The organism is Hydrogenophaga sp., from assembly GCF_041913525.1.
Lineage (GTDB): Bacteria > Pseudomonadota > Gammaproteobacteria > Burkholderiales > Burkholderiaceae_C > Hydrogenophaga.
The window spans coordinates 221,993-274,723 of sequence record NZ_JAYSFD010000001.1 but is presented as its reverse complement, the minus strand read 5'-3'; the positions used below and the strand labels follow the sequence as shown (position 1 = coordinate 274,723).

At 68.9% G+C, this 52,731-nt stretch carries 61 protein-coding genes and 1 pseudogene (3 of these 62 cut by a window edge); 37 read left to right on the top strand and 25 right to left on the bottom strand.

The window, feature by feature from the left end; genetic code table 11:
- Positions 1–3, bottom strand: the 5' end (the start) of a protein-coding gene (locus ACE3RQ_RS01390; RefSeq protein ID WP_374519168.1) for an ABC transporter permease. It extends 1,227 nt beyond the left edge of the window; the window shows 3 of its 1,230 coding nt (coding positions 1–3); the start codon lies at positions 1–3; the stop codon falls past the left edge of the window.
- Positions 1–719 carry the 5' portion of an ABC transporter ATP-binding protein gene (locus ACE3RQ_RS01385; RefSeq protein ID WP_374519166.1) on the bottom strand. It extends 1 nt beyond the left edge of the window, so 719 of the gene's 720 nt are visible here — the first part of the coding sequence; it begins with the start codon at positions 717–719; its stop codon straddles the left edge of the window (only 2 of its three bases are visible, at positions 1–2). Before ACE3RQ_RS01385 ends, ACE3RQ_RS01390 begins: the two co-directional genes overlap by 4 nt.
- Positions 720–729: 10 nt before the next feature.
- Positions 730–2,049 (bottom strand): efflux RND transporter periplasmic adaptor subunit, encoded by a 1,320-nt coding sequence (locus tag ACE3RQ_RS01380; RefSeq protein WP_374519164.1) that lies wholly within the window; start codon positions 2,047–2,049, stop codon positions 730–732.
- 176 nt (positions 2,050–2,225) lie between these two features.
- Between ACE3RQ_RS01380 and ACE3RQ_RS01375 the strand changes: the two genes are divergently transcribed.
- The 6 genes and pseudogenes from ACE3RQ_RS01375 to ACE3RQ_RS01350 all read left to right on the top strand — a co-directional run bounded on the left by ACE3RQ_RS01375 (position 2,226) and on the right by ACE3RQ_RS01350 (position 6,515).
- Positions 2,226–2,645 (top strand): DUF2306 domain-containing protein, encoded by a 420-nt coding sequence (locus ACE3RQ_RS01375; RefSeq protein WP_374519162.1) that lies wholly within the window; start codon positions 2,226–2,228, stop codon positions 2,643–2,645.
- A gap of 39 nt (positions 2,646–2,684) precedes the next feature.
- Positions 2,685–3,199, top strand: a pseudogene (locus tag ACE3RQ_RS01370) (DUF6622 family protein).
- A 27-nt stretch (positions 3,200–3,226) separates the two neighbouring features.
- Positions 3,227–3,514, top strand: coding sequence for a 2TM domain-containing protein (locus ACE3RQ_RS01365; RefSeq protein WP_374519160.1), 288 nt, complete (start codon positions 3,227–3,229; stop codon positions 3,512–3,514).
- 39 nt (positions 3,515–3,553) lie between these two features.
- Positions 3,554–4,645 carry an alpha/beta hydrolase family protein gene (locus tag ACE3RQ_RS01360; RefSeq protein ID WP_374519158.1) on the top strand — a complete coding sequence of 364 codons (1,092 nt, stop codon included), beginning with the start codon at positions 3,554–3,556 and terminating at the stop codon, positions 4,643–4,645.
- The gene (locus tag ACE3RQ_RS01355; protein ID WP_374519157.1) at positions 4,642–5,727 is read left to right on the top strand and encodes a sensor histidine kinase; all 1,086 of its coding nucleotides are present in this window, start codon (positions 4,642–4,644) and stop codon (positions 5,725–5,727) included. Before ACE3RQ_RS01360 ends, ACE3RQ_RS01355 begins: the two co-directional genes overlap by 4 nt.
- The gene (locus ACE3RQ_RS01350; protein ID WP_374519155.1) at positions 5,724–6,515 is read left to right on the top strand and encodes a LytR/AlgR family response regulator transcription factor; all 792 of its coding nucleotides are present in this window, start codon (positions 5,724–5,726) and stop codon (positions 6,513–6,515) included. The genes ACE3RQ_RS01355 and ACE3RQ_RS01350 overlap by 4 nt, the downstream gene beginning before the upstream one ends.
- Before the next feature lie 70 nt (positions 6,516–6,585).
- Here the strand turns inward: ACE3RQ_RS01350 and ACE3RQ_RS01345 are convergent, their stop codons facing one another.
- The gene (locus ACE3RQ_RS01345; protein WP_374519153.1) at positions 6,586–6,933 is read right to left on the bottom strand and encodes a hypothetical protein; all 348 of its coding nucleotides are present in this window, start codon (positions 6,931–6,933) and stop codon (positions 6,586–6,588) included.
- A 224-nt stretch (positions 6,934–7,157) separates the two neighbouring features.
- Between ACE3RQ_RS01345 and ACE3RQ_RS01340 the strand changes: the two genes are divergently transcribed.
- On the top strand, positions 7,158–8,819 hold the full coding sequence (locus tag ACE3RQ_RS01340) for a choice-of-anchor I family protein (RefSeq protein ID WP_374519151.1): 1,662 nt from the start codon (positions 7,158–7,160) through the stop codon (positions 8,817–8,819).
- Positions 8,820–8,852: 33 nt separating this feature from the next.
- On the opposite strand, the gene ACE3RQ_RS01335 is transcribed toward ACE3RQ_RS01340, so the two are convergent.
- Positions 8,853–9,950, bottom strand: a complete 1,098-nt coding sequence (locus tag ACE3RQ_RS01335; protein WP_374519149.1) for a DUF2157 domain-containing protein — start codon at positions 9,948–9,950, stop codon at positions 8,853–8,855.
- Between the two features lie 73 nt (positions 9,951–10,023).
- Between ACE3RQ_RS01335 and ACE3RQ_RS01330 the strand changes: the two genes are divergently transcribed.
- From ACE3RQ_RS01330 to ACE3RQ_RS01310, 5 genes are all read left to right on the top strand, one after another.
- Positions 10,024–11,880 carry a glutamine--tRNA ligase/YqeY domain fusion protein gene (locus ACE3RQ_RS01330; protein WP_374519147.1) on the top strand — a complete coding sequence of 619 codons (1,857 nt, stop codon included), beginning with the start codon at positions 10,024–10,026 and terminating at the stop codon, positions 11,878–11,880.
- 287 nt (positions 11,881–12,167) lie between these two features.
- The gene (locus ACE3RQ_RS01325) at positions 12,168–13,034 is read left to right on the top strand and encodes a tetratricopeptide repeat protein (RefSeq protein WP_374519145.1); all 867 of its coding nucleotides are present in this window, start codon (positions 12,168–12,170) and stop codon (positions 13,032–13,034) included.
- A gap of 268 nt (positions 13,035–13,302) precedes the next feature.
- The gene (locus ACE3RQ_RS01320) at positions 13,303–14,262 is read left to right on the top strand and encodes a restriction endonuclease (RefSeq protein WP_374519143.1); all 960 of its coding nucleotides are present in this window, start codon (positions 13,303–13,305) and stop codon (positions 14,260–14,262) included.
- 115 nt (positions 14,263–14,377) lie between these two features.
- Positions 14,378–15,001: a nucleotidyltransferase domain-containing protein gene (locus ACE3RQ_RS01315; protein WP_374519141.1), complete on the top strand. Its 624-nt coding sequence runs from the start codon at positions 14,378–14,380 to the stop codon at positions 14,999–15,001.
- Positions 14,979–15,416 carry a hypothetical protein gene (locus ACE3RQ_RS01310; protein WP_374519139.1) on the top strand — a complete coding sequence of 146 codons (438 nt, stop codon included), beginning with the start codon at positions 14,979–14,981 and terminating at the stop codon, positions 15,414–15,416. The genes ACE3RQ_RS01315 and ACE3RQ_RS01310 overlap by 23 nt, the downstream gene beginning before the upstream one ends.
- A 4-nt stretch (positions 15,417–15,420) precedes the next feature.
- Here ACE3RQ_RS01310 and ACE3RQ_RS01305 read toward each other — a convergent pair whose 3' ends face one another.
- Positions 15,421–15,942, bottom strand: coding sequence for a DUF4124 domain-containing protein (locus ACE3RQ_RS01305; RefSeq protein ID WP_374519137.1), 522 nt, complete (start codon positions 15,940–15,942; stop codon positions 15,421–15,423).
- A 220-nt stretch (positions 15,943–16,162) separates the two neighbouring features.
- Here ACE3RQ_RS01305 and ACE3RQ_RS01300 point away from each other — a divergent pair, with 220 nt between their 5' ends.
- From ACE3RQ_RS01300 to ACE3RQ_RS01290, 3 genes are all read left to right on the top strand, one after another.
- Positions 16,163–16,714: a glycine zipper 2TM domain-containing protein gene (locus tag ACE3RQ_RS01300; protein ID WP_374519135.1), complete on the top strand. Its 552-nt coding sequence runs from the start codon at positions 16,163–16,165 to the stop codon at positions 16,712–16,714.
- Between the two features lie 69 nt (positions 16,715–16,783).
- Positions 16,784–17,101: a DUF2322 family protein gene (locus ACE3RQ_RS01295; protein WP_374519133.1), complete on the top strand. Its 318-nt coding sequence runs from the start codon at positions 16,784–16,786 to the stop codon at positions 17,099–17,101.
- Between the two features lie 109 nt (positions 17,102–17,210).
- On the top strand, positions 17,211–17,663 hold the full coding sequence (locus tag ACE3RQ_RS01290) for an SRPBCC family protein (protein ID WP_374519131.1): 453 nt from the start codon (positions 17,211–17,213) through the stop codon (positions 17,661–17,663).
- A 25-nt stretch (positions 17,664–17,688) separates the two neighbouring features.
- Here ACE3RQ_RS01290 and ACE3RQ_RS01285 read toward each other — a convergent pair whose 3' ends face one another.
- Both ACE3RQ_RS01285 and ACE3RQ_RS01280 read right to left on the bottom strand, forming a co-directional pair.
- A complete protein-coding gene (locus ACE3RQ_RS01285) occupies positions 17,689–17,976 on the bottom strand; it encodes a hypothetical protein (RefSeq protein ID WP_374519129.1) in 288 nt (95 codons plus the stop codon).
- Positions 17,977–18,121: 145 nt separating this feature from the next.
- Positions 18,122–18,892 (bottom strand): tRNA-uridine aminocarboxypropyltransferase, encoded by a 771-nt coding sequence (locus tag ACE3RQ_RS01280; RefSeq protein ID WP_374519127.1) that lies wholly within the window; start codon positions 18,890–18,892, stop codon positions 18,122–18,124.
- A gap of 64 nt (positions 18,893–18,956) precedes the next feature.
- On the opposite strand from ACE3RQ_RS01280, the gene ACE3RQ_RS01275 reads away from it, so the two are divergent.
- The gene (locus ACE3RQ_RS01275) at positions 18,957–19,583 is read left to right on the top strand and encodes a DUF938 domain-containing protein (RefSeq protein WP_374519125.1); all 627 of its coding nucleotides are present in this window, start codon (positions 18,957–18,959) and stop codon (positions 19,581–19,583) included.
- A gap of 95 nt (positions 19,584–19,678) precedes the next feature.
- Positions 19,679–20,587, top strand: a complete 909-nt coding sequence (locus ACE3RQ_RS01270; protein WP_374519123.1) for a restriction endonuclease — start codon at positions 19,679–19,681, stop codon at positions 20,585–20,587.
- A gap of 7 nt (positions 20,588–20,594) precedes the next feature.
- Here the strand turns inward: ACE3RQ_RS01270 and ACE3RQ_RS01265 are convergent, their stop codons facing one another.
- From ACE3RQ_RS01265 to ACE3RQ_RS01255, 3 genes are read right to left on the bottom strand one after another with little or no spacing between them, the layout of a single operon-like run.
- A complete protein-coding gene (locus ACE3RQ_RS01265) occupies positions 20,595–21,305 on the bottom strand; it encodes an SOS response-associated peptidase (RefSeq protein WP_374519121.1) in 711 nt (236 codons plus the stop codon).
- Positions 21,306–21,345: 40 nt separating this feature from the next.
- Positions 21,346–21,978: a hypothetical protein gene (locus ACE3RQ_RS01260; protein WP_374519119.1), complete on the bottom strand. Its 633-nt coding sequence runs from the start codon at positions 21,976–21,978 to the stop codon at positions 21,346–21,348.
- 9 nt (positions 21,979–21,987) lie between these two features.
- Complete coding sequence (locus ACE3RQ_RS01255) at positions 21,988–22,689, bottom strand: SOS response-associated peptidase (protein WP_374519117.1); 702 nt, start codon at positions 22,687–22,689, stop codon at positions 21,988–21,990.
- Between the two features lie 40 nt (positions 22,690–22,729).
- Between ACE3RQ_RS01255 and ACE3RQ_RS01250 the strand changes: the two genes are divergently transcribed.
- The 6 genes from ACE3RQ_RS01250 to ACE3RQ_RS01225 all read left to right on the top strand — a co-directional run bounded on the left by ACE3RQ_RS01250 (position 22,730) and on the right by ACE3RQ_RS01225 (position 25,690).
- Positions 22,730–23,200 (top strand): YeeE/YedE family protein, encoded by a 471-nt coding sequence (locus ACE3RQ_RS01250; RefSeq protein WP_374519115.1) that lies wholly within the window; start codon positions 22,730–22,732, stop codon positions 23,198–23,200.
- On the top strand, positions 23,197–23,607 hold the full coding sequence (locus tag ACE3RQ_RS01245) for a DUF6691 family protein (RefSeq protein ID WP_374519113.1): 411 nt from the start codon (positions 23,197–23,199) through the stop codon (positions 23,605–23,607). Before ACE3RQ_RS01250 ends, ACE3RQ_RS01245 begins: the two co-directional genes overlap by 4 nt.
- Positions 23,608–23,728: 121 nt before the next feature.
- Positions 23,729–24,157 carry an RcnB family protein gene (locus tag ACE3RQ_RS01240; RefSeq protein ID WP_374519111.1) on the top strand — a complete coding sequence of 143 codons (429 nt, stop codon included), beginning with the start codon at positions 23,729–23,731 and terminating at the stop codon, positions 24,155–24,157.
- Between the two features lie 33 nt (positions 24,158–24,190).
- Positions 24,191–24,757, top strand: coding sequence for a DsbC family protein (locus ACE3RQ_RS01235; RefSeq protein WP_374519109.1), 567 nt, complete (start codon positions 24,191–24,193; stop codon positions 24,755–24,757).
- 76 nt (positions 24,758–24,833) lie between these two features.
- Positions 24,834–24,977: a hypothetical protein gene (locus ACE3RQ_RS01230; protein ID WP_374519107.1), complete on the top strand. Its 144-nt coding sequence runs from the start codon at positions 24,834–24,836 to the stop codon at positions 24,975–24,977.
- 107 nt (positions 24,978–25,084) lie between these two features.
- Entirely contained in the window at positions 25,085–25,690 is a 606-nt protein-coding gene (locus ACE3RQ_RS01225) for a DUF4399 domain-containing protein (protein WP_374519105.1), read from the top strand.
- A gap of 3 nt (positions 25,691–25,693) precedes the next feature.
- Here ACE3RQ_RS01225 and ACE3RQ_RS01220 read toward each other — a convergent pair whose 3' ends face one another.
- Together ACE3RQ_RS01220 and ylqF are read right to left on the bottom strand one after the other, a co-directional pair.
- Positions 25,694–26,287, bottom strand: coding sequence for an NAD(P)H-dependent oxidoreductase (locus ACE3RQ_RS01220; RefSeq protein ID WP_374519103.1), 594 nt, complete (start codon positions 26,285–26,287; stop codon positions 25,694–25,696).
- 61 nt (positions 26,288–26,348) lie between these two features.
- Complete coding sequence (gene ylqF / locus ACE3RQ_RS01215; protein ID WP_374519100.1) at positions 26,349–27,293, bottom strand: ribosome biogenesis GTPase YlqF; 945 nt, start codon at positions 27,291–27,293, stop codon at positions 26,349–26,351.
- A 192-nt stretch (positions 27,294–27,485) separates the two neighbouring features.
- Between ylqF and ACE3RQ_RS01210 the strand changes: the two genes are divergently transcribed.
- Positions 27,486–27,785 carry a 2Fe-2S iron-sulfur cluster-binding protein gene (locus tag ACE3RQ_RS01210; protein ID WP_374519098.1) on the top strand — a complete coding sequence of 100 codons (300 nt, stop codon included), beginning with the start codon at positions 27,486–27,488 and terminating at the stop codon, positions 27,783–27,785.
- On the opposite strand, the gene gshA is transcribed toward ACE3RQ_RS01210, so the two are convergent.
- Both gshA and ACE3RQ_RS01200 read right to left on the bottom strand, forming a co-directional pair.
- A complete protein-coding gene (gshA, locus tag ACE3RQ_RS01205; protein ID WP_374519096.1) occupies positions 27,775–29,337 on the bottom strand; it encodes a glutamate--cysteine ligase in 1,563 nt (520 codons plus the stop codon). The genes ACE3RQ_RS01210 and gshA overlap by 11 nt on opposite strands.
- A 37-nt stretch (positions 29,338–29,374) precedes the next feature.
- Positions 29,375–30,361 (bottom strand): tRNA dihydrouridine synthase, encoded by a 987-nt coding sequence (locus tag ACE3RQ_RS01200; RefSeq protein ID WP_374519094.1) that lies wholly within the window; start codon positions 30,359–30,361, stop codon positions 29,375–29,377.
- A 57-nt stretch (positions 30,362–30,418) separates the two neighbouring features.
- On the opposite strand from ACE3RQ_RS01200, the gene ACE3RQ_RS01195 reads away from it, so the two are divergent.
- The 5 genes from ACE3RQ_RS01195 (at position 30,419) to bktB (ending at position 34,188) form a co-directional block, all read left to right on the top strand.
- Positions 30,419–30,901 carry a pyridoxamine 5'-phosphate oxidase family protein gene (locus ACE3RQ_RS01195; protein WP_374519092.1) on the top strand — a complete coding sequence of 161 codons (483 nt, stop codon included), beginning with the start codon at positions 30,419–30,421 and terminating at the stop codon, positions 30,899–30,901.
- Positions 30,898–31,557 carry an RluA family pseudouridine synthase gene (locus ACE3RQ_RS01190; RefSeq protein WP_374519090.1) on the top strand — a complete coding sequence of 220 codons (660 nt, stop codon included), beginning with the start codon at positions 30,898–30,900 and terminating at the stop codon, positions 31,555–31,557. Before ACE3RQ_RS01195 ends, ACE3RQ_RS01190 begins: the two co-directional genes overlap by 4 nt.
- Positions 31,558–31,566: 9 nt before the next feature.
- Complete coding sequence (locus ACE3RQ_RS01185) at positions 31,567–32,340, top strand: SDR family NAD(P)-dependent oxidoreductase (protein ID WP_374519088.1); 774 nt, start codon at positions 31,567–31,569, stop codon at positions 32,338–32,340.
- An 11-nt stretch (positions 32,341–32,351) separates the two neighbouring features.
- The gene (locus tag ACE3RQ_RS01180; RefSeq protein WP_374519086.1) at positions 32,352–32,915 is read left to right on the top strand and encodes a histidine phosphatase family protein; all 564 of its coding nucleotides are present in this window, start codon (positions 32,352–32,354) and stop codon (positions 32,913–32,915) included.
- An 88-nt stretch (positions 32,916–33,003) separates the two neighbouring features.
- Entirely contained in the window at positions 33,004–34,188 is a 1,185-nt protein-coding gene (gene bktB, locus ACE3RQ_RS01175; protein WP_374519084.1) for a beta-ketothiolase BktB, read from the top strand.
- 43 nt (positions 34,189–34,231) lie between these two features.
- On the opposite strand, the gene ACE3RQ_RS01170 is transcribed toward bktB, so the two are convergent.
- The 3 genes from ACE3RQ_RS01170 to ACE3RQ_RS01160 all read right to left on the bottom strand — a co-directional run bounded on the left by ACE3RQ_RS01170 (position 34,232) and on the right by ACE3RQ_RS01160 (position 39,524).
- Positions 34,232–37,273, bottom strand: a complete 3,042-nt coding sequence (locus tag ACE3RQ_RS01170; RefSeq protein WP_374519082.1) for an AAA family ATPase — start codon at positions 37,271–37,273, stop codon at positions 34,232–34,234.
- Between the two features lie 12 nt (positions 37,274–37,285).
- The gene (locus ACE3RQ_RS01165) at positions 37,286–38,689 is read right to left on the bottom strand and encodes a hypothetical protein (protein WP_374519080.1); all 1,404 of its coding nucleotides are present in this window, start codon (positions 38,687–38,689) and stop codon (positions 37,286–37,288) included.
- Positions 38,690–38,774: 85 nt separating this feature from the next.
- The gene (locus ACE3RQ_RS01160; protein ID WP_374519078.1) at positions 38,775–39,524 is read right to left on the bottom strand and encodes a 2OG-Fe dioxygenase family protein; all 750 of its coding nucleotides are present in this window, start codon (positions 39,522–39,524) and stop codon (positions 38,775–38,777) included.
- A gap of 95 nt (positions 39,525–39,619) precedes the next feature.
- Here ACE3RQ_RS01160 and ACE3RQ_RS01155 point away from each other — a divergent pair, with 95 nt between their 5' ends.
- Complete coding sequence (locus tag ACE3RQ_RS01155; RefSeq protein WP_374519076.1) at positions 39,620–40,441, top strand: DUF2189 domain-containing protein; 822 nt, start codon at positions 39,620–39,622, stop codon at positions 40,439–40,441.
- Positions 40,442–40,499: 58 nt separating this feature from the next.
- Complete coding sequence (locus ACE3RQ_RS01150) at positions 40,500–41,105, top strand: class I SAM-dependent methyltransferase (protein ID WP_374519074.1); 606 nt, start codon at positions 40,500–40,502, stop codon at positions 41,103–41,105.
- A 1-nt stretch (position 41,106) separates the two neighbouring features.
- Here the strand turns inward: ACE3RQ_RS01150 and ACE3RQ_RS01145 are convergent, their stop codons facing one another.
- The 6 genes from ACE3RQ_RS01145 to ACE3RQ_RS01120 form a co-directional block, all read right to left on the bottom strand.
- Positions 41,107–42,522, bottom strand: a complete 1,416-nt coding sequence (locus ACE3RQ_RS01145; protein ID WP_374519072.1) for a PLP-dependent aminotransferase family protein — start codon at positions 42,520–42,522, stop codon at positions 41,107–41,109.
- A gap of 21 nt (positions 42,523–42,543) precedes the next feature.
- A complete protein-coding gene (locus ACE3RQ_RS01140; RefSeq protein WP_374519070.1) occupies positions 42,544–42,945 on the bottom strand; it encodes a RidA family protein in 402 nt (133 codons plus the stop codon).
- Between the two features lie 52 nt (positions 42,946–42,997).
- Positions 42,998–43,768, bottom strand: a complete 771-nt coding sequence (locus ACE3RQ_RS01135) for an ATP-binding cassette domain-containing protein (protein ID WP_374519068.1) — start codon at positions 43,766–43,768, stop codon at positions 42,998–43,000.
- Positions 43,765–44,445: an amino acid ABC transporter permease gene (locus ACE3RQ_RS01130; RefSeq protein ID WP_374519066.1), complete on the bottom strand. Its 681-nt coding sequence runs from the start codon at positions 44,443–44,445 to the stop codon at positions 43,765–43,767. Before ACE3RQ_RS01130 ends, ACE3RQ_RS01135 begins: the two co-directional genes overlap by 4 nt.
- Positions 44,446–44,504: 59 nt before the next feature.
- Entirely contained in the window at positions 44,505–45,380 is an 876-nt protein-coding gene (locus ACE3RQ_RS01125; RefSeq protein ID WP_374519064.1) for a substrate-binding periplasmic protein, read from the bottom strand.
- A 241-nt stretch (positions 45,381–45,621) separates the two neighbouring features.
- Positions 45,622–47,334, bottom strand: a complete 1,713-nt coding sequence (locus tag ACE3RQ_RS01120) for a long-chain fatty acid--CoA ligase (protein ID WP_374519062.1) — start codon at positions 47,332–47,334, stop codon at positions 45,622–45,624.
- Between the two features lie 130 nt (positions 47,335–47,464).
- Between ACE3RQ_RS01120 and ACE3RQ_RS01115 the strand changes: the two genes are divergently transcribed.
- On the top strand, positions 47,465–48,484 hold the full coding sequence (locus tag ACE3RQ_RS01115) for a glycerophosphodiester phosphodiesterase (protein ID WP_374519060.1): 1,020 nt from the start codon (positions 47,465–47,467) through the stop codon (positions 48,482–48,484).
- Positions 48,481–48,765, top strand: a complete 285-nt coding sequence (locus ACE3RQ_RS01110) for a hypothetical protein (RefSeq protein ID WP_374519058.1) — start codon at positions 48,481–48,483, stop codon at positions 48,763–48,765. Before ACE3RQ_RS01115 ends, ACE3RQ_RS01110 begins: the two co-directional genes overlap by 4 nt.
- Positions 48,766–48,770: 5 nt before the next feature.
- Here ACE3RQ_RS01110 and ACE3RQ_RS01105 read toward each other — a convergent pair whose 3' ends face one another.
- Complete coding sequence (locus tag ACE3RQ_RS01105) at positions 48,771–49,235, bottom strand: Cd(II)/Pb(II)-responsive transcriptional regulator (protein ID WP_374519056.1); 465 nt, start codon at positions 49,233–49,235, stop codon at positions 48,771–48,773.
- A gap of 83 nt (positions 49,236–49,318) precedes the next feature.
- On the opposite strand from ACE3RQ_RS01105, the gene ACE3RQ_RS01100 reads away from it, so the two are divergent.
- From ACE3RQ_RS01100 to ACE3RQ_RS01085, 4 genes are all read left to right on the top strand, one after another.
- A complete protein-coding gene (locus tag ACE3RQ_RS01100) occupies positions 49,319–49,960 on the top strand; it encodes a cation transporter (RefSeq protein ID WP_374519054.1) in 642 nt (213 codons plus the stop codon).
- A 58-nt stretch (positions 49,961–50,018) separates the two neighbouring features.
- Complete coding sequence (locus tag ACE3RQ_RS01095) at positions 50,019–50,408, top strand: hypothetical protein (protein WP_374519052.1); 390 nt, start codon at positions 50,019–50,021, stop codon at positions 50,406–50,408.
- A 79-nt stretch (positions 50,409–50,487) separates the two neighbouring features.
- Entirely contained in the window at positions 50,488–51,855 is a 1,368-nt protein-coding gene (locus ACE3RQ_RS01090) for a hypothetical protein (protein WP_374519050.1), read from the top strand.
- Positions 51,856–51,857: 2 nt separating this feature from the next.
- On the top strand, positions 51,858–52,731 hold the 5' portion of the coding sequence (locus tag ACE3RQ_RS01085; protein ID WP_374519048.1) for a multicopper oxidase family protein. Its footprint extends 530 nt past the window's final position; 874 of the gene's 1,404 nt are visible here — the first part of the coding sequence; the start codon lies at positions 51,858–51,860; its stop codon lies off the right edge, out of view.

Here is a 52,731-nt window from a genome sequence, read left to right as displayed (position 1 = left end):
CATGCCTCGCCCCCGGCGGTTTCTTCGGGCCGCCAGGGCACCTGCCGGCGGTCTTCCACCAGGTGGCCGTCGCGGAACACCAGGCGGCGCTGCGCCCAGTCGGCAATGTCGTTCTCGTGCGTGACCATCACCACCGTGATGCCCTGCGCGTTCAGCTCGGCCAGCAGGCCCATGATGTCTTGGCTGGTGTGCGAATCGAGCGCGCCGGTGGGCTCGTCCGCCAGGATGAGCGAGGGCTGGTTCACCAGCGCCCGCGCAATGGCCACGCGCTGCTGCTGCCCGCCCGAGAGCTGGGCCGGTGTGTGGTGCGCCCGCTCGGCCAGGCCCACGCGGCGCAAGGCCTCGGCCGCGCGCTGGTGGCGCTGCGCGGCCGGCACGCCGGCGTACAGCAAGGGCAGTTCCACGTTTTCGCGCGCGCTGGTGCGCGGCAGCAGGTTGAACTGCTGAAACACAAAGCCGATGCGGCGGTTGCGCACATCGGCCAGGGCATCGGGCGACAGGTCTTGCACCGCTTCACCGCCCAGCCGGTACGCGCCAGCGTCGGGCCGATCGAGGCAGCCCAGGATGTTGAGCAGCGTGCTCTTGCCTGAGCCCGAGGCACCCATGATGGCCACGAACTCGCCGGCCTCGATGGCCAGCGACACGCCATCGAGCGCGCGCACCGCCTGGTCGCCTTCGCCGTAGGTTTTGCGCAGGCCCTGGGCTTCGATCAATGCCATGGTGCGGCCTTCAGAAGGGGAGGCGCAGGCCGGTGGCGCGTGCCGGGGCGCTGGCGCTGCTGCCATTGGCGGCCGTGCCCGACACCCCCGTGACCACCAGGGCACCTTCCACCAGGCGGTCGGCACCCGTTGTGTCGGGCTTCACCACGATCTCGGTGAAGCTGCCGTCGCTCACGCCCGTGCCCACGGGCACGGCCTGGGGCTTGCCCTGGGCATCGAGCAGGTACACCCGGCCGCCGCGCCCACCGCGCGTGGCGCCTGGGCGTGCGCCCGAGGCCGCTGCCTCGGGGTCGGGCAGGCGCACGCGCAGCGCCGCGTTGGGCACCTTGAGCACGTCCGCCCGCGATTCGGTCACCACCCGCACATTGGCGGTCATGCCCGGCAGCAGGCGGTTGTCGCGGTTGGCGAAGCTCACCACCGCCACGTAGGTGATCACGTTGGACACGTTGGTGGCGGCCTTGCGCACCTGGCGCACCTGGCCCTCGAAGGTCTGGCCCGGGAAGGCGTCCACGGTAAACGTGGCCTTCTGGCCGGGCTGGATGCGGCCCACATCGGCCTCGTCGATGCTGGCGTCCACCTGCATGTCCGAGAGGTTCTGCGCAATCACGAACAGCTCGGGCGACTGCAGACTGGCGGCCACCGTCTGCCCGCGCTCCACCGCGCGCTTGATCACGATGCCGTTCACCGGCGAGGTGATGCGCGTGCGAGACAGGTCCACCCGCGCCTGGGCCAGCGCCGCCTCGCGCTGCTTCACGTTGGCCTGGGCGCTGGCGATCTGCGCCTCGCTCACGCCCACCAGCGCCTCGTTGGCGCGCACGGTTTCCTGCGCGGCGGCCAGGGCGGCGCGGGTGCGGTCGGCCTCGCTCTGGGCAATGAAGCCCTGCGCCACCAGGCTCAGGTTGCGCTCGTGGTTGCGCTGGGCCTCGGCGGCGTCGGTGCGGGTGCGCGCCACGTTGGCGCGGGCGGAAATGGCGTTGGCCTGGGCAATGGCCACGGCGGCGCGGGCGGCGTCCAGGTCGGCCTCGGCCGAGCGCACGCGGTACTCGAAGGTCTTGGGGTCGATCTCGGCAATGAGCTGCCCGGCCTTCACCTCGCTGTTGAAGTCCACGTAGATGTCGCGCACCTGCCCCGACACCTGGGTGCCCACCGACACCTGCGTCACCGGGTTCACCGCCCCGCTGGCCGACACCGTGGCCTGCACCGTGCCGCGCTCGATGGCCGCGCTGCGGTACGAGGCGGCCGGGCTGGCGTCGCGCTGCGACCACCACCAGCCACCACCGGCCACCGCCGCCAGCAACACCACACCAACCATCCAGGGCTTTTTCGTCATGCGGCGGATTGTAGGAACGCCCCTGCAACCCACGGCGGCCGCGGGCTTCTGCCGCCATTGGCGCCATTGGCGCCGCGCCGGGCACAGGTCGCGCCGCCATTGGGCCGTTTCGTCGCACGCCGCTGGCCCACTAAGCAAGCCCCGGCCACAGTGCGGCCCACACCAGGAGCCTTGCCATGAACCTCACCCCACTGATCGCCGTGCACGCCACCGCCGCCATTGCCGCCCTGCTCATCGGCCCCGTGGCCCTGTGGGCCAGACGCGGCCCCGCCAGCACCCACCGCGTGCACCTGCATCGCGCCGCCGGTTACGCCTGGGTCACGCTGATGCTGCTCACCGCCTTCAGCGCCCTCTTCATTCGCGACACCCAACTGCCCAACATCGCCGGGTTCACCCCCATCCACCTGCTCATCCCGCTCACCCTGGGCAGCCTCTTCGTGGCCTTTCGCCGCCTGCTGCAGGGCAACATCGCCGGCCATCGCCAGGCCATGGTGTCGCTCTACATCGGCGCCTGCGTGGTGGCCGGCGCCTTCACCTTGTTGCCACAGCGCTACCTGGGGCAGCTGTTGTGGAGCCAGTGGCTGGGCCTGGTCTGAGCACCACCCGTCCGCCCACCCACTCACCCGGAGTTCACCGTGCTGATCCAACTGCTGATCGACCAACCCCAGGCCGCCCTCACCATCGTTCAACGCACGCCCACCTGGGTGTGGGCCCTGCTGGCCGGGCTGGTGCTGCTGGGCCTGGTGCAAATGCGGCCGCGCCGCGTGCGCCCCATGCAAACGGCCGTGCTGCCGCTGGCCCTGGCGGTGCTTTCCCTGGGCGGCTTGCTGGGGGTGATCGCCTCCATCCCCTGGGCACTGGCCGCCGCCGCGCTGTGGCTGCTGGTGGCCGTGGGCGTGCTGCTGGCCAGCTGGCGGCGCCCGCCACCCAACGCGTGCACCTGCCCGGCAGCGGCACGCCCCTGCTGGTGATGCTGGCCATGTTCCTGCTCAAGTACGCCGTGGGCGTGGAACTGGCCCTGCAACCCGCCTTGCGCGAACACGCCGGCTTCGCCATGGGCCTGGCCGTTGCCTACGGCGCCCTCGGTGGCCTGCTGGCCACCCGCAGCGCCGCCATCTGGCGCTTCGCTGCCCAGCGCTCGCCTGCCTGACGTCTTTCATCACCCCACGAGCCCGCCATGAACCACGACCTTCCCACCACCGCCTCCCTGCCACCCGAACTGGAGCGCCAGGCCCAACGCAACGTGGCCCTTCGCCTGGGCTGGCTGACCCACGCGGCGGTGTTCACCCTAGTGAACGCCGGTTTGTGGCTGGCCAGCCACCGCCACGGCTGGCTGGGCCTGCCCACTGGCGGCTGGGCCATCGGCCTGCTGGTGCATGGGCTGGTGGTCTGGCTGCGCCCCACCGGTGAGGCGCTGAAGCAGCGCCTGCTGCAGGCCGAGCGCCAGCGGCTGAAAAGACACTGACCCCCACCACCAACACCCCATCAGAAAGGACACCCCACCATGCTTTCCTCGACACACCCGCTGCGCCTGGCCTTGCTGGGCCTGCTGTGCACCCTTGCCTCGGCGGCCAGCGCCCAGGTGGGCATGCGCGACTTCCAGGCCCAAGGTATTCCCGTCACGATGGTCTACCCCACCTCGGAGACCGCCACGCCCCAAACCAAAGGCCCATTCACCATCGAAGTGGCCACCGATGCCACACCAACGCAAGGGCGCCATCGCCTGATCGTGATGTCGCACGGCACCGGCGGCAGCGCCATTGCCGACCACGCCCTGGCCGCCCGGCTGGCACGCGCGGGCTTTGTGGTGGCACAACCGCTTCACACGGGCGACAACTACCTCGACCAGCGATTGAGCGGCCCAGCGTCGTTCGAGAAGCGCCCTGGCGAGGTCACACAGGTCATCGATGCCTTGGCGCAAGACTCACTGTGGTCTGGCAGGCTGGCGCTTGACAAGGTGGGCGTGCACGGCATGTCGGCCGGTGGCGTCACCGGCATCGCCCTGGCCGGAGGCCAATGGCGCCTGCTCAACCTGGTGCGCCACTGCGATGCACACGCACAAGACGACGAATCGTTCTGCTTTCAGGGCGCCAAGGACGCCCAGGCCCGCGCAGACTTGCAGGCCCGCTACGCCAGGGGCCGCCAAGTGCCCGAGGCCTTCCTGCCTGCCGATCTAACGACGCTGCACGGCGGGCGCAGCCCCAGCACCGCTCAGGTGGTCGACCCCCGGCCCGACGCGCGCGTGGCGTCCGTGTCGCTGGCGGTCCCCTTGGCCGCCATCTTCAGCCCTGAGAGCCTGGCGCGCATCCGCATTCCGGTGGGTGTGGTCAGCGCCCAGCGCGACGAAGTGCTGGTGCCCAGCTTCCATTCCGACTACCTGCTGCGCCACTGCACCGCCTGCACCCGCCTGGCCGACCTGCCCGGCGCCGGCCATCGCGACGTCCTGTGGCCCAGTCCCGATTCGGCGGCCCAACGGGCGGCGGCCGAGCAGGAGCCCAGCCGCGTACCAGTGCCCGGCTTCGACGGCCGCTTGCGCGACGCCGCACATGACAGAATCGTCGCGTTCCACCGCCAACACCTGCTGCCCCCGCCATGACCCACAACCCCAGCCCCTGGTGGCTGCGCTGGCTGCCCGCCGACAGCCGCGCCAGCGTACAGCGTCGCGCGCTGGTGGTGTGGGGCGTGGCGGCCGTGATTGCGCTGGTGCAGCACGGCCTGAAACCGGCTGAGCACGAGCTGCTGCCCTCTTTCGTCTACAGCTACGCCATCAGCACCTCGATCTGGTTTTTGTCCGACCCGATGCGCATCGTGCTCAGGCGATGGCTGCAGGTGCAAGCGCCTTATTACTGGCGCTTTAGCCCGGCCACCATGGCTTACCTCGTGCTGGCCATCCTGCTGGGTTATGCCCTGGGCACCGCCGTGGGCGACGCCTACACCGCCCGCTCCACCTGGGCGTTGCTGATGCTCTCGCCCGAGCGCTTCTGGGGTTTTCTGGTCTGGTCGCTGGCGGTCAGCGGCGCCTTTCTTTTCTACTTCTACCACCGCGAAAAGGCCCACGCGCTGGAGCAACTGGCCACCGAAACCCGGCTCAAGCTGCTGGAGAGCCAGCTTGAGCCGCACATGCTGTTCAACACCCTGGCCAATCTGCGTGCGCTAATCGCCACCGACCCGCCCCGCGCCATCGACATGCTCGACCGGCTCAACGCCTACCTGCGCGCCACGCTGGCGGCCTCGCGCGCCGATGCGCAGGCGCACACCCTGGCGCGAGAGTTCGAGCGGCTGGACGACTACCTGGCCTTGATGGCGGTGCGCATGGGCCCGCGCCTGCGCTACCGGCTGAACTTGCCGCCCGAACTGGCCGCGCACCCGCTGCCGCCGCTGTTGCTGCAACCCCTGGTGGAAAACGCCATTCGCCACGGACTGGAGCCCGCGGTGGCGGGCGGCGAGATCGAGGTGGAGGCCGCCCAAGAAGGCGGCGCGCTGCGCCTCACCGTGCGCGACAGCGGCGTGGGCCATGACGGCCCGCCCCAAGCCGGCTTTGGCCTGACGCAAGTGCGCGAGCGCCTGCAAACCGCCTACGGCAACGCCGCCCAGTTGGACTGGCGCAGCGCCGCCGGCCACGGCAGCCAGGCCACGCTCACCCTGCCCTTGCAAACCCCAGCAACGCCACGGCCATGAACGCCACCGCCCTGATCGCCGAAGACGAACCGCTGCTGGCCGCCGCGCTACAGGCCGAGCTGGCCCGAGCCTGGCCAGGTCTGCGCGTGCTGGCCACGGCGGGCGATGGCGACACCGCCTTGTCGCAAGCCCTGGCCCTGCAACCGGACCTGCTGTTTCTGGACATCCGCATGCCCGGCCTGAGCGGGCTGGAAGTGGCCGAGGAACTGGCCGATGCCTGGCCTGGCGGCCAGCCCCTGCCGGTGCTGGTGTTCGCCACCGCCTACGACCAGTACGCCGTGAAGGCCTTCGAGGCCCAGGCGCTGGACTACCTGCTCAAGCCGGTGCAGGCCGAGCGCCTGGCGGTCACGGTTCAACGGGCGCAAGCCGCCCTGGCCCAGCGGCGCCAAGGCCTTGACGACCCCACCCTGCAGCGCCTGCGCGCCCTGCTGGCCGCCGCGCCCGAACCCGCGCCCGCGCACGAGCGCCTGCGCGTGATTCAAGCCAGCGTGGGCCAGACGCTGCGCCTGGTGCCGGTGGACGAAGTGCTGGTGCTGCAGGCCGCCGACAAGTACGTGCGCGTGCTCACGGCGCAAGACGAGTTGCTGGTGCGAACGCCGCTCAAAGAGCTGCTGGCCCGGCTCGACCCCGAGGCCTTCTGGCCCATTCACCGCGGCACGGTGCTGCGCGCCACCGCCATCGAGCGCGTGGAGCGCACCGAGGCCGGCCGCCTGGTGGCCCGGCTGCGCCAGCGCCCCGAGCCCTGGCCGGTGAGCCGGCTGCACGAGGCGCGCTTTCGCGCCATGTAAAGACGGCGCTCGGGCAGGCAAAAAAAATCCGCGCCATGCGCGGACCAACGGAGGCCTGGAGACACAGAGATCAATCGTCCCAATCGTGGTGACGATGGTGGCGCTTGTGCCACTTGCGGTGGCGCCGTTCTTCCCAGCGGTAGGCGGGCGGGCCGTAGTACACCGGCTGCGGCGCCACCACCACGGGGCGGGGGTAGACCACCACCGGGCGCGGGTCGTAGACGGGATAGCCGTACACCACCGGCGGCGCGTTCGACACGCCCACGGCCACGCCGGGCGAGTTCACGCCGATGGACCAGTACACGTTGTCGCGGGCCTGCGCCTGGCTGGCGGCGGTGGACAGGCCCCAGGCCGCGACCACCAGGGCCACACCCAGGCCGGCGCGCGCGGCATTGGGGAGAAGGCGAAGGGACATCATGAGCAGGCTCCTTGAAGAAATCGCCACTGAGGCGGTATGAGTCGCGATTAGACGGGACAAACGCGCGCCTTCTGCTGAACCGCGTGTCAAAGCCGTTTCAAGTCGTAAACAGGCGCGGCGCCATGGCGGGCGCCTGTCATGCGGATGTCCTCATGTTGTCAATTCAATTTCACACAACAAGACGATAACCCCGAGGTTTCGACACGTTTTCACTGCCCTTCTTCATGCAAGCCATTCATTCCACTCGCCTGGCCATCACCACCCTCGCGCTGGCAGCCCTCGCCGCCTGCGGCACGGCCCCTCTGCAGGGCAACACCGGCCCCACGCCCAAAACCCTGGAACTCGCCAAGATCGGCGGTTTCGCGCACCAGGGCGGCGAATCGTCGGCCGAGATCACGGCCTTTGACCCGCTGAGCAAGCGCCTGTTCGTGGTGAACGGCGCGCAGGCCTCGGTGGACGTGCTCGACCTGAGCAACCCCGCTTCGCCCAAGCTGGTGGCGTCGGTGCCGGCCAGCCGCTTTGGCAGCAACCTGGGCGGCATCAACAGCGTGGCGGTGCACAAGGGCATCGTGGCGCTGGCAGTGGAAGCCAAGAACAAAACCCAGCCCGGCCTGGTGGCCTGGCTGCGCGCCAGCGATCTGGCCCCGCTGGGCACCGACACCGTGGGCGCCCTGCCCGACATGCTGACCTTCACGCCCGACGGCCGCCACCTGCTGGTGGCCAACGAGGGCGAACCCAGCAGCTACGGCCAAGCCGACTCGGTGGACCCCGAAGGCTCGGTGAGCGTGATCGCCGTCAGCGGCCTGGGCCCCACCGCCAGCGCCATCCAGCGCCAGGTGTTCACCGCCGGCTTCGGCGCTTACAACGCCCAAGCCGCTGAGCTGCGCCAAGCCGGTGTGCGCCTGTTTGGCCCCGGCGCCAACGTGGCGCAAGACCTGGAGCCCGAATACATCGCCGTCTCGGCCGACAGCAAAACCGCCTGGGTGACCCTGCAAGAGAACAACGCCGTGGCGGTGGTGGACATTGCCGCCCGCCGCGTGAGCGCCATTCGCCCGCTGGGCTTCAAAGACCACAGCCGCTCTGGCATGGGCATGGACGTAAGCGACGAAGACGGCGTGCTGAACTCCAACGACGGCAAGCCGGTGATCAAGATCGCGCCGGTGCCGGTGAAGGGCCTGTACATGCCCGACGCCATCGCCAGCTACACCGTGGGCGGCCAGACCTACCTGGTGACCACCAACGAAGGCGATGCGCGCGACTACAAAGGCTTCAACGAAGAGACCCGCGTTCGCGAATATTGCAAGGCTGGCCTGGCGGCCAGCGCCTTTGCCGACCCGGCCAACCAGATTCTGGACAGCAACCTGGGCCGCCTGCGCGTGACGCTGGCCCCCAACGGCGGCGTGAGCGGCAAGAACGCGGCTGGCGAGTGCACCGAGCTGTACAGCTTCGGCGCGCGCTCCATCAGCATCTGGTCCAGCGACGTGGCCCTGGTGGCCGACACCGGCGACACCATCGAGCAAAAAACCATCGTGCTGCCCAACGCTGAGTTCAACGCCAGCCACGGCGACAACAAGCTCGACAGCCGCAGCACCAGCAAAGGCCCCGAACCCGAGGGCGTGGTGGTGGGCACCTTTGGCGAGCGTTCGTTCGCCTTCGTGGGCCTGGAGCGCGTGGGCGGCGTGATGGTGTTTGACGTGAGCAACCCCAATGCCCCGCGCTACGTGAACTACCTCAACACCCGCGACGGCGCCAAGGGCGGCGACCGCGGCCCCGAGGGCCTGACCCTGATCGCCGCCAGCGACTCGCCCAACGGCAAGCCCCTGCTGGTGGTGGGCAACGAGGCCAGCGGCACCACCGCGATCTTCCAGATCAACCTGGGCTATTGAGCCCCTTGAGGCGCCCAGGCCACCGGGCGCCCCTCAGCCTTGCGCCAGCGGCCGCAGCGCCGCTGGCAGCCAGCCCGCCAGCCGGGCGTGAATGGCCACCTCGTGCCGCTGCCACCAGATGCCCAGCCCCACCACCCCCAGGCCCAGCAGCGTGAGGGCAAAGGGGAACAGCAGGCTGTCGGCGAACACGCGGTGGCTGAGGTAACCCAGGTACCCCGCCACGCCCAGCGCGCCCAACACGGTGAACACCCGCCGCCCGATGGCCGCCCCCAGAAAGACCAGCGCCACGTTGATCAGGCCATAGCCCAGCTTGGCCAGTTCGCTGTCGCTCTCGCGCAGCGACAGGCCGCCCCAGGCCATGACGGCCCCGAACAGGTACAGCCAGAACGCGAAGTCTTGCCGGTGCTCGGGCTCGGTGGCCAGGCGGCAGCGCAAATCCACCCACACGGCCAGGCCGCAGGTGGCCAGGCCAAACACCAGCGACACGTCGCGCGTGAACACCCAGTCGAAGCCGTCTTTCTGCGTCAGCAGGTGGGCCACGTCCATGTTCAGGTACCACAGCGTCACCGCCACCGGCATCACCAGAAACGGCAGGCGGTAGCGCCACAGGGCCACCACGGCGGCGGCCAGGGTGGCGAATTCCAGCGTGAGCCAGCGCCAGTCTATGAAGCGGTGGTAGTCGCGGTACTCGGCCGGGCCGCCCACCGGCCACAGGCCCAGGCCGGTCTGCAGCGCCCACACTGCCAGCGGCGTGAGGCACACCGCCAGCGTGGCCAGCAGGCCGGCCGGCGTGCGCAGGCCTTGGCGCAGCAGGTGCTGCGTCACCGCCAGCGCCGCCACGGCATAGCCCACGGCCAGGGCCAGCACGCCCCAGGGGCCGAACAAGTCCCACCCCAGGGTCATGAACAGCGTCATGGCACCAATGGCCAGCAGGCCGCCCAGGTAATACAGCGTGTGCGTGAAATCAAATCGCGGGGCGGCAATGGCGGGCGGGTGCGGCGCCGCCTGCGCGGCCGACCAGCGCGCCCACAGGCGCTCGGCCTGCTGCGGCGTGATCTCACCGGCCTGCGCGGCGGCCATCACATCGGCGCGCGAGAGCCACACGCGCGACTCGGGCGGGTTGGGTGTCATGGTTTTCCTCCTGGCCCACGACGATAGCTCACCACGCCCGCAAGCCAGCAGGGCCGCGCCCTAGAATGCCCGGATGAGCTCGAACACCCCCCCGAATACCGCCCAAAACAACAACGCCGGCACCGACACCACCGGCGAGGCCAAGGTCAGCAACTTCCTGCGCCAGATCATCGAACACGACCTGGCCAACGGCACCTACGCCAGCCGCCGCTGGGGCGGTGGCCCCGGCGACGCCGCCCACCACGAGGCCGGCCAGCCCGACCCGGCCAAGATCCGCACCCGCTTCCCCCCCGAGCCCAACGGCTACCTGCACGTGGGCCACGCCAAGAGCATCTGCCTGAACTTTGGCCTGGCGCGCGACTACGGCGGCGTGTGCCACATGCGCTTTGACGACACCAACCCCGAGAAGGAAGAGAAGGAATACGTCGATTCCATCCTCGACGCCGTGCAGTGGCTCGGCTTCGGCTGGAACAGCGCCTTCAACGGCCAGACCGAGAGCCACCTGTACTACGCCAGCGACTACTTCGACTTCATGTACCGCGCGGCCGAGGCCCTGATCGAGCGCGGCCACGCCTACGTGGACGAGCAGACCCCCGAAGAAATGCGCGCCAACCGGGGCGACTTCGGCAAGCCCGGCGTGGACAGCCCCTTCCGCACCCGCACCCCGGCCGAGAACCTGGCCCGCTTCCGCGAAATGCGCGATGGCCAACTGGCCGACGGCGCCGCCGTGCTGCGCGCCAAGATCGACATGGCCTCGCCCAACATCAACCTGCGCGACCCGGCCATCTACCGCATCCGCCGCGCCACCCACCACAACACGGGCGATGCCTGGTGCATCTACCCCATGTACACCTTCGCGCACCCCATCGAAGACGCGCTGGAGCAAATCACCCACAGCATCTGCACACTCGAATTCGAAGACCAGCGCCCCTTCTACGACTGGCTGCTGGAGCGCCTGACCGAAGCCGGCCTGCTGAAAGCCCCGCCGCCGCGCCAGTACGAATTCGCCCGCCTGAACCTCACGTACGTGATCACCAGCAAGCGCAAGCTGGCCCAACTGGTGAACGAAGGCAAGGTGAGCGGCTGGGACGACCCCCGCATGCCCACCATCGTCGGCCTGCGCCGCCGTGGCTACACGCCCGAGAGCATCCAGCTCTTCGCCGAGCGCATCGGCGTGACCAAGAGCGACAGCTGGATCGACTACAGCACCCTGGAAGGCTGCCTGCGCGAAGACCTGGAAAACAAAGCCCACCGCGGCATGGCCGTGCTTGACCCGGTGAAGCTGGTGCTGACCAACTGGGCCGAGGCCTTCGGCAGCGACAGCTACACGGAAGACTGCACCCAACCCGCCCTGCCCCACTCGGCCATCGCCGAAGGCCAGACACCCCCGGCAGACCGCGTGTTCAAGATCGGCAAAGAGGTGTGGATCGAGCGCGAAGACTTTGAAGAAGTGCCGCCCAAGGGCTACAAGCGCCTGTTCCCTGGGAACATCGTTCGCCTCAAAGGCGGCTACGTGATCGAGTGCACCGGCTGCGCCAAAGACGCCAACGGCCAAGTGACCGAAGTGCACGCCAAGGTGATTCCCGGCACCAAGAGCGGCACCCCCGGCGCCGACAGCGTGAAAGCCAAAGCCGCCATCACCTGGGTGGGCGTGGCCGACGGCGTGAGCGCCGAAGTGCGCCTCTACGACCGCCTCTTCACCGACGCCCACCCCGACGCCGGCGGCAAAAACTTCCTCGACGCGCTCAACCCCAACAGCCTGAAGGTGGTGACGGCCTATGTGGAGCCATCACTGGCCGCGGCCAAGCCGGACCAGAAGTTTCAGTTCGAGCGGCACGGGTACTTCGTGGCGGACCGCGTTGACCATGCGGTGGGCGGGAAGGTGGTGTTTAACCGGGTGACGGGGTTGAAGGATAGTTGGGGGAAGTAAGGCCCTATCTCCCCAATAAAAACCCCAGCGATGGTTCTGCCTCGCTGGGGTTTTTTATGGGCTGTTTAGGACCCTATACGGGCATCTGAAAGGCTGATTTCAAAACCGAATATCGACCATTCAATTTTGGCTGACGTTGATAGCAGGACGGACGGTTAGAGTACGGCAGAATCGTACGTTTTGCACGCCCGTGCACTTGACATCGAGCCCGGCCTTCGCCATGAACAGGAGAACAGGGTCACACAGGGTCTACCAGAGTTCCAATACCCTTTAAACAAAGATAAAACATGAATAATCCGCGCAAAGAAACAATTGAAGAACAGAAGCTCTCGCTCGAAAGCAAGAAGTTAGTCATTGAAACAATGAAGCTCGAGCTCACCAAGAACGGCTTTTACATTGATATTTTTTCCAAAATTGCCCTACCATTAGCACTTACCGGTTTAGCATGGGCTACATACTTGGCCAACACGAGGGCAGTCGAAGATCGGATGAATTTTGACATCAACGTCAAACAGACCGAGCTAAGACAAAAGGAAGATGAGTTATTCCTAAGAAAGTCTGACGCTGAACACAATAAAGAATCATTGAAGGCCGCATTCATACAGAACAATTTTTCATTGATTACAACAGCTACACCAGAGGCCCGCCTTAAGACTGAAGCACTTGCAAAAGCAACGTTTTCTGCTGGGGATCTGACAGACATTTTGATGAAGTTGGAACAGGTAAGAGAAAGTGCATCACGGGCGATTTCTGGTTCGCCAGCAACGTCGCCATTGCTACAGGCTGATTACAAAGCTACTGGACTACAGTCCGTGAGAGCAAACAACTACACGCAAGCTTTACAGTACTTTGAAACGGCCACAACTCTACTGCCGTCTGATGCGGAGGCCTGGAACTTCAAGGCATATGCACAAATGCGAACAGGCAACCTTGAAGCAGCTCTAAAAAGCATTGAAACTTCGATTTGGCTACGCCCAACAGACAAGAAATTGCAGAATTTCGTCATGCTAAACGCCACAAAAATACTCTGCTCGTTAAATCGAATAACTGATGCCCAAGACTATTTGCGCAAAAGCATTGCCGCATTTCCCGAACTATCCATCATTGCTCAACAAGATTTGGAACTTAGAAAATTATGCAATTTCTCATTTTGAGTCAATTGACCGCGAATAAAATAAACAAGAGATCCCGGCACCCCCTAAGCCATCCGCCTTTCGGGTCTATACAGGGCACTTAAAGCTCAGCGGAATAACCAAATACCTCCGATGAAAAGCATCCGCAGCTTTAATAGACCGACTGAAACTCTTTCCCCACCGATCAAGCCCAGAATCAGACAACACATCACGCCTTAGCCCACGCCCACACCACACCAACCTGCGGCATCATCTCCCCCACCAAAACAAGCCACACAGGGAGTTCGCCATGGGCAGATACCGCCGAGGCGCTGGTTCGCGATCGGGCCGCGCCAAACGACCGTTGTTGGACATGGGCCTGCGAGGGCTGGTGATTGGGCTGGGGCTGTTTGGGTTTTCTTGGGTGCTGGGCGGCATGGGCCCGATGGGGGCCGCGGCCAAGGGGCTGCACGCGCCGGCCTGGTGGGCCGTGATCATTGGCGGGGTGCTGATCGTGATCGATGGGGTGTTGGTCCGCGTAAAGGCGGCTGATGCGCCACCAGCACCGCCAGCGCCGGACGCGCGCAGCCGATCCACACCGCGCAAGACCGCCGAGGCGGTGCCCAGCAAGCCATGGGGTCGCGCCGATGCCCAGGCACTGCCAGCCTCGAAGCCGACGCTCGCGGTGGTGGACGCCGAAACGGTGCCGTTCAACGAGGCCCGCTGGGGGCCGAATGTGTTTGCCGCCATCGAGTGGCGGCGGTTTGAGGCGGTGGTGGAAACGCTGTTCAAGCAGGCCGGGTTTTCCACGCGTTCGCAATCGCACGGCGCGGACGGCGGCGTGGACATCTGGCTCTACTCCAACAACGCGGAAGGCCCGGTGTCGGTGGTGCAGTGCAAGCACTGGCAGGGCAAGCCAGTCACGGTGAAGGAAATGCGCGAGTTCCTGGGTGTGATGGTGTCCAAAGGCGTGAAGCGCGGCACCTATGCCACCACCTCGCGCTACACGGCAGATGCGCTGGAGTTCGCCAAGGCGCACGGCATCAACGCGCAAGACGGCAGCGGCCTGCTCAAGCTGATCGCGCAACGCAGCCCCGAGCAACAAGCGCAGCTTCTGGAAGTGGCCTACGAAGGTGAATATTGGAGGCCCACTTGTGCGAGTTGCGGCGTGAAGGTGACGGAGCGCCTATCCAGCAAAGACGGTTCCCGATTTTGGGGTTGTGTGAACTACCCCCGCTGCCGGCGCACGCTGGCAATCAAGGCCGGCTAGGGACAGCCCCGCACGGGGCGACACAGGCAATGGCTCGGATAGCGACCTTGCCATCACCAGAAGAACACACGAAGCCATCAATCCCATTCTGGGTATGATCAACCCCATTATGGGTATGAAAACTCCAGCCCCTACGCCATCCCTGGCAGACGCGCTTTTCCCCAAGGTGCGCCAGCGCGTGCTGGCGGTGCTGTTTGGCACGCCGGACCGCAGCTTCTACACCAACGAGGTGATTGGCCTGGCGCAGTCGGGGGCGGGGGCGGTGCAGCGCGAGCTGTTGAGCCTGGCCGAGGTGGGCTTGCTCACCGTTCGCATGCAGGGCAACCAAAAGCACTTTCAGGCCAACGCGGCGTCGCCGGTGTTTGCCGAGTTGCGGGGCCTGGTGCTCAAGACGATGGGCTTGGTGGACGTGCTGCGCGGCGCGCTGGCGCCACTGGCGCCGCAGATTGAGCGGGCTTTTGTGTTTGGCTCCATCGCCAAGCAGCAAGACACGGCCTTGAGCGACGTGGACTTGCTGGTGGTGAGCGACACCTTGAGCTATGGCGATGTGTTTGCCGCGCTGGAAGGCCCGGGCCAGACGCTGGGGCGCGCCATCAACCCGGTGCTGTACACCGCGGCCGATTTTCGCGCTCGGTTGCAGGGTGACAATGCGTTCATCAACCGTGTGATGCAACAGCCAAAGATATGGCTGATCGGCCAGGAGGAATCACCGCAGCATGAGCCCACCCACCCCACTTGAAAACCTGAGCCGCCCTGGTGGAGCGCTCAAGCCGGAGCCCCCCGACAAGGCCGAGATCGCCGGTCTGGTGCGAACGGGCTACGCGCGGCTAAAAGATGCCGCCAACACGTCCCTGGCGCTGGAGAGCCGCTTTGACTTGGCCTACAACGCCGCCCACGCCCTGTGCCTGGCCGCTCTGCGTGCAAAGGGCTACCGCGCGGGCAATCGCTACATCGTTTTTCAGGCGCTGCCGCACACGCTGGGCCTGGGGCCAGACGTGTGGCGCGTGCTGGACATGTGCCACAACAAACGCAACCTGGGCGAATACGAGGGCCTGCTGGAAGTGGACGAACGCCTGGTCAGGGACTTGATCGCAGCGGCGCAGCGAGTGGCATCGGCCTTGGCTGCCGGCACATCACCAGACGGCGCGGCCTAGCCCCTCAACACCGCAACTCGCGATAGCGGTGGCGGCTGAGGAACAGCTTGGCTTCTGCCTGCTGGGCCGCGCCGGGCGGAGCCTGGCGAACGGCAGCCTCTTCAGCGAGTAGGCGCTCGTCCAGCGCACGGCACTCGCGCCGGTCTGCGGGTGAGAGCTTGTGCCGACGGCGTTGCGCTTCCATCTCTGCATGGGACTTGCCGGTCAAGGGCTTCACCGCGTCGTCGAACAGGCGGTTGTATTCGTTCTGGCGAACGTCCTTGCCTTTGCGGCTCTGCCCGGTGAACTTGTCCAGGCCCTGGGTGGGCGTGGTGTCCACCACCTTGGCGCCCACACAAGGCTCGTGCGAGTACGTCACCTTGCCCTTGGTCTCGCACCGGTACACCGGTTGGGCCACGGCCTGCGCGCAGAGCACACCACCCAAGACAAACCCCATCAGCAAGGCACTGAACACAAGGGGGATGAAGCGAGGTTCGCGGCTGGACGTGGCTCTGCAAGCCCCCAGCGCAGGCATGAGTGTGGCCATTGGCGTGTAAGTATTCGTTTCCCTGAGCGACACATGATGCACGCTTTTGGCCGCTGAAGGCGAATAGTGGCGACCGATCGTGTTGTGTCCAACACCGTTGGGGGATGGAAGTCGCGCAAAAGCCTGTGCCCAGATGTATCCGCCGCCCCTGCCCCGACACGTTCGGTAACAGCGCCCTGCCCGGCCACGGCTAGATTGCGCGCCTGAAAGGATGACGAACATGGACGCATCAATGATCAAAGGCATGGCGGTGGGTGGTTTGGCCATGGTGGTGCTGGGCGCTGGCGCCGTGGGCGGCTATCAGCAACTCACCAAACCCAAAACCGCCGAGGTGGTGGCGGTGAAAGAGGTGATGGAAACAGTGGTCACGCCGCGCGAGCGCTGCCAGGACGTGGCGGTGCGCCGCCAGGCGCCGGTGGCCGACCAGCACCGCATCGCGGGCACGGTGATCGGCGGCCTGGCCGGTGGCCTGCTGGGCAGCACCGTGGGCAATGGCAGCGGCAAGACACTGGCCACGGTGGCGGGCGCTGCCGCGGGTGGTTACGCCGGCAACCAGGTGCAGAAGAACATGCAGCAAAACGACGCCGTCACCTCGGTGGAGCGGCGCTGCCAGATGGTGAATGAGAAGACCCGCCAGCTCAGCGGCTACGACGTGACCTACCGCTACGCCGGCCAGACCGGCACGGTGCGCACCAGCTTCAAGCCGGGCCCCACCCTGCCGGTGAAAGACGGCCGGGTGGACACCACGCCGCCCCAGGCCGAGCAGTCCTGAGGGCGGGGGCGTTCAGCAGAGCGAGCCGCTGCGATGTGGTGGGGGCGAATGCCGCGACAATCGCGCCCCATGAACTTCGCTGAACGCCTCAAAACCTTCCCCTCCGTGTCCCACCTGGCTGCTGTGCAACTGCTCGACGAGCAGGGCCAGGTGGTGGCCACCATTGAAAACAAGCCCGGCCAGGCTGGCTCGATGGCGCTGTACCACGCGCTGGCCCAGCAGCATGGCGGCACCATCACCCCGGCGGCGGCGGCCCTGGGCGTGGACTGGTACGGCGAGCACAAGGCCGACGCGCTGGCCAACCCGGGCAAGCACGCCAACCTCGACCGTCTGCTGGCCTGGTCGCAAGGCAGCGCGGTCTACACGCTCAAGGCCATCGCGGCCTGATCGGCGCCACGGTGCCACGCGCCGCCGGTCGGCGCGGGGTGGCCAGGGCGGGCGCCGATGCGCCATCGTTGCCGCCTGGCACTCGCCCGATCTGTTCACAGGAGGCCCCATGAGCACCCCCACTGGCACCGTCACCCTTCATCGCGTGTTCCGGGCGCCGCCCGAGCGCGTGTACCAGGCCTTTCTTGACCCGGACGCCATGGCCAAGTGGCTGCCGCCGCATGGCTTTACCGGGCGGGTGTTGTCGCAAGACCTGCGCCCCGGCGGCCAATACCGCATGCAGTTCACGCAGTTGAGCAATGGGCAGGTGCACGCCTTTGGCGGTGAGTACCTGGAGCTGGTGCCGGGCCAGCGCATCGTGAACACCGACCGCTTCGACGACCCGAGCCTGCCCGGCGAGATGCGCACCACGGTGACGCTGAAGGCGGTGTCGGTGGGCACCGAGATGCAGGTGGTGCAAGAGGGCATTCCCGCCGCCATTCCGGTGGAGGGGTGTTACCTGGGCTGGCAAGACTCGCTGCAGTTGCTGGGCCTGCTGGTAGAGGCCGCCGTGCCCGGCTGAGCCCGGGCCCGGCACCTCCAGCGCTTCAATCGAGCCAGTTCACCACCGGGCCCAGGCGGCGCTCGGCCAGGAACATGGCCTCGCGCAATGAGAGCGCGGCGCCACCGTCGCACCAGGCCTGGCCGGGCATGGGGCCGTGGTAGCGCACATAAAAGCAGGGCATTTCGCGGTCGGCGGCCAGCTCGGGCGGGTCGTCGGCGTCGCCGCTGCCAAACAGCGTGTGGTGGTGAACGATGCGCACGTGGCACGTGGTCACGCCCGCATAGAACCAAAGCCCTTCTTTGACGGGCGGTAGCTGGTCAACCTCGTTCATGTCTCCTGCCCCCCGAGAGTGAGAACACTTGGGTGACCGGTGGGCAGGCCGCCTGGGGCTTGCGCCGCCGGTGGGCCATGATAGGCCGCACACCCGCCGCGTGCCAAGGGGGCCGGGCGCGCGAAGGGCGCGCGCCCCACAAGGCTCAGGCGGGTTCGGCCTGCAGGTCTTGCCAGCGGCGCAGGGCCTCGTCGTCTGGCGGCGTGGTCTGGCTGAGTTTGGCGCTGAGGTAGCGCGAGGTGAACACGTCAAGGTAAGCGCCCAGCACATCGGCCGCGCGCGCCTCGCCTGCCAGTTCCAGGCACAGCGCGGCCACCTCGGCGGTGCAGAAGTGGTCGCCCCGGCGCGAGCGGCGCAAGCGGTAGTTGGACAGGTGCCCTGGCTGCAGGCTGAGCACGGGCAGGCCGTCCAGGTAGGGGCTTTTGCGGAACATCTTGCGGGCCTCGCTCCAGGTGCCGTCCAGCAGCACGAAGAGGGGGCGGCGGGTGTTCGCCGGTGAGGCCACGCTGGGCGCCACCTCGGCCACGGTGGACACCACGCGGGCCGGCTCGGCGTATTCGCCGGGGAACACCAGGTAGGGCTGCCAGCGCGGGTCGGCCAGCAGGGCCAGCATGGCGGGGTCGGGCGCGGTGCGAGACCAGGCGAAGGCCCAGGTGTCGGGCACCACGTCGGCAATGATCCAGCCGGTGTTGCTGGGCTTGAGGGCTTCGATGTCGCCCATCAGCAGGCACACGCCGGCTGGCGTGGGCGTGGCGGGCTGCAGGTGGCACATGCAGTGGCTGGGCGCCAGGCGGCAGCCGGGGCAGCGCTCGGTGCGCGAGCCGCGGGCCACGAAGGGCTTGCTGGCGGCGGCCAGGCGCGCGGCGCGCAGGCGGGCCACGGCGTGGCCCGGTGCGCAGGGGTCGATTGGGTTCATGCCCCGCACTGTATGCCTTTGCGCAGGCACACTCGGGCCCTCACCGCCATCGCCCGCCACCACCATGACCGACGCCCCGCCCTTCAGCCCTGCCGCCGAGCGCAACCGCGAGCCCATCCTGGCCACACTGCGGCAGGTGCTGCCGGCGCACGGCCAGGCGCTGGAGGTGGCGTGCGGCACCGGCCAGCACGCGGCCTGGTTCGCCCAGCACCTGCCGGGCTGGCACTGGTGGCCCACCGACGCAGGGGCCGACCTGTTCCCGGCGGTGCTGGCACGCACCCATGGCGCAGGCCTGCGCAACGTGGCCGCGCCCAGCGTGCTGAACCTGCTGGCCCCCGAGGCCTGGCCGCTGGGCGAGCAGTGCTTTGATCTGGTGTACGCCGCCAACCTGCTGCACATCGCGCCGTGGGCCTGCGCAGAGGCGCTGATGCGCCTGGCCGCGCAGCACCTGGCCCCGGGCGGCCGCCTGGTCACCTACGGGCCTTACCTGGAAGACGAGGTGCCCACGGCCGAGGGCAACCGCCAGTTCGACGCCAGCCTGCGCCAGCAGAACCCGGCCTGGGGCATTCGCCGCCGCGAAGACCTGCAGGCCGAGGCCGCGCGCGCCGGGCTTGCCCTGGCCCAGCGCCACGCCCTGCCGGCCAACAACCTGCTGCTGGTGTGGGTGCGCGCCGAAGGGGCTGGCGCCTGATCGGGCCGGGCACCTGCACCATCTGACAGGCGTGCCGGGGCCGACACCTGAGGGCATTGGCACCATGGCCGCCACCACCCCTGCAGGAGCAAGCCATGGCCAAGCGCAGACGCGGTGCCCGCCGGCACCCCACCCCTCCCCTATCGCCCAAGGCCAACGGCCTGGCCTTGCTGGGCCTGGGCGTGCTGGCGCTGCTCTTGAGTGGGGCCGCCAGCCAGCACGCGGTGCTGGCGCCGCTGCTCACCGTGATCCGCGCCCTGGCCGTGGGGCTGATGGGGTTGGGTCTGCTGGTGTTGTGGCTGGCGCACCACCGCGAGCGCCGCCAGCAAGCGGTGGCGTTCCTGCCCACCATCGCGCCGCTGCAGGTGTTGGCGCCGCTGGGCTCGGCCGAGGCATCGGCGCCCGTGAAGGCATCGCCCCCCCAGCCCAAGCCCAGGTTGGTGGCCACGGCCTGGAGCGGCGGGGTGTTTGCGGCCATCGAGTGGCGCCGCTTTGAAGCCGTGTGCGAGGCGCTTTTCGCCCAGGCCGGGTTTCAGACCGACAGCCAGTCGCACGGGCCAGACGGCGGGGTGGACATCTGGCTGCACTCGCGCCACGCCGACCGCGCGGTGTCGGTGGTGCAGTGCAAGCACTGGCGCAGCCGCCCGGTGGGCGTGAAAGAGGTGCGCGAGTTCTTTGGCGTGATGGCCTCGCACGGGCTCAAGCGCGGCACCTACGCCACCAGTTCCACCTTCACGCCCGACGCCCTGGCCTTTGCCCAGGCCAACGGCATTCACACGCTGGATGGCGAGGGCCTGCTGGCGCTGATCGCCCGGCGCACACCCGAGCAGCAGCAGGCCCTGCTGGCGGTGGCGCACGAGGGCGAGTACTGGCGCCCCACTTGCGCAAGCTGTGGCTTGAAGATGGTGGAGCGCGCGCCGCGCGAGGGCGGCGCGGCCTTCTGGGGCTGCCCGGCCTACCCGCGATGCCGCCGCACGATGGCCATGGCCATGGCGGCAGGCTGACGCGGGCTCACTTCAGCACCGGGTTGGCCGTGAGCGACTCGGCCGCGAAGGCGCGCATGAAATCGCGGGCCTTGTCGGGCGTGCTGGCGTTGAGCCAGGCGCTGTAAGCCCCTTCGCCCAGGATGGCGGGCATGCGCTTTTCGCTGCCGGGCTGTTCGTAGCGGTGCATGAGGGCGTGGCTGTTGGCGTTCACCGTGAGCAGGCAGAAGCTCACGATGGTCTCGCCGTCCTTGTGCCAGTGTTCCCACAAGCCGGCCACGCCCATGGGCTGGCCGTCCACCCGCGAGATGCGCGTGGGCACGGCACCGCCCTTGCGGTAGTCGTCCACGATGAAGGCCATGAGCGGCACGATGCAGCGTTGCGCGCCCAGCCAGGCCTCGCGGAAGTTGTTGGAGGTGGTGACGATTTCGTGGCGCGCGTTCACCAGCTTGGTCGAGCGCAGCTTGGCGTCTGACGCCGACTTGACCCAGCGCGGCACCAGGCCGAACTGGCCGCGCACCAGCTCGCGGCCGGGGGCGGCCGGGGTCTCGGGGGTGTTCTCAGGCGTGTCCTGGGGCGTGTTCTCAGCGGCATCCACGGCGGGGCTGGCCGCGCGGCGAATGAACAGGCCGGGCTGGCGCGGCCAGATCTTGCGGCCCACCGGCTCGGCGGGGGCCTCGACGCCAAAGGCCTCGGCGTACAGGGTGTCGGGATGCAGGCTCTCGTATTGCGTGGTCATGGGCCATGCTAACCGGCGCGGCAGGGCGCAGGCTTGGCGCTCAGCGCAGCACGGCCCCGCACAGCTCGCGCTCCAGGCCTTGCGGGTCGGCCAGCCAGCGCTGCTGCAGGCCCACGCCAATGGGCATGTCGGGCACGTGGCGCAGCAGGTGCACGGCCTCGCCCGGCGCGGCCTCGTTGTTCACCACGGTGCGGTAGCGAATGCCTTTGGCGGTGTAGCGCGTGCCCGTGCTCAGCGCCACCTCTTCGCTGTAACGCTGGCCCACCAGTTGCCAGTGGCCCACGTGCACCACCTGGCCCGGGGCGCGCGGCACGCACAGCACCACGCGGGGCCAGCTCACTTCGCTGTCGGAATTGAGCACGCCCAGGCGCGAGACCACGTAGGCGCCGGGTGGCAGGCGGCGGCGAAAGGCGCCATCGCTGGCGCGCACCTCGCCCATCACCTGCGGGTCACCGGTGGTCAGGCTCAAGGCCATGAAACGCGGGGTGGACCAACCAGGCTGGTCGTAGGGGGCCATGGGCTGTCCGTCCACCACGTAGTTCAGCCGGCCGCTGATGACGGTGGTCTTGTCGTCTGAGCGCTCGGCCTCGGTGGCCTGGGGCACCCAGGTCAGGGCGCAGCCGCCCAGCAGGGCGCTGCCGATCACGGTGGCGGTCACAAGTCGGGTGTGCATGGCGACTCCTCAGAACAAGGCGTGTTGCACCGGCGCGGGTGGCGCGCCGCGGGGGGCGGGCTCGCCCACCAGCAGCTCGTCGGGCGTGCGGCGCATGAAGGTGGCGGCCTGCTCGGGCGTGGCCTCCAGCCAGCCTTGCCAACGCTCGGGCGGCACCAGCACCGGGGTGCGCTTTTCGTCGCCGGGGCGGTGCATGCGGCCCAGCAGGGGGTGGCCGTCGGCGTTGACCGTGAGCAGGGTAAAGCTGTGCACCACTTCGCCGCTGGCGCGGTCGGTCCATTGCTCGTGCAGGCCGGCCACGGCGAAGGGCTGGTGGTCGGGGCGGTGAAGGCGCCAGCGCACCGATCGGTTGCCGTGAAGCGCGGCGTCTTCCCAGCAGGGTTCGAAAAAGTCCAGCATGGGCACCAGGGCGAAGCGGCGCTCGCGCCAGGGCTGGCGAAAGCTGGGCTTCTCGGCCACGGTCTCGCTGCGGGCGTTCAGGGTGCCCCGGGCCAGGGTGCTGGCGTGGGCCGCGTCGCGGGCCCAGCGCGGCATAAGGCCAAAGCGCGCCACGCTGGCCACCACCTCGCCCTGCGGGTGGCGGTGCACGATGGGCGCGGCAAAGCCGGGGTAGGTTTCGGCGGGCCAGGTGTCGGCCGGCAGGTGGCGCAGCTTCAGGCCCGGCAGCGTGCCCAGGTGCTGCGGCGTGACCGGCGTGTAATTGGTGCACATGGCCGCGCATTCTGGCAGGCGTGCCCATAATCCGCCCACCATGGACATCTCCTCTCTCTTCCCTTTCGGCTGGTCGCACTACCTGGTGGGCGGCCTCATCATCGGCCTGGGCGTGGCCCTGTTGTTCGTGTTCACTGGCCTGGTCGGTGGCATGAGCTCGGTGTACTCGTCCACCTGGTCTTACCTCGTCAAGCGGCCCTTCTTCCAGCAGGCCAAGTTCACCCAGTCGCGCGCTTGGCGCCTGGTGTACGCGGCGGGCCTGATCGTGGGCGCCCTGGTGTGGTGGCTGGCCTTCTCGGACGGCACGGCCCAGCACACCGGCGTGCCCGCCTGGCAACTGGCCGTGGGTGGCTTCATTGCCGGCTATGGCGCGCGCCTGGGCAACGGCTGCACCTCGGGGCACGGCATCTGCGGCCTGAGCTCGCTGAGCCTGCCCTCGCTGGGCGCGGTGCTCACCTTCATGGCCACCGCCTTCCTCACCGCCAACCTCTTCGCCTGGGTGCAAGCATGAAAGCCGCGCATTACCTTGTCGTCCTGATCGCCGGCGCCCTGTTCGGCTTCGGCCTGTCGTACTCCACCATGGTGCGGCCGGAAGTGGTGCTGGGCTTTTTGAAGTTCCAGGACTGGGGCCTGATGCTGGTGATGGGGGGTGCGGTGGCCGTCACCGTGCTGGCCTACCAGTTCGCCCCGCGCCTGATGCGCGCGCCGCTGCTGGGAGGGCGCTTCGACACCAAGGCCATTCCCTGGAACCGCGACACCGCCGTGGGTGCCGCGCTGTTCGGCGTGGGCTGGGGCATCGCGGGCGTGTGCCCGGGCCCGGCGATTGCGGGCCTGGGCACCGGCAACTGGGACTTGCTCTGGGCGCTGGGTGGCATGGCATTGGGTGCGCTGGTGCAAGGCTGGCGCGCCAAGGCCTGAGGCCTCCACCAGGCCAGCAACACCCCGTGCCACCGTTTGCGTGACGGTGGCACGCCGTTTACAGGGCCGACACACAGGCCCCGCAGCATCAAGGCTCCTTCATCCCCCACAGGAGACCGCGATGAACACCCGTCACCTCATCACCGCCGCCCTGGCCGCCGCCACGCTGGGCATGGCCGGCACCGCCAGCGCCGACGATGACCGCCGCCACGGCCCGCGCGGCGAGCGCTGGGAACACCGCCACGATGACCGTCGCTTTGACCGGCACGATGACCGCCGCTTCGATCGCCACGGTGGTTACCACGTGCAACGCGACGTGCGCATCGTCCACGAGCACCGCTACGGCCCGCGGGCGGCAGGCCCTCGCTGGCACCGGGGTGGCTATGTGCCGCGCGAGGTGTGGCAGCACCGCCGCGTGGCATGGAACCACCACCACCACCCGCGCCTGTACGCGCCGCCGCGCGGCCACCAGTGGGTACAGATCGATGGCGAGTTCCTGCTGGTGGCGGTGGCCACCGGGCTGATCGCCAACGTGATCCTGAACCGCTGAGCCACACAGCCCTTATTGGCCGACAATCACCCGATGCAAAGACGCCACTTCACCCTGGCCCTGGTCGCCACCACCGCGCTGGCGGCCTGCTCTCGCCAGGCCGACGCGCCCGCCCAGCCCCCCATCGACAAAGCCCAGGCCCTGGACGCGCTGGCCACACAAGGCAAGGGCTTCAGCGTGGGGGCGCTGATGGCCAAGCAGTCGGTGTACGTGCTGTTTGACCCGCAATGCCCGCACTGCGCCCACCTGTGGGAAGCCTCTCAGCCCCTGCTGCCGCGCGCGCGCTTTGTGTGGCTGCCGGTGTCGCTGCTCAACGCCAAGAGCCTGCCGCAAGGCGCGGCCATTCTGGGCGCGGCCAACCCGACAGAAACCATGGCGGCCCACGAAAAAAGCCTGATCGCGGGCCAAGGCGGCATGGCCGCGTCGTCGAGCATTCCCGCCGACATCGAGGCCGCCATCAAGACCAACACCGCCCTGCTCGACCGCCTGGGCGCCACCTCGGTGCCCTTCCTGGTGGCGCGCCACGCGCGCACCGGTGAGACCATCACCCACGCCGGCGCCCTGGGCACGCAAGAGCTGGCCTTGCTGCTGGGCCTCTGAGGCCAGCCGCCTTCGCCTACCATCGCGCCTTCGCGCCAGCATTGGCGCGCCACCCCAGCAACCGGAGAACACCACCATGGGCAAAGAACAGCGCAACGAAAAAATGAGCAAGAAGCCCAAGAAGGACACCTCCGCGCCCACCAAGGGCCCGGTCTCGTCCGACCGACCGGTGGCACCGGTCACGGCCGTGATGCCGCGCGGCAAAGACAAGAACAAGTAAGGCCTGCAGGCCGTCGCCAGCACTTAGCGGCGGGCGACCAAAGGGGCCCCACTGGAACACCCCCCGGGCGTATGCTGAACGCCTGTCCGTTTCCGTGGAGCTCAACCATGAAAACCGTGTCAATGGCCACGCTCGTGGCCCTGGCCCTCTCGGGCTGCGCCAATCCTTATCCACCCCAGCATGGTCGTTATGGACCGCCCGGCGACGGCAGCGCCATGCCTGGCCCAGGGATGGGCACGGGCATGGGCATGGGAATGGGACCAGGCATGGGGATGGGGCCGGGCCCCATGGGCAGCGGGCCACCCACGCCACCGGCTCAAGTGAGCGCCAGCGTGCAGCACCTGCCCTCGGGCTACCACAAGGCCGCCGCGCCAGCCGGGGCCAGCGTGTACTTCGTGAACCTGCGCAACGGCATGGTGGTGAACAACCCGGTGCGCGTGGTGTTTGGCTTGAGCGGCATGGGCGTGGCGCCCGCGGGCGTGGACAAGCCTGGCACCGGACACCACCACCTGCTGGTGGACGTGGCCGCCTGGGACGCCAATGCCCCGCTGCCCGCCACCGACCAGCACCGGCACTTCGGCATGGGGCAGACAGAGGTGACGCTCACGCTGCCGCCCGGGCCGCACACCTTGCAACTGGTGCTGGGCGACCAGAACCACATTCCGCACCACCAGCCGGTGATGAGCGAGCGCATCACCGTGCAAGTGCGATAGACCTCAGGCCCCCTGTGCGCCCAGCGCGCGCAGGCGCTGGGCCCAGCGGTCCACCCCGCGCTGGCCCAGGCCGTCCACCTGCCCGATCAGGTTGGTGTGAATGGGCGCGAACCCCACGAAACCGAGCAGGTTGCGCTCCAGCGAGCGCACGCTGTGGGCGCGGTAGAACCAGCGGTAGGCCAGGGCCGGCATGCCCATGGTCACCACCACGCGGGCCGATCGGCCCGCCAGGGGCTTGTGGGCAAAGGGGTTCTGGCGGTCAGCGGCCATGAGCGACCCCGGGCGAACCACCTGCTCCAGATAGGCCTTGAGCAAAGCCGGCATGTCGCCCATCCACAAGGGGAACAGCAGCACCAGGTGCTCACACCACTGCAGCGCCTCTTGCGAGGCCTTCAGGCTGGGCGGCACCGGCTCGCGCTCCCAGGCCTGCGCGCTGCGCAGCACGGGAAAATCCAGCGCGCCCACCGCCAGGCGGTGCACCAGGTGGCCTGAGGCAGCCGCGCCCTCGGCGTAAGCCTCGGCCAGGCGGTGGTTCAGGCGCTCGGGCGAGGGATCGGGGTGCCCCTCAACAAGCAGGATGCGGCGTGGTTCGACCATGGTGACCCTCCGGCAAAAACGCCATGGTCAATCGAATTGCGCGCAACGGGCTTACGCACGCTCAACGGTGCGACGGGCGGCGGCCGGTGGGGCGTTGTGCCTGGCGCTCTTGCTTCAGGCGCTGGCGCTCGGCATCGGCGGCCTTGCCGGCTTTCAGCCAGGCCAGGAACTGCTCGGGCGTTTCCAGCGTGATGCGCCCCAGCAGGCCGCTGCGAAAGTCGGCGATCACCTGCTCGGCGGCCTTGGTCATGTTCACCCGGCCGCCGGCCACCAGGGCGCCGCGCTGGCGGCCCACGGCCTCCAGCAACTGGTCATCGGTGGACGCCGCCACCGCGTCGAGGGTGAGCTTGTAGCGCTCTGCCAGCAGGGCCGGGTAGTCGCGCCGCAGGTCGGCAATGAGTTCCAGCGCCACCACCTCGTCGTCGTAGGCGTTGCGGCCCACCGCGCCGCTGGCGGCCAGGTGGTAGCCGCTCTCGGGCACGACGATGCGCGGCCACAGCATGCCGGGCGTGTCGAAGAGGTAGCAGTCGTCGGCCAGGGCCACGCGCTGCTCGGTGCGGGTCACGCCGGCTTCGTCACCCGTTTTGGCGGCGCGCTTGCCCATGAGGGTGTTGATGAGCGTGCTCTTGCCCACGTTGGGAATGCCGCAGATCAGCACGCGCAGGGGCTTGGCCATGCCGCCGCGCAGGGGCGCCAGCTCGCGGCTCTCCGCCACCAGCGCCTTGGCCGGGGCGGTGTTGCTTGCGTCCAATGCAATGGCGCGCGTGTCTTTCTGGGCGTTGTAGTGCGCCAGCCAGAGCGCGGTGCGCGCGGGGTCGGCCATGTCCTGCTTGTTCAGGATCTTCAGCGTGGGCTTGTGACCGGTCATCTCGCCCAGCAAGGGGTTGGCGCTGGAGCCCGGCAGTCGGGCGTCAAGCATTTCGATCACCACGTCAATGCTCTTCACCCGCTCGGCGATGGCTTTGCGCGTGAGGTGCATGTGACCGGGGAACCATTGGATGCTCATGGCGTGCTGCTGGTGAAAAACGGAGCCGGCATTGTGCCTGTGTCGCGACGCGCGCATGGGACTGCCCGAGCGCGTGTGGACAATCGCGCATTTGTCCCCGGGAAATGGGGAAAAGGGTGTGAATAACTTTGGGTCATCGCTGTACGGCTGATCTAAGTCCTTGTCGCCCAAGGGAATCCACTGGATTGCTTAATGTTTGAGCACGATACGAAGACTTGGCGCCTGACCGTGGCCGCCACCGGCCAGACCTTGCCCGCCCCAGCCGGCCAGACACTGCTGCGAAGCCTGCTGGACGCGGGCGTGGCGTGGCCGGCCTCGTGCCGCAATGGCACCTGCCGCACTTGCATCGGGTGGGTGGAAGAAGGCCGTGCGCGGCACGGCATTGAGTGGCCGGGGCTGCTGCCCGAAGAGAAAGCGCAGGGCGCGGTGCTGCCCTGCGTGGCCTACCCCGAGAGCGATGTGTGCCTCGGGGGGCCTGGACTCAAGCCGTGACGGCGGCCTCGGCGGCGCTGCGCGGCTGGCCCAGGCGCGTGGGCGAGGTGTATTCCTGCCGGTAGAGCTCGAAGGGCATGGTGTCGGCCGCTTCGATGGCCTTCTGGTCGGCCACCGAGCGCTCGGCCATGGCCTCGAAGCGGGCCTGTTGCTTGGCGCCCCAGTGCAAGCCCAGCAGGTGCTGGTGCACCTGTTGCGAGCGTTCGCGCACAAAGCCCACGAAGGAATTGCCGTGCTGCGCACCCATGGCCTGCAGCACGCGGGCCGAGGGCAGCGTGTCGGGCGACAGCAGGGCGGCGCGGGCATCGGCCACCGCTTTCGCGTGCACCTCGCCACCGTCCAACGCGTCCAGCCGGTCGGCGATGGGGCCGAGCTGGTCGATCACCTCCAGCGCCCAGTCCATCAGCGACACGCTGTCGCCGTGGCGCAGCAGCTTCAGACCAGGTTCGCGACCGCGCGCGGCCGTGTGGTGCTGGTTGTGCGCCATCTCGCGGATTTCCTCGGGCGTGTCCGGCGGGCTGTCGGCCAGCAGGCAGTGCAGCAGGAACACGTCAATGAAGTGCAGGGCAGACGCGCCGATGCCGATGGGCTCGAAGGGGTTGAGGTCGAGCAGGCGCACCTCGATGTATTCCACGCCACGCTCGCGCAGCGCGTGCAGCGGGCGTTCGCCCGGGAAGATCACGCGCTTGGGGCGGATGTTGCTGTAGAACTCGTTTTCGATTTGCAGCAGCGTGGTGGCGAGCTGGATGTACTCACCGCCCGGGTTGCGAATACCCAGCGCCTCGTAGGCGGGCCAGGGGCGGGTGAGTGCGTCGTGCAGCGAAGCGGCGTAGCCCTCCAGGCCGTTGTAGCTCACGGCCAGCGTGGCCTGCGCTTCGCTCTGGTAACCCAGGCGCCCCATGCGCAGCGAGGTGCCGTGCGGCATGTGCAGGGTGCCGGTGGCGCCCAGGGGTTGCAGCTCGTGTTGGCGGCCTTCCACAAAGCTGGAGCACACCGCGGGCGAAGCGCCAAACAGGGTGAGCAGCAGGAAGGCGTGGCGGCGGAAATTGCGGATGAGGGAGAAGTAGCCCTCGTTGTCGATGCCGGGCATCGACCAGTTGTAGTGAATGCCCGAGATGGTTTGCATGCGCCGGCCATAGCGGTGGCCCAGGCCCATGCGGTACACGCTCTTGGCGCGGCCCACGTTGGACGAGCCATAGCGCCCCAGCGGAATGGTCTCGTCGGTGGGCAGGCCGCAAGGCATGCTGGACACCCACAGCATTTCGTCGCCCTGCGCGCGCAAGGCGCGCACGGTGTACTGGTGAATCTCGGTGAGCTCGGCCAGCATGGCGTCGACGCTGCCGTGCACGCCGGTGATGAGTTCCAGCTGCGATTCGCTGTAGTCGGTGGTGATGTGCGGGTGCGTGAGCGCGCTGCCCAGCGCAGCGGGATGCGGCGTGAGCGCCAGCTTGCCATCGGCTTGGGCGCGCAGGCTTTCTTTTTCCAGCCCGCGGCGCATGCCACGAAGGCGCTCGGCGGTCAGGGCATCGAGGCGCTGTTGCAGGGAAGTCATACTGGGGCGGGTTCTTCGGATTCCGGGGGGAGGGAAGTTAACACGGTTGCGCCAACTCTGCAGGCGGGGCCTCGACCGCAGCGGCGACGCCCGTGGCACGGGCCAGCCAGGCCTCGATCGTGGCCGGGTCGTGCACCAGGCGCAGCTCGTCGAAGGCGGCCTGGGCCTCGGGGTAACGCCGGCGCAGGCTGTTGAGCCATTGCTTCAGGCGCCCGGCGCGGTGGCGCCGCTCCACCCGCGCGCTCACCTGGGTCCAGAACAGAGGCAGCAGCGGCAGCACCTCGGCCCAGGGCACGGGCGCCTGCCCGGCGATCTCGCGCGCCAGGCCCGGGTCGGCCACCTGGCCGCGCCCCACCATCAGGTGCTCGCAGCCCGTGGCCTCGCGGCAGCGGCGGGCGTCGTCCACCGTCCAGATTTCGCCGTTGGCGATCAGCACCGGCCGCTGCGCCGGCAAGGCCTGCGCCACCTCGGCGATGCGTTCCCAGTAAGCGGGTGGCTTGTAGCCGTGGGCCTTGGTGCGGGCGTGGATCACCAGCTCGTCGGCACCGGCCTCGGTGATGGCCAGGGCGTTGGCCTCGGCCACGCCACCGTCGTGGTAACCCAGGCGCATCTTGGCCGACACCGGAATGTGCGCCGGCACCGCGCGCCGCACGGCGCGCACGATCTGGTGCACCAGCCAGGGCTCGTCCAGCAGGATGGCGCCGCCGCGGCTGTTGTTCACCGTCTTGGCCGGGCAACCAAAGTTCAGGTCGATGCCGGGCGGGTTGAGCGTGGCCAGCCGCGCTGCGTTCTCGGCCACGCACACCGGGTCAGACCCCAGCAACTGCGGGCGCACCGGCACGCCCGCGCGCGTGCGCCCGCCATTGAGCAGTTCGGGCACCACGCGCGTGAAAGCGCGCTCGGGCAGCAGGGTCTGGGTGATGCGGATGAACTCGCTGGTGCAACGGTCCACCCCGCCGGTGCGGGTGAGCACATCGCGCAAGGTGGCGTCCAGCAAGCCTTCCATGGGCGCGAGCAGGAGCATGGGCGGTATTGTCCACGCGCGGGCGATACCCCCATGGGCTGGGCTACGATCCCGGCCATGGCACACGAACCCCGCCTCACCACCCTGTTGCGCGAGTTGCTGGCCGCGCACCGCGTGGCCGCGCTGGCCACGGTGGACGCCGACGGCGCCCCCGGCGTGTCGATGGTGCCCTTCGCGGTGGACCCGCAACAGCGCTGCCTGGTGGTTCACATCAGCGCGCTGGCGCCGCACACCGCGCAACTGCAGCGCGAGCCGCGCGCCGCCTTGCTGGTGGCACAAAGTGAGACCGCCGGCGAGCCGGTGCACGCCCTGCCCCGCGTGAGCGTGCAGGTGCTGGCCCACGCCGCGCAAGGCGAGGCCCTGGCCTCGGCCCGCGCGGCCTACCTGGCCCGCTTTCCCGAGGCCGAGCCCATGACCGCCCTGCCCGACTTCCGTTTCGTCTGCCTGCACCCGCAAGCCGGCCGGCAGATCGTGGGTTTTGGCGCGGCGCGCACGCTCGACGCCGACACCCTGCGCGCCGCCCTGGGGCCGGCACCATGACGCTGGCAACCGGTCTGGACGTGGTGCACGAAGACGAGCACCTGCTGGTGCTCAACAAGCCCTCGGGCCTGCTGGCCGTGCCCGGGCGTGGGCCCGACAAACAAGATTGCCTGAGCGCGCGCGCTCAGGCCCGCTGGCCCGATGCGCTCATCGTGCACCGGCTGGACATGGCCACCTCGGGCCTGCTGGTGCTGGCGCGCGGGCTGCCCATGCAGCGCGCCCTCAGCAGCGCCTTCGAGCAACGCCGCGTGCACAAGCGCTACGTGGCGGTGGTCAGCGGCAAGTTGGCCAACCCCGCGCCCGACAACGGCTGGCAGACCATCAACCTGCCGCTGATGATCGACTGGATGAACCGCCCGCGCAGCATCGTGCACTGGGGCATGGGCAAGCCCAGCGTGACGCACTGGCGCCTGCTCGACGCTGGCCATGCACAGGCAGTGGGCACGCGCATCGAGCTGGAGCCCCTCACTGGCCGCACCCACCAGTTGCGCGTGCACCTGCAGGCACTGGGCCACCCCATCGTGGGCGACCCGCTCTACGCCAGCCCCGAGCAGCAAGCCCTGGCGCCGCGCCTGCTGTTGCACGCGGCCGAACTGTCTTTCACCCACCCGGCCACGGGCCAAGTGCTCACGCTGCACAGCCCGGCCCCGTTCTGAGCACCCGCGATGCCGCGCCACCTCACCGTTCTCACTGGCGCCTCGCGCGGCATGGGCCTGGCCATGGCCCGGCAGTTGCTGGCGCCCGATCGCACTTTGCTGTGCGTCTCGCGCCACGACAACGCCGCCCTGGCCGATGAGGCACGGGCGCGCGGGGCCACGCTCATTCAATGGCGGCAAGACCTGGCCGACACCGAGGGCGCACGCCAGCGCCTGCACGACTGGCTGGCCGCGCAAGACCCCGCCACGCTGGCCAGCGCCACCCTGATCAACAACGCGGGCGTGATTCCCCACATCGGCCCGCTGGACACCGTGCCCGCCGAGCAGCTCGCCACCGCCCTGCGCGTGGGGCTGGAGACGCCCATGCAGCTCACCGCCGCCTTTCTGCACGCCACCAACACCTGGGTGGCGGGCGGCTGGCGCGGGCCGCGCCGGGTGCTGAACGTGTCCTCCGGCCTGGGCCGGCGCCCGATGGCCGCTCAGGCGGCCTACTGCGCGGCCAAGGCCGGGCTGGACCACTTCACCCGCTGCGTGGCGCTGGAGCAGGCCCCACTGCCCCACGGCGCGCGCCTGGTCTCGCTGGCGCCGGGCGTGATCGACACCGACATGCAGGTGCAATTGCGCAGCGGCGACCCGGCCGCCTTCCCTGACCGCCAGCGCTTTGTTGACCTGAAAGCCCACGGCCAGCTCAGCACGCCCGACGACGCCGCCCGGCAGGTGCTGGCCTGGCTGGACCGGCCCGACTTCGGCCGCGAGCCCGTGGCCGACGTGCGCCAAGCCTGAAGGAGCCCCGCATGCGACGCCGCACCTGCCTCATCGCCGCCCCGCTCGCCCTGCTGCGCCCGCCCGCCTTCGCCCAGGCACCCGACTTCTGGGCCTTGCTGCGCGAGGGCGGCGTGGCCGTGCTCATTCGCCACGCCCAAACGGAACCCGGCCTGGGCGACCCGCCGGGCTTTCGCCTCGGCCAATGCCAGACACAACGCAAGCTCAGCGCCGAAGGCCGGGCCCAGGCCAAGCGGCTGGGCGAGGCCTTTCGCCGCGCCGGGGTGCGCGTGGACGAGGTGCGCAGCAGCGCCTGGTGCCGCTGCGTGGACACCGCCCAACTCGCCTTCGGCCAAGCCACGGTGTGGCCGGCGATCAACTCGTTCTTCCGCGACAACGGCGGCGACGCCCAGACCGCCGAGGTGCTTCAGGCCTTGCAAGGGCTGCAGCGCCCGCGCAACTGGGTGCTGGTGACGCACCAGGTGAACATCACCGCCCTCACGGGCGAGGTGCCGTCCATGGGCGAGGTCTTGCTGGCGCGCACACAGCCAGGCCAGACGCGCCTGCAGGTACTGGCGCGGCACGCCTTCCACTGAGCGCCAGGCGGTCGCCGGGGCGCCAGTACTTGGGCGGGCGCGGGGGTAGGATGCCGGTTTTTCACCATCCTGCTACGGAGTCGAGAACATGAGCCGAGAAGTCGTTGTCGTCAGCGCGGTGCGCACCGCCATTGGCACTTTCGGGGGCAGCCTGAAAGACATTCCGCCCACCGAACTGGGCGCCCTGGTGGTTCGCGAGTCGCTGGCCCGCGCCCAGGTGGAAGGCAAGGACGTGGGCCATGTGGTCTTCGGCCACGTGGTGAACACCGAGCCCAAGGACATGTACCTCTCGCGTGTGGCGGCCATCAACGGCGGCTGTGCCGAAGGCACGCCGGCCTTCAACGTGAACCGCCTGTGCGGCTCGGGCCTGCAGGCCATCGTGTCGGCCGCGCAAAGCATTCTGCTGGGCGACGCCAACATCGCCATTGGCGCCGGTGCCGAGAACATGAGCCGCGCGCCCTTTGCCAGCCTGAACATGCGCTGGGGCGCCCGCATGGGCAACACCCAGATGGTGGACATGATGGTCGGCGCCCTGCACGACCCCTTCCACACCATTCACATGGGGGTGACGGCCGAGAACATCGCCGCCAAGTGGGGCATCAGCCGCGAAGACCAGGACAAGCTGGCCGTGGAAAGCCACAACCGCGCTCAGCGCGCCACCGAGGCCGGTTACTTCAAAGACCAGATCGTGCCGGTGATGCTCAAGAGCAAGAAGGGCGAGGTGGCCTACGCCACCGACGAGCACTTCCGCGCCAACGCCACGCTGGACGACATGGCCAAGCTCAAGCCGGTGTTCCTGAAGGAAAACGGCACCGTCACGGCGGGCAACGCCTCGGGCATCAACGACGCGGCCGCTGCCGTGGTGCTGATGGACGCCGACACGGCCCGCGCCCGTGGCCTCAAGCCCCTGGCCCGTCTGGTGGGCTACGCCCACGCTGGCGTGGACCCGAAGTACATGGGCATCGGCCCGGTGCCGGCCACGCAACTGGCGCTGAAGAAGGCCGGCCTGACGGTGAACGACCTGGACGTGATCGAGGCCAACGAGGCCTTCGCCGCCCAGGCCTGCGCCGTCACGCGCGACCTGGGCCTGGACCCGGCCAAGGTGAACCCCAACGGCTCGGGCATTTCGCTAGGCCACCCGATTGGCGCCACCGGCGCGCTCATCACCGTGAAGGCCCTGCACGAGCTGCAGCGCGTCAACGGCCGCTACGCGCTGGTGACCATGTGCATCGGTGGCGGCCAGGGCATTGCCGCCATCTTCGAGCGCACCTGATGCGCCCGGCTGGGACGCTGGCCCCAGCCCCCTTTTCGCTGGCTCAGCCGGTGGCCAGCGCGGCGCGCCAACGCTGAAGTTGCGGCAGAAACTGCCGCTCCTGGTTGCGCTGGATGCGCTCGAGTTGCTCGTCGATCTCCAGCACGGCCTGCTCGCGGCGGCCCAGCTCGGCCAGGATCTCGGCCTTCAGGCAGACGAACCAGGTCTGCCAGTTCTCAAAGCCGGTGGACTGCCACAGGCGCACCCCCTCCTCCAGATCGGCCAGGCCTTGCTCGGGCTGGCCCCGCCGGGCCGTGGCCCAGCCGCGCACGATGCGCGCCATGCCAATGAACTCGGGGAAACCAAACTGCGTGGAGAAGCCCACGCACTGCTCGGCAAAACGAAGCGCCACCTCGGGCTCTTGGCGCATGACGGCGATGTTGAAGTTCGCCAGCATGGAGAAGCCCAGCGAGTGCGGCTGGTTCAGGCGCTGCGCCAGGGTGTAGGCGTCCAGTGCGTGCTGCTGCGCGGCCTCGGCCTCGCCACAGGCCATGTGGGCCAGCGCCAGGTAGAAGCGGCCAAAAATGCCAAAGTCCATCAGGTACACCGGGTACAGGGCAGCGTCGCGCTCGGGCTGGTACAGCGAGACCGAGCGCTGCAGGTGCGCCAGCGCCTGCACTGACTCGCCCCGGTGAAAGGCGATCATGCCGTTCATGTTGCACGCGGCCATCACGGCCTCGTGCGGGGCCACGCCCAGGTCCAGCTCGCCGCACTCAATGGCGTTGGCCGTGTGCAGGAGCTGCTGCGCCAGGGGCAGCGCCTGGTCGAACTCGGCGCGCCCCCAGTGGTAGAGGCACAGGCCGTAGGTGATGGGGAACTGGCGGGGTTTGCCCGGCAGCGACTGGCACAGCGCATGGGCGCGCTTTTGCACCTCGCCAAACTGGGCGCTGCCCGGGCCCATCAGCACCATGGTGGTGGGGCCCAGCACCGACAACAGGCCCAGTTCCACCTCGGCGCGGGCTGGCCCTTCGGCCACGCCCTGCAAGGCCTGCAAGCCGGCTTTGAGGTGCTCGGCCGCCTCGCGCGGCGCCCCGCCCTGCAGCGACTGCACGCCCGCTTGCAGCAGGTAGCGCGCGGCCTCCAGGGCGCGGTTGGCGCGGGCCAGGTGGTGGGCCAGCAGCTCGGGCGCGCCCTGGGCCAGCGCCGCGAACTCGCCCTGCAGGCACTCGACCACGCGCCCGTGCAGCGCCACCCGCGTCTTGAGCAGGGTGGTGTCGTAGGCGGTGTTCTCCACCAGCGCGTGCTTGAACTTGAGCTGGCCCGGGCCGTGAGGCAGCAGCAAGCCAGACGCGAGCAGGCGGTTGAGCTGGTCTTCAAAGGTGGTGGCGGGCAACTGGGCCACCGCCGCCAGCAAATCGGTGGGGAAGGTCTGGCCCAACGCGGCGGCGGCCTGGGCCAGCGCCTTGGCCGGGCCCAGGCGGTCCAGGCGCTCGGTGAGCAGATCGAGCAAGGTGTCGGGCACGCCCAGGCCTGCGCTGCCCAGGCCCAGGCCACTGCGCACGCCCTGCACGTCTTGCACCATGCGGGTCATCTCTTCGATGAAGAGGGGGATGCCGTCGGTCTTGCTCAGGATCAGGTCCACCGACGAAGCCGGCAGGTCAATGGCGTGACACAACTGCGCCACCATCTGCCGCGATTGCCCGGCATCCAGCCGCCGCAGCTCGATGGTGGGCACCCGGGCTTGGGGCGGGAAGCGGTGCTCGAAGCCTGGGCGCGCGGTCAGCACGAACAAGGTGTGCTGCAGGCGCGCGGTGCTGAGCAGCTTGTCCAGCAACTCCAGCGAGCTGGGGTCGATCCAGTGCAGGTCATCAAAGACGATGAGCAGCGGCTTGCTGCGGGTGACGCCCCGAAAATACAGCGCCAGCAGGGCCTCGGTGGAGACCATGGGCACTTGGCTGGTGAGCTCGGCAAAGTAACGCACCAGCAGCTCGCCGGCCAGTTGCAGCCGCGCGGGTGGCGGCATTTCCAATGGCGGGTAGCGGCCATCCACCGGGATGTCCAGCAACGACGCCATGAGCGCCAGGTCTTGCGGCTCGCTGATGCCGGCAATGGCCAACTGGGCCTCGAGCTTTTCGATCTGCGCCTGCGGCGAGTCGTGGCGCGCGAAACCGGCCGCCGCCATCAGGTGCTGCACAAAGGGGTAGAGCACGCTGTTGGTGTGAAAGGGCGAGCACTGCAGGCGAATCACCAGGTGCGGCTCGTCGTGCAGGCTCTCAGCCAGGGCGGTGGCCAGGCGCGACTTGCCCAGCCCGGCCTCGCCCATCACCAGCACGGCTTCGCCCGGGCCGTGGCGGCAAGCCTCCCAGGCTTGGCGCAGGCGGGCCAGCTCGCGCTCGCGCCCGATCATGGGCAAGGCGCCATCGCGCCCGCGCCAGGCCGAGCGGCTGTTGAAGCCCTTGACGCCCGCCACCGCACTCAGGCGCACCGGGTCGGCGAAGCCCTTGAGCGCCACGGGCCCGAGGTCGTCGTAATCGAACTGCGGGCCGGCGATGCGCCGCGTCACCGGCGACACCAGCACCTGGCCCGGCTGGGCCTCGGCCTGGATGCGGGCCGCCAGGTTGGGCGTGGCCCCGGCGATGGCCAGGGTGTCGGTCTGGCCCACGGTGACGCGCCCGGTGGCCAGGCCCACGCGAACGCCCAGGCCGTAGGGCTTGCCATCAGGGCCAGCCAGCGAACCGATGCCTTCCACAATGGCCAGGCCGGCGTGAATGGCGCGCACCGCGTCGTCTTCATTGGCCATGGGGTAGCCGAAGTACACGTCCACGCCGTCGCCCACCACCTTGGCCACGTGCCCGTTGAAGCGCACGGCGATGCGCTTGACCAGCGTGTGGTACGCGCGCAGTGCTTCGAAAAGGTCTTCGGCGTCCAGGGCTTCGGCCAGGGTGGTGGAGCCCACCAGGTCACAAAACAGCACCGTCATCTGTCGGCGCGAAATCTCACGCGCAGGCGCCTCTGGCGCCGGCACTGGCACGGGCAGGCGGGCGCCGCACTGGCCGCAGAAGCGGCTCGGCGCCATGGCCCTCACGCCGCATTGGGTGCAGAACATGACAGCGAACCCTCAGTGAACCCGCAGGCGCCGGGGCGCGGTGTGGGACAGCCCGCCCGCGGCGGCCTCGGCGGCGCCCACGGCGAACATGATGAGCATGTCGTAGTCCAGCGCCACCGCGCCCGGGGTCTGCGGCGTGCGGCCGCTGCGGTTCTGGAACCAGCGGTTCCAGTCAGTTGAGCCGGGCGGGTACAGCAGGAAGGTGCCGCCATCGGGCGGGAAGGCGCGGTTGGGCGAGGGGTAGAGGTTGGCCATGAAGGGCGACTGCGCCGTGCCGTGGCAGCTCATGCACGACGACGCGCGCTGCGTGCCGCTGCGGGGCTGACCGTCGGTGTAGATCACGCCGTGGCGCTTGGCCACGTCGATCGGGCCAGACAGGCGCCCACCCCAGCCGAGCTGCTCGAGTGCATAAGCGGGCGCGCCTTCGCGGTTGATCCAGGTCTCGGTGAGGGGAGGCAATGGCACGCCGGGTGGCAGCGCGGCGATCTTCGGGTCATTGCCCCACTGCGCGCCCAGGGGCACGAGCTTGTCCCAAGTGCCTTTGCCGGGCGCCTGGGCGTGGTAGACGTAGGTGGCGAACACCCAGCCGGTCTGGGGCGCGGCCACGCTGTCTTTCACGATGATGTCGAACTGCAGCACGCGCAGCGGCACCAGTTGGGGCGGTGGCACCGGCGCGCCGGGCTGGCGGCTGGCCTCATACGCGGCCTGCGCGCTGGGGCGCCACACGTGCCACTGGGTCGAACCCGCCACCACGGGCCACTGCTCTGGCGTGGGGGTGACGGCACCGGCCTTGATCACCATCGCGCCTTCGGGAAAGTCCACCACGCCCAGATTGGGCCGGTAGGGGTTGGCCCACAGGCGCTTGAGCATGGTGGCGGAAAGGCGGTCGTAATAAATCACCGTGTGGTTCTGCAGGGGCACGTCCAGGCCCGGGAAGGTGCCCGGGGCCAGCACCTGGCCCGAGTAGGAGCCCAGAATGGCCTCTCGCCCGGAGGCGGCGTCACCCTCGGCCTGCCAGGGCATGTCGTACCAGCCGGTGGCCTGCGGGCTCCAGCCGTTGGGGTCTTCAATCAGGCGGCGCAAGCTGGGCTCGACGTGTGCCTTGAGCCGGCGCACGTACTCGGGGGCCGACGACACGGTCAGGGCCTGGCGCGGGACTTTGGTCAGCCAGTCGCTGGGCGGGGCGTCGGCGGGGTAATCGAAGTTCGACACCCGCAGCGGCCCGTTCCACAGCAGGCGGGCGGGCTGACCGGGCGCGGCACTCGCCACCGGGTACAGGCCGTTGTTGGCGGCAAAGGGGTCGGCCGCCAAGGCGGTGGTGGCGGTGGTGGCGCAAACACCGAGACCAGCGCTCAGCAGCGCGGCCCAATGCCGCAGGCGGCGCACCGCGCCGCTCGGCCATGCAATCGTTGGCATGTCAATCTCCCTGGTCTTCGAATCTCCCCAATATTAAGGGAGCCCCAGGGGGTATTTTTTGCCACCCGCGTCGGCGGGCTCAGGCTCAGCCGGTTCTGTCGCCAGGAAAGCCGCCGGCGCGGCAGGTCACCACCAGCGTGTCGCGCCAGCCGTAGGCGTCGGGCACGGCGGGCTGGATGGGCGTGGTTTCGTGAATCACGCGCTGGTCGTCCAGCAGCAGCAACGACCAGGGTTCTTGCAAGGTGAAGCGCTGGCCGCGCGGGCCATGGGCCTCGAACACCCGGCTCTCACCGCCCTTGATGCCCTGGCGCGCCACCAGGAACACGGCCACCAGGTCCACGCCGTCGCGGTGCGCCCCCTCGGGCGTGGGGCGGCCGATGCCACCGGCGGTGTCGATGCGAAAGGTGTGCGCCTCGGTGTACCAGGGCTGGGTGCCGCGCAGGGCGCTGGCCGCCTCGCCCAGGCGCACCAGCAGGCGCTGCCACAGCGGCAGGGCCAGGGTCTGCGGCAGCATGGGCTGGAACCAGCGCTGCATGCCGCCGTGCAAGGCGTTGTATTCCACCGGCTGCCAATGGGCACGGTGCGGCACCAGGTCCACCCGCTCGCCGTCCACCACGAAGCAACTGTGCCGGCGCTTGCGGTAACGTCCGCCGTCCTTGAGGTACTCGTCGGGCGGCAATTCGTCCCAGGCCTGCTGCAAGTCCCGCCACTCGGCCGGCGTGGCCGCGAGCCAGCGGCTCACGCTGGCGGAATCGAGCAGGGCAAAGCCTGTGTCTGACAAGGCCCGGTCGAGTTCGGCCAGGGGCACGTAGGGTGGCGGGAATTCGGGTGTCATGGGCCGCCAGTGTAGCCATGGGGAAAACCATGATCCGCCTCGTGGTCAGGGGCGCCGTCGCTGGCGCGATACTGTTTTCAGAGCAGGAGACCCGCATGTCCGCGAACGCGACCGACACCCCAGAACAGCCCGAAACACCTGAAAACGCCACCACGGCCCCTCCCGAGCGTTCGGTGTTTGATCTGCGCATCGCCAGCCTCACCCCGGCCGCGCCGCTGCGCTGGCTGCGCGCGGGCTGGGCCGACTTCCGGGCCTGTCCGCGCATTGGCCTGTTCTACGGCCTGTGCTTCTTTCTGATGGGCCACGCCCTGATGGCCGTGTTCCGATTTGCCCCGGCCTATGTGCTGGCGCTCTCCGCCGGCTTCCTGCTGATGGGCCCCTTTTTGTGCCTGGGCCTGTACGACGCCAGCCGCGCCCTGCAGCGCGGGCAACGGCCGTCGCTGCGCGCCTCGCTGGCGGCCTGGCGCCCCACCAAGGGCACCATGGCCATCTTCGCGGGGGTGCTGCTCATTCTGGAAATGCTCTGGGGCCGCGCCTCGCTGGTGGTGTTTGCCGTCACCTTCAACACCATGCCCAACACCGAGCACCTGCTGGCGCAACTGTTCAGCGCGGAGAACCTTGAATTCCTCATCACCTACACCCTGGTGGGCGGCGTGTTCGCCGGGCTGATCTTCGTGACCAGCGTGGTGAGCATCCCCATGATCCTGGACCGCCAGACAGACGCCATCTCGGCCGGCCTCACCAGCATCCGCGCCAGCCTGAACAACCCCGGCGTGATGCTGTGGTGGGGCGCGCTCATCACGGCGCTCATCGGGCTGTCGATGCTGCCCTTCTTCCTGGGCCTGTTCGTCGCCGGCCCGGTGGTGGGCCACGCCACCTGGCACGCCTACCGCGAGGTGGTGAACGACCCGGTGTGAGCGAGGGCCACCGGCGGCGGTGACATACTGGGGGCCGTATAAACCCTCCCGACCTCACATGAACTTCTGGGACCAGAACTTCGCCGGCACCGAGTACCGTTACGGCACCCAGCCCAACGCCTACCTCGCCCGCCAGGCCCATCGCCTGGCACCCCGCAGCACGGTGCTCGTGCCCGGCGATGGCGAGGGCCGCAACGGCGTGTGGCTGGCCCGCCAGGGCCACCGCGTCACCGCCCTTGACCTCTCCAGCGTGGGTCTGGACAAGGCCCGACGCCTTGCACAGGTGCAAGGGGTGGCCATCGACACCCAAGTGGCCGACCTGGGCCAATGGACGCCAGCCCCCGCCAGCGCCGACGCGGTGGTGTTCGTGTTCGTGCACCTGCCCCCCGGCGTCCGCGAAGCCGCGCACCGGGCGGCGGTGCAGGCGCTGCGCCCAGGCGGTCTGCTGATCTTGGAGGCTTTCACGCCGGCGCAACTGGCCTGTGACAGCGGCGGCCCGAAGGCACCCGAGCTGCTTTACACGCTGGACCTGTTGCGCCAGGACTGGGGCACCGCCCTGGACGAGTTGCACGCCGAAGAAACCACCACCACGCTCGACGAAGGCCCTGGCCACCAGGGGCCAGGCCAGGTGGTGCACGGCGTGTGGCGCAAGCGGGCCCTCTGACTCAACAGATGTGGCGAAAGTGCTGGGGGCCATCGCGCACCAGCGCCTGAAGCCGCGTAACGGCGGTCGCCAACGCGGCCCGGTCAGGTGCTGCGGCAACACACACACGAGCAAAGGCCGGCTGCTGAGCCGGGTCGGCGGCGAAAAGCGCACCAGCGGCCACCCCCACCCCTGAGTCCCTGGCGGCCGCGGCAAACGCTTCGCTGCGCCAGTCGCCAATGGGCATCCACCAGTGAAAGGCGTCGGGTGGCGGTGCCGGCGCGGCCTTGGGCAGCAGCTCACGCAGCCAGGCCTGCCGCTCGCGCACCTGGGCGCGCCGCGCCTGCGCCAGGGCCGGCATCTGCCCTTCGCTCACCAGCCGGCACACCAGGTCCACCATGGGGGCGGCGGCCATCAGCGTGGTGGCGCGCAAGCCGGCGCCCAGGCGGTGCATGAGATAGGCCGGGGCTCGCACCACCCCCACGCGAAGACCAGGCGCCAGCAGCTTGGAAAAGCCGGTGAGGTAGACCGTGCGCTCTGGCGCCAGCGCACACAGCGGCACCACCTCGGAGCCGCCAAACAGGCCGTACACATCGTCTTCGATCAGCACCGCGTCGTGACGCCGGCACACCTGCGCGATGGCCTCCCGCCGCGCCAGGCCCATGGTGCGGGTGGTGGGGTTGTGCAGGGTCGGGTTGCAGTACACCACCCGGCCCTGCTGTGCGCACAAGGCCTCGTCCAGCGCCTGGGGCAGCAGGCCTTCGGCGTCCATGGCCAGCGGCACGAGGCGCCGGCCCAGGAAGTGCGCGGCCGACAAGAGGCCGTAGAAGGTGGTGCTCTCGCACAGAACTGCTTCGTCGGGCCGCGTGGTGGCCTGCAGCGCCAGCAAGATGCCGTGCTGCGCCCCGGCGGTGATGAGCACCTCGTCGGCAGTGGCCTGCACGGCACAACTCGCCAGCCACTGGGCCAGCGCCTCGCGCTGCGTCGGCCGGCCGATGTCGGCCTGCAGCGACAGCGCCTCGGCGCCCGCCCAGGCGCTGCGCTGGGCTGCCTCGATCCAACCGATCAAGGGATGGGTTGGCGCCCCGGCGGGGAAGTTGTGCGACAGGTCAATGAAGGCCGAGGCGTCGGGCGCGGCCTGCAGCAACGAGAGCGGCGCATCGGGCTGGCGGTCGCCCACGAAGGTGCCCCGCCCCACCTCGCTGCTCACCAGACGACGGCGCTTCATCTCGGCATAGGCCCGGCTGACGGTGCCCACGTCCACCCGCAAGCGGGTGGCCATCTCGCGGATGGCCGGCAGGCGCTGGCCCACCCGCAACACGCCACGCTCCATGGCCTCTTCAAACGCCTGCACGATGGCCAAGTAGCGCGGCCCGGGCAACTGCCGGGCCTCACGCTCGATCTCGGCCATGCCGACCAGGGCCACTTCCCGCGTCATGCCATCGCCTCCTCTGCCAGGTCACGCACGGGGACGCCGGGCGATGAAGTCGATCTCCACCCGCGCCTGCCGCGCCAGACCGGTGGTGCCGATGCAGGTGCGCGCCGGAAAGCGGCCGCTGGGGAAGTACGAGGCGTACGTGGCGTTGAAGGTGGCGTAGTCCTCGTCGAAATGCGTGAGGAAGGCGCGCGCGCTGACCACATCGTCCAGGCCCAGGCCCAGGCCTTTCAGCACGATGAGCAGGTTGTCGAAGGTTTTGTGCGTCTGGGCCACGATGCCCTCGGGCAAGGGCGACGGCTCGTGGCCCGGGTCGATGGGCAGTTGCCCGGTGACAAAAACCCAGCCTTCGCACTCGGTGGCGTGTGAGAAAGGGGCCACTGGCGCGGGTGCGCCGGCAATCATGTGGTGAAGGATGTCGCTCATGGAAAGGTCTTTCGGGTAAAGAGAAACAGATGAGACCGGCAAGCGGTGCCGCTCATTGGGTGGAGGCCAGGAAATCGCGCACCCGCTCGGGGGCCTGGGGACCGAAGAAGGTGTCGCGGTCGGCCTGCACCGCGATGGCGCCGGCCTCCAGAAAGGCCACGCTGTCGGCCACGCGCCGCACGAACGCCATGTCGTGCGACACGGTCAAGGCGCAGGCCTGGTGGTCTCTCACGTAGGCCTGCATCAGCTCCACCACGCGCTGCACGTTCACAGGGTCTTGGTTGGCGGTGATTTCGTCGAACAGCACCACGTCAGGCCTCAGACACAGCGAGCGGGCGATGGCCACGCGCTGCTTCTGCCCACCCGACAGTGCCTGGGTGTTCTTGTTGCGGTGGTCGAGCAGCACCAGCCGCTCCAGCAAGTGCTCGGCCCATTCGCGGGCCTGCGCCCGGCTGGCCACGCCCAGGTGCACCTGCGGGTGCGTGAGGTTTTCCAGCACGCTCATGTGCGACCAAAGGTTGGACTGCTGGAAGGCCACGCCGACGCGGCGGCGGTCCAGGGCGCTCAGCGCCTTGCCCTGCCCGTGCTCGATGGCACCGCGCGCACTGCCCACCGCCATGGCCACATAGCCAGCGTCGATGGGGTGCAGGCCGGCCACGCAATTGAGCAAGGTGGTCTTGCCGGCCCCGCTGGGTCCGACGATGACCATCACCTGCCCCGCCGGCACGCGCAGGCGCAGGTCTTGAAACACCGGCACGCGCTGGCGCCCTGCCCCGGCGTGCGAGGCGCTCATGCTCGCGATGTCAATGCCCCAGGGGTTCATGTGCGCTCCACGAAAACACGGTCCTCGTACCGCTTGGCCAGCAGCGCGAAGGGAATGACGATGAGGGCGTAGCACAGGGCCACGGCGGTGTAGACCTCCAGGGTCTTGTAGGTGGAGTTGATGACCTCTTGCGCGGTGTTGATGATCTCGAACACCCCGATCACCGAGGCCAGCGACGACATCTTCACCGTGGTGTAGTACTGCCCCATGAGCGGCGGCACCGAGTTGCGCAGGAACTGCGGCAGGGTGAAGTGCACCAGGGTCTGCCACTCGGTGTAGCCCATGGCGCGCGCGGCCTGCAGCTCGCCGCGCGGCATGTTGCGAAGGCTGGAGCGGAAGATCTCGGCCGCGAAGGGCGAGAGGTTGATGCCCAGGGCGATCACCGCCGTCCAGTACGAACTCAGGCCGATGCCGAGCAGGGGCAGGCAGTAGTACATCCACACCAGCAGCACCAGCGCTGGAATGGCGAGCTGCAGGTACACGTAAAAGGTGCTCAGCGCCCACAGGGGCCATACCCATGCACTGGGCTTGTCGATGGCGCGAATGCCGCCCACCAGCACGCCAATGGCCGTGCCCAGCATGATGGACAGAAGAGAAATCTCGACCGTCAGCAGGATGCTGCGGCCAAACACCCAGCGGTATTCCCATACCCGGGCGAAATCGAATGCGTAGTCCACGGAATGCCTTGGATGAATAAGACCAGGCGCAGGGCCGGAGCAAGCCCCGGCCCGCGGGCTCAGTTGGCGGCTTCCAGCTTGAGTGGCACGGTCATGAAGGGCACATCGGCGTACTCCTTCTTGTTCATCAGGGCCTTCAGGCGCCCGGTGCTCTCCAGGTAGTCGATGGAGGCGTTGAGGAAGTTCAGCAGCTCGCTGTCATCGGCGCGAACGGCCCAGGCAATGGGCTGCACGTTCCAGGGCTGCGCGGCGAACAGGTCGGCGGTGCCGGGGTTCTTGGCCACGAAAGAGCGCACCACGTAGTGGTCGGACAGCGCCACGTCGGCGCGCTTGGCCGTCACCTCCATCAAGCCAGTGGCCAGATCGGCCGACTTGATGACCGTGACTTTGGCGTTCTTGAAGTTGCTCTTCACGAAATCGTGGCTTTGCTCGCCCGAGACCACCGACACCGTCACGTCGGGCTTGTCCAAGTCCATCACGCTCTTGGCCTTGGCCAGCTTCGGATCGCCCTTTCGAATGACCGCCGAGTTGCCCAGGTAAAAGATAGGGCGGGTGAAGGCGGCGGCACTGGCGCGCGGAATGGTCTTGAAGGTGCCGGCGATGCTCAAGTCGTACTTTTTGGCCTGCAAGCCAACGGCGAAGTTGCTCCAGTCGGTGGCCACGTAGGTGATGTTCTCCGGCTTGATGCCCACCTCTTTGGCAATCGCCTCAATCAGGTCAGGGAAAAAACCCACCACCTTGCCGGACGCCAGGTCGCGGCGGGTGAGGTCGTCGTAAGGGATGTAGCCCACGGTGAGCTTCTTCTCCGACATCACTTTGGCCAGCGTGTCGCCGGCCTGGGAAGGCAGGCTCACCAGCGAGAGAGACAGGGCCGACAGCGCCAGAAGCGCAGCGCGCCGACCGTGTGGGCGCGGCGATTTCGCGAACTTGAACATGGGTGACTCCAGATGAGAGCTGAGGAAATGCCAAGACACCAACAACAGTGTCTGCACACACCTCCGCAATCACCGTGCCAACGCCATGGGGCCTTGCTGGGCCTGGATTTGCGGCCTATGGCGGCCCTGATGCACCGAAGCCAGCCGCCTAGCGCTCAATCGTCGGGCCCCCCGCACAAGATTGCAGACATGTCAGGGTGTGAATCCCCACACCCATCCACGCCACCAGCCACGGCCGAGATCACGCCGCCTGCGCCTGCCGCGCCGCCTCCTGCTCTTGCAGCCAGCGCCACATCACCTTGCCGCTGCCGCTCTTGGGCAGCGCGTCCACGAACTCGACGCTGCGCGGGCATTTGTAGGCCGCCATGTGCTCGCGGCACCAGGCCAGCACGCTGGCCTCGTCCACCTGCCCACGGGCCTCGGCGCGCAGCACCACCACGGCCTTCACGCTCTCGCCGCGGTACGCGTCGCGGGTGCCAATGACGCAGGCCTCGGCAATGGCCGGGTGTTTGAACATCAGCGCCTCCACCTCGGCCGGCCACACCTTGAAGCCGCTGGCGTTGATCATGCGCTTGAGGCGGTCGGTGATGAAGAAATAGCCCTCGTCGTCCACCCGGCCCAGGTCGCCGGTGCGAAAGAAGCGGCGACCTTCCAGCTCGATGAAGGCGGCCGCCGTGGCCTCGGGCCGGCGCCAGTAGCCCTCGAACACCTGCGGGCCTCGGATCACGATCTCACCCGCCTCGCCTGGTGGCAGCTCGGTCAGGGTCTCGGGGTCGATCACCCGCGCCTCGGTGCTCAGAAAGGGAATGCCCAGGCACTGCTGCTTGGGCGCATCGGGCGGGTTGCTGTGCGAGGGCGCGGCGGTTTCGGTCAGGCCATAGCCTTCCACATAGCGCAGGCCAAACTGCTCCCACAGGCGCTGGGCCACGGCGGCTGGCATGGCCGCGCCACCGCCGCCGATGTAGACCAGGCTCGACAAGTCGTACCGCGCGAAGTTCGGGCTGGCCAGCAGGTCGATGACCATGGTGGGGATGTTGGTCCAGTGCGTCACGCGCCAGCGCGAGATCAGCCGCCCGGCCAGTTCACGGTCCCAGCGCGGCATGAGCACCAGCGTGGTCCCGGCGTACAGGCCCGCGTGCATGCCCACCACCATGCCGGTGATGTGAAACAGCGGCACCACCAGCAGTTGCACGTTGTCGGGCGCACCGTTGCTCCACAGGCTGCACGCCACGGCGTTGTGCATGAGCGTGCGGTGCGGGTGCATGCAGCCCTTGGGCAGGCCGGTGGTGCCGCTGGTGTAGGGCAGCACGGCCAGGTCGTCGGGGCCCCGGTTGTGGGCCGGCAGGGCCTCGCGGCACGCCAGGGCCTCGGCCCAGTCGGCCACGCTGCCCCCGGGCAGATCGGGGCGCGGGTGGCGCGTGCCCAGCCACGTGGCCCACACCTCGGGCACCTCGGCCTGCGGGCCCATGGCGTCGGCGTAATGGGTCACCACCAGGTGGCGCAGGCGATGCGCCTCGGGCACGGCGGCATTGGCCTGCAGCAACTCACCGGCCAGGTCGGCCGCGCACACCGCCACGCGGGCCTCGGGGTCGGTGATGTAGTGGCCCAGCTCGTCGGCCCGGTTCATGGGGTTCACCGGCACCACCACGGCATTGGCGCGCAGGATGGCGTAGTACGCCACGATCCACTGCGGGCAGTTCTGCAGGTAGAGCAGCACGCGGTCGCCGTCTTGCACGCCGTTTGCCCGCAGGTGCGCGGCCATCGCCTCGGCCTGTTGTTGCAACTGGGCGTAAGTGACGTGACGATCAAAGAACACCAGGGCCGGCTTGTCGGGGTAGCGCGTGGCGCTGACCTGCAGGTTGAACCACAGCGAGGTGGCCGGCGGCTCGATGCGGTGCGGCAGGCGGCGCGGCCAGGCGCGGTGGTGCAGGGTCTGCGCAACGGGGGAAGTCATGAACGTCGGCTCCGGTGAAAAGGCAGGCGTTCAGCATAGAAAGCTGACCCCAAGCCCACCACCGGGAATGCCCTGGGGGGCATCGGCCAGGCTGGCAGAATGCGCGCCAGATCCACGTCCATCCGGCCCCATGAAACGCCCTGCCCCACCCCTGGCCCACGCCGCCACGGCCGTCGCGCTGCTGCTCGGCCTGATGGCCGCGCCCGCGTCGGCCTTTGATCTGCAAGGCCACCGGGGCGCGCGGGGCCTGGCGCCTGAGAACACCCTGGCGGGCTTTGAGCGCGCGCTGGCCGTGGGCGTGAGCACACTGGAGCTGGACGTGACGCTCAGCGCCGAGGGCGTGCCCGTGGTCACGCACGACACCACGCCCAACCCCGACATCACCCGCGATGCCCAGGGGCAGTGGCTCAAGGCACGGGGCCAGCCGTTCTGGCGGCAGCCGCTGCAGGCCATCCAGGCGCTGGACGTGGGCCGCATCCACCCGGCCAGCCGCTACGCCCGAGACTTTGCCGCGCAAGAGCCGCGCGACGGTGAGCGCATCCCCACGCTGGCGGCGGTGTTTGAGCGAGTGAAGGCGCTGGGCGCCACGCAGGTGCGCTTCAACATCGAGACCAAGGTGAACCCGCTCAAGCCCGACGAGTCGCCCTCGCCTGACGCGCTCACGCGGGCCGTGATCGAGGTGATCAAGACCCACGGGGTGGCAGAGCGCACCACGCTGCAGAGCTTTGACTGGCGCACGCTGCAAGTGGCCAAGAAGCTCGCACCCGAGCTGCCCCGCGCCTACCTCACGGCCCACTTGCCGCGCTTTGACACGGTGAGCAGCGGCGACTGGACGCTGGGCCTGAAACTGGCCGACCACGACGACGTGCCCGCCATGGTGGCGGCCGCCGGCGGGCGCATCTGGTCACCGCACTTTGGCAACCTCAGCCGCGCGGCCATTGAGCGCGCACACGACCTCGACCTGCACGTGATCCCCTGGACGGTGAACGAGCCCGCTGACATGGAGCGCCTGGTGGACTGGGGTGTGGACGGCCTCATCACCGACTACCCCGACCGCCTTCGCCACGTGCTGGCCCAGCGCAACCAGCCCTTGCCACCGGTGGTGTCATTGCCCGCCACTTCCTCGCGCACCGCGCGCGCCGAACCATGAGCCTGCACACCCACCTGCCCACCCTGCAACACCTGGCCCAAGACCTGGTCGCCCTGCGTGAGGGCAAGCTCGGTGCCCACGCCTTCAGCCAGCAAGCGCGCACCCACACCGAGCTGATCGCCGCCCTACCGCCGAAGTTCGCGCCGGTGCTGCACGGCCTGCTGGACCGACTGGAGTCAAGCGCCCTGTTCGACGCCGAAAGTTGCTCATTCAGCCAGCGCGACCTGCTCGACAGCCTGCAGCTCTGGCTCGACAAGGCCGAGCAAGCCTTGCGCGCCTGAGCCGCTCACACGTGCCGGCGAGCGCCCGCACCCGCCTTGGGCAAGGGCGAATCGGCCCGCTGGTGCAGCGCCTCGATGATGCGGCAGTGATCGCCCGAGCCGTCGCAGCGCTCGCGCAGCGCGCGCAAGTCGCGCTCCAGCGCCCGCAATTCGCTCAGGCGGGCGCGCACGTGGGCCAGGTGCTCGTCCAGCGCGCTGCGCGCCGTGGCGCAGTCGGCCTTGTTGCCCAGGTCAAGGTCCAGCAGGGTGCGCACCTCGTCTAGCGACATGTCCATGGCCCGGCACAGGCGAATGAAGCGCAGGCGGTGCAGGTCGGCCTCGCTGTAGAGGCGGTAGTCATTGGCCCCCCGGGCCTGGGTGGGCAACAGGCCCTCGCGCTCGTAGTAGCGGATGTTGGCAGCCGACACGCCGCTGCGGCGCGCGGCTTCGCCAATGCGGTGCACAGGGGTATCGTCAATCGGTTCGCGCACGGGCTTGACCTTGTAGTGGCTTGAAGGTTTCCAATCATGGCACTCAGGCGATTTCGCCGCCAACCCCAACTTCAGGAAACCCCATGGCCTGCGCCCACGACCATTGCCACGACGACCAACCCGATGCCACCACCGACCCACGCTGGCGACGCGCCCTGTGGATCGCCCTGGTCCTGAACCTGGGCATGTTTGTGGTGGAACTGGGCGCCGGCCTCAGCGCCAACTCGGTCTCGCTGCTGGCCGACGCGGTCGATTTCGCGGGCGACGCGGCCAACTACGGCCTGTCGCTGGCGGTGCTGAGCATGGCCGTGGTGTGGCGCAGCCGCGCGGCCTGGGTCAAGGGCGCGTCGATGCTGGCCTACGGCCTGCTCGTGGTGGCCAAGGCCATCTGGGTGCTGCGCAGCGGCACCGTGCCCGAGCCCATGACCATGGGCGTGGTGGGCTTTGTGGCCCTGCTGGTGAATGCCGGCGTGGCCTTCATGCTGTACGCCTTTCGCACCGGCGACGCCAACATGCGCAGCGTGTGGTTGTGCTCGCGCAACGACGCCTTGTCCAACGTGGCGGTGATGCTGGCGGCCCTGGGCGTGTTTGGCACCCAGTCGGCCTGGCCCGACCTGCTGGTGGCCGCCGTGATGGCCTCGCTGGCGATCAGCGCCGGCTGGTCGGTGCTGCGCCAGGCAAGGGGCGAGCTGGCCCTGCACGCCGAGCGCGCCCGCGCCTCTTGACACAAGCGCATACCCCCGGACCGGGAACCTCAAGACCCCCGCCCGTATCATTCGCACCATGCGCTTCTGGATCGTCGCCCTCATGATCGCCCTGCTGCCCCTGCGCGGCTGGGTGGGCGACGCCATGGCGCTGGAGCGGCTCGCCCACACCCCCGAGGCACCTGCCGTGGTGGCGGCGCTGGTGCACGACTGCCAAGAGGCAGCGGCGCCCGAGGCCAGTTCGAGCGCCACGCACGCCACGCACGCCGACAGCCATGGCCAGGCCGCCCACGCCGACCAGGCCCCGCACCACAGCCACCTCAGTTGTGACCTGTGCAACGTGCCCGCGCTGCACCCACCCGTCCCGATGCTGGCCACCGACACGGCGCCCCACCCCCTGCGCGTCATTTCGCAAGAGCACTTCGCCAGCGTCGAGCCGCAACGCGACCGCAAACCCCCCATCGCCTGAGATTTCACACCCTAGGTGCGCCCGAAAACCGCCAACAGCGGCGTCGAGGCGAACGCTTTCGTGATCTCAGGAGACCCACATGACCCCATGGCGGCGGAGCTTTCCGCCCATTGACCTGCGCCCCCTGGCGCTGGCCGCCGGCCTTCTGGCCAGCGCGGCCCAGGCCCAGTCAAACCCGGCCGAACTGGCGCTTTCTGCCACCAACCCCAACGTGGCCAGCACCGCCCCGGCCATCCCGGCGCTGCCCGAACCGGTGAACGCCAGCGCCCCGCCCCTGCCGACCGATGCCGCCGAGGCGCTGGCCATCTGGCGCCGCGCCAACGCCCGCGTGGCCGAGTTCCCACGCGGCCATGTTGACCTGCTCAAGCAAGAGCCCGCGCCGCCCGCCGCCGCCGACCGGCGGGTGCCCCCCCTGACCTGGGCCGAGGCCCTGCAAGTCGCCTTGCGCACGCGCCCCGATCTCTTCGTGCGCCTGGGCAGCAACGCGCTGGGCCGTGGCCAGGTGCAGGCCGAACACGCCGCCTTTGTGCGAGAGGTGCAAGCGGCCTGGATCGACGCCATCGCGGCCACCCAAAGCGCGCGCTACCGCCAAGAGGCACTGGAAGCTGCCCGCGTGGGCACCGAGCTGGGCCGCCGCATGGTAGTGGCGGGCAACTGGCCCCAGGCCCGACTGATGCGCGAGCAATTGGTGGAAGCCAGCGCCTGGCAAGCCGCGGCCGACGCGCAGGCGCGCGCCCAGCAAGCCCTTGAGCGCCTGGCGCAAAAACTCGGCCTGTGGGACGCGGCTGCCGTTCAGGCCCTGGCCCAGCGCCTGCCCGATGGCCTGCCGGCGCTGCCTGAGCAAGCCCTGCCCGGCAAGGACTTGCGCGTGACCGACATCGAAGCCGCCGCGCTGCGCAGCGACCCGCACCTGGCGCAGCAACGCGCCGAAGCGCTGGCCGCCATGCAGGCCGTGCCCGCCGAGCGCTGGGCCGCCTGGCAACAAACCACCGACGCCGCCATCGCACAGGCACAAGCCCAGGGCAAAGCCCCCGAGCTGACCGACCGCACGCTGGTGAACGACCACGCCCTGTCCAACGCGGTGCAGGCGCAGGCCGAGCTGCTGCGGCGAGGTGCCCAGCGCCGCGCCGATGCGCGCCTGGCCTGGGCGGCCGTGCCGCTGCGCCACGCCAGCGCCCGCCACGCCGAACAAGTGATCGGCCAACTGCAAACCGCCATTGAGCAAGACACGCTGCAGCGCTACAACGGCATGCTGCTGAGCACCTGGGACCTGCTGGCCAGCGCCCGCGATCGCCTGGCCAGCCTGGACGCCGCCCTGCAGGCCCGCGCCGAATTCTGGCTCGCCCAGGCCAACTGGCAGGCCGTGCTGGCCGGTGCCGACCACGCCGGACGCGAGCCCGCCTCTTCTTCTGCGGCCGCCCCGGCCGCCAACGCCGCAGGACACTGACCATGAACCTCCAACGCCGACACTTCTTCGCCGGTGCCGCCACCGCCGTGGCGGCCGCCAGCGTGAGCCGCGTGGCCCTGGCCGCGCTGCCCGAGGCGGTGCAACAAACCTCCGCCGACACCGCCGGCCCCTGGACGCCGCCTGGCGTCACCGGTGCGGGCCGCCCTTACCAACCCGTGGTCACGCTCAACGGCTGGACCCTGCCCTGGCGCCTGAACAACGGCGTCAAGGAGTTCCACCTGGTGGCCGAGCCGGTGGTGCGCGAAATGGCCCCAGGCTTTCTGGTGAACATGTGGGGCTACAACGGGCAGAGCCCCGGCCCCACCATTGAGGTGGTCGAAGGCGACCGGGTGCGCATTTACGTGACCAACCGCCTGCCCGAGCACACCACCATCCACTGGCACGGCCAGCGCCTGCCCAACGGCATGGACGGCGTGGGCGGCCTGAACCAGCCGCAGATTCCAGTGGGCAAGACCTTTGTGTACGAGTTCACCGCGCGCCGTCCCGGCACCTTCATGTACCACCCGCACGCCGACGAAATGGTGCAGATGGCCATGGGCATGATGGGCTTGTGGATCACCCACCCCAAGGGGCGGCACCCGCACATCGCCCCGGTTCAGCGCGACTACGCCTTCCTGCTCAACGCCTTTGACGTGCAGCCCGGCAGCTTCACCCCCCAGGTGAACACCATGCTGGAGCACAACATCTGGGCCTGGAACAGCCGCGTGTTCCCCGGCATCACCCCCCTGGTGGCCCGCCTGGGCGACCGCGTGCGGGTGCGCGTGGGCAACCTCACCATGACCAACCACCCCATCCACATCCACGGCATCGAGTTCGAGGTGACCGGCACCGACGGCGGCCCCGTGCCCAAGACCG

Coding starts and splice junctions, on each gene's coding strand:
- ACE3RQ_RS01380 (WP_374519164.1), bottom strand. CDS start 2,049: ATGACGAAAAAGCCCTGGATGGTTGGTGTGGTGTTGCTGGCGGCGGTG.
- ACE3RQ_RS01375 (WP_374519162.1), top strand. CDS start 2,226: ATGAACCTCACCCCACTGATCGCCGTGCACGCCACCGCCGCCATTGCC.
- ACE3RQ_RS01365 (WP_374519160.1), top strand. CDS start 3,227: ATGAACCACGACCTTCCCACCACCGCCTCCCTGCCACCCGAACTGGAG.
- ACE3RQ_RS01360 (WP_374519158.1), top strand. CDS start 3,554: ATGCTTTCCTCGACACACCCGCTGCGCCTGGCCTTGCTGGGCCTGCTG.
- ACE3RQ_RS01355 (WP_374519157.1), top strand. CDS start 4,642: ATGACCCACAACCCCAGCCCCTGGTGGCTGCGCTGGCTGCCCGCCGAC.
- ACE3RQ_RS01350 (WP_374519155.1), top strand. CDS start 5,724: ATGAACGCCACCGCCCTGATCGCCGAAGACGAACCGCTGCTGGCCGCC.
- ACE3RQ_RS01345 (WP_374519153.1), bottom strand. CDS start 6,933: ATGATGTCCCTTCGCCTTCTCCCCAATGCCGCGCGCGCCGGCCTGGGT.
- ACE3RQ_RS01340 (WP_374519151.1), top strand. CDS start 7,158: ATGCAAGCCATTCATTCCACTCGCCTGGCCATCACCACCCTCGCGCTG.
- ACE3RQ_RS01335 (WP_374519149.1), bottom strand. CDS start 9,950: ATGACACCCAACCCGCCCGAGTCGCGCGTGTGGCTCTCGCGCGCCGAT.
- ACE3RQ_RS01330 (WP_374519147.1), top strand. CDS start 10,024: ATGAGCTCGAACACCCCCCCGAATACCGCCCAAAACAACAACGCCGGC.
- ACE3RQ_RS01325 (WP_374519145.1), top strand. CDS start 12,168: ATGAATAATCCGCGCAAAGAAACAATTGAAGAACAGAAGCTCTCGCTC.
- ACE3RQ_RS01320 (WP_374519143.1), top strand. CDS start 13,303: ATGGGCAGATACCGCCGAGGCGCTGGTTCGCGATCGGGCCGCGCCAAA.
- ACE3RQ_RS01315 (WP_374519141.1), top strand. CDS start 14,378: ATGAAAACTCCAGCCCCTACGCCATCCCTGGCAGACGCGCTTTTCCCC.
- ACE3RQ_RS01310 (WP_374519139.1), top strand. CDS start 14,979: ATGAGCCCACCCACCCCACTTGAAAACCTGAGCCGCCCTGGTGGAGCG.
- ACE3RQ_RS01305 (WP_374519137.1), bottom strand. CDS start 15,942: ATGGCCACACTCATGCCTGCGCTGGGGGCTTGCAGAGCCACGTCCAGC.
- ACE3RQ_RS01300 (WP_374519135.1), top strand. CDS start 16,163: ATGGACGCATCAATGATCAAAGGCATGGCGGTGGGTGGTTTGGCCATG.
- ACE3RQ_RS01295 (WP_374519133.1), top strand. CDS start 16,784: ATGAACTTCGCTGAACGCCTCAAAACCTTCCCCTCCGTGTCCCACCTG.
- ACE3RQ_RS01290 (WP_374519131.1), top strand. CDS start 17,211: ATGAGCACCCCCACTGGCACCGTCACCCTTCATCGCGTGTTCCGGGCG.
- ACE3RQ_RS01285 (WP_374519129.1), bottom strand. CDS start 17,976: ATGAACGAGGTTGACCAGCTACCGCCCGTCAAAGAAGGGCTTTGGTTC.
- ACE3RQ_RS01280 (WP_374519127.1), bottom strand. CDS start 18,892: ATGAACCCAATCGACCCCTGCGCACCGGGCCACGCCGTGGCCCGCCTG.
- ACE3RQ_RS01275 (WP_374519125.1), top strand. CDS start 18,957: ATGACCGACGCCCCGCCCTTCAGCCCTGCCGCCGAGCGCAACCGCGAG.
- ACE3RQ_RS01270 (WP_374519123.1), top strand. CDS start 19,679: ATGGCCAAGCGCAGACGCGGTGCCCGCCGGCACCCCACCCCTCCCCTA.
- ACE3RQ_RS01265 (WP_374519121.1), bottom strand. CDS start 21,305: ATGACCACGCAATACGAGAGCCTGCATCCCGACACCCTGTACGCCGAG.
- ACE3RQ_RS01260 (WP_374519119.1), bottom strand. CDS start 21,978: ATGCACACCCGACTTGTGACCGCCACCGTGATCGGCAGCGCCCTGCTG.
- ACE3RQ_RS01255 (WP_374519117.1), bottom strand. CDS start 22,689: ATGTGCACCAATTACACGCCGGTCACGCCGCAGCACCTGGGCACGCTG.
- ACE3RQ_RS01250 (WP_374519115.1), top strand. CDS start 22,730: ATGGACATCTCCTCTCTCTTCCCTTTCGGCTGGTCGCACTACCTGGTG.
- ACE3RQ_RS01245 (WP_374519113.1), top strand. CDS start 23,197: ATGAAAGCCGCGCATTACCTTGTCGTCCTGATCGCCGGCGCCCTGTTC.
- ACE3RQ_RS01240 (WP_374519111.1), top strand. CDS start 23,729: ATGAACACCCGTCACCTCATCACCGCCGCCCTGGCCGCCGCCACGCTG.
- ACE3RQ_RS01235 (WP_374519109.1), top strand. CDS start 24,191: ATGCAAAGACGCCACTTCACCCTGGCCCTGGTCGCCACCACCGCGCTG.
- ACE3RQ_RS01230 (WP_374519107.1), top strand. CDS start 24,834: ATGGGCAAAGAACAGCGCAACGAAAAAATGAGCAAGAAGCCCAAGAAG.
- ACE3RQ_RS01225 (WP_374519105.1), top strand. CDS start 25,085: ATGAAAACCGTGTCAATGGCCACGCTCGTGGCCCTGGCCCTCTCGGGC.
- ACE3RQ_RS01220 (WP_374519103.1), bottom strand. CDS start 26,287: ATGGTCGAACCACGCCGCATCCTGCTTGTTGAGGGGCACCCCGATCCC.
- ylqF (WP_374519100.1), bottom strand. CDS start 27,293: ATGAGCATCCAATGGTTCCCCGGTCACATGCACCTCACGCGCAAAGCC.
- ACE3RQ_RS01210 (WP_374519098.1), top strand. CDS start 27,486: ATGTTTGAGCACGATACGAAGACTTGGCGCCTGACCGTGGCCGCCACC.
- gshA (WP_374519096.1), bottom strand. CDS start 29,337: ATGACTTCCCTGCAACAGCGCCTCGATGCCCTGACCGCCGAGCGCCTT.
- ACE3RQ_RS01200 (WP_374519094.1), bottom strand. CDS start 30,361: ATGCTCCTGCTCGCGCCCATGGAAGGCTTGCTGGACGCCACCTTGCGC.
- ACE3RQ_RS01195 (WP_374519092.1), top strand. CDS start 30,419: ATGGCACACGAACCCCGCCTCACCACCCTGTTGCGCGAGTTGCTGGCC.
- ACE3RQ_RS01190 (WP_374519090.1), top strand. CDS start 30,898: ATGACGCTGGCAACCGGTCTGGACGTGGTGCACGAAGACGAGCACCTG.
- ACE3RQ_RS01185 (WP_374519088.1), top strand. CDS start 31,567: ATGCCGCGCCACCTCACCGTTCTCACTGGCGCCTCGCGCGGCATGGGC.
- ACE3RQ_RS01180 (WP_374519086.1), top strand. CDS start 32,352: ATGCGACGCCGCACCTGCCTCATCGCCGCCCCGCTCGCCCTGCTGCGC.
- bktB (WP_374519084.1), top strand. CDS start 33,004: ATGAGCCGAGAAGTCGTTGTCGTCAGCGCGGTGCGCACCGCCATTGGC.
- ACE3RQ_RS01170 (WP_374519082.1), bottom strand. CDS start 37,273: ATGTTCTGCACCCAATGCGGCGTGAGGGCCATGGCGCCGAGCCGCTTC.
- ACE3RQ_RS01165 (WP_374519080.1), bottom strand. CDS start 38,689: ATGCCAACGATTGCATGGCCGAGCGGCGCGGTGCGCCGCCTGCGGCAT.
- ACE3RQ_RS01160 (WP_374519078.1), bottom strand. CDS start 39,524: ATGACACCCGAATTCCCGCCACCCTACGTGCCCCTGGCCGAACTCGAC.
- ACE3RQ_RS01155 (WP_374519076.1), top strand. CDS start 39,620: ATGTCCGCGAACGCGACCGACACCCCAGAACAGCCCGAAACACCTGAA.
- ACE3RQ_RS01150 (WP_374519074.1), top strand. CDS start 40,500: ATGAACTTCTGGGACCAGAACTTCGCCGGCACCGAGTACCGTTACGGC.
- ACE3RQ_RS01145 (WP_374519072.1), bottom strand. CDS start 42,522: ATGACGCGGGAAGTGGCCCTGGTCGGCATGGCCGAGATCGAGCGTGAG.
- ACE3RQ_RS01140 (WP_374519070.1), bottom strand. CDS start 42,945: ATGAGCGACATCCTTCACCACATGATTGCCGGCGCACCCGCGCCAGTG.
- ACE3RQ_RS01135 (WP_374519068.1), bottom strand. CDS start 43,768: ATGAACCCCTGGGGCATTGACATCGCGAGCATGAGCGCCTCGCACGCC.
- ACE3RQ_RS01125 (WP_374519064.1), bottom strand. CDS start 45,380: ATGTTCAAGTTCGCGAAATCGCCGCGCCCACACGGTCGGCGCGCTGCG.
- ACE3RQ_RS01120 (WP_374519062.1), bottom strand. CDS start 47,334: ATGACTTCCCCCGTTGCGCAGACCCTGCACCACCGCGCCTGGCCGCGC.
- ACE3RQ_RS01115 (WP_374519060.1), top strand. CDS start 47,465: ATGAAACGCCCTGCCCCACCCCTGGCCCACGCCGCCACGGCCGTCGCG.
- ACE3RQ_RS01110 (WP_374519058.1), top strand. CDS start 48,481: ATGAGCCTGCACACCCACCTGCCCACCCTGCAACACCTGGCCCAAGAC.
- ACE3RQ_RS01100 (WP_374519054.1), top strand. CDS start 49,319: ATGGCCTGCGCCCACGACCATTGCCACGACGACCAACCCGATGCCACC.
- ACE3RQ_RS01095 (WP_374519052.1), top strand. CDS start 50,019: ATGCGCTTCTGGATCGTCGCCCTCATGATCGCCCTGCTGCCCCTGCGC.
- ACE3RQ_RS01090 (WP_374519050.1), top strand. CDS start 50,488: ATGACCCCATGGCGGCGGAGCTTTCCGCCCATTGACCTGCGCCCCCTG.